At 63.6% G+C, this 57,671-nt stretch carries 48 protein-coding genes (1 of these 48 running past the window's edge); 20 read left to right on the top strand and 28 right to left on the bottom strand.

What is annotated here, in order from left to right:
* The 9 genes from AC0ZZU_RS16545 to AC0ZZU_RS16505 form a co-directional block, all read right to left on the bottom strand.
* Positions 1 to 936 carry the 5' portion of an autotransporter outer membrane beta-barrel domain-containing protein gene (locus tag AC0ZZU_RS16545; protein ID WP_476342146.1) on the bottom strand. It extends 141 nt beyond the left edge of the window, so only the first 936 of its 1,077 coding nucleotides appear in the window; it begins with the start codon at positions 934 to 936; its stop codon lies beyond the left edge, outside the window.
* Positions 937 to 1,243: 307 nt separating this feature from the next.
* A complete protein-coding gene (locus AC0ZZU_RS16540; RefSeq protein WP_476342144.1) occupies positions 1,244 to 2,044 on the bottom strand; it encodes an endonuclease/exonuclease/phosphatase family protein in 801 nt (266 codons plus the stop codon).
* Between the two features lie 67 nt (positions 2,045 to 2,111).
* The gene (gene glgX, locus AC0ZZU_RS16535) at positions 2,112 to 4,268 is read right to left on the bottom strand and encodes a glycogen debranching protein GlgX (protein WP_476342143.1); all 2,157 of its coding nucleotides are present in this window, start codon (positions 4,266 to 4,268) and stop codon (positions 2,112 to 2,114) included.
* Between the two features lie 134 nt (positions 4,269 to 4,402).
* Positions 4,403 to 4,684 (bottom strand): DUF2934 domain-containing protein, encoded by a 282-nt coding sequence (locus tag AC0ZZU_RS16530; RefSeq protein WP_476342142.1) that lies wholly within the window; start codon positions 4,682 to 4,684, stop codon positions 4,403 to 4,405.
* Between the two features lie 21 nt (positions 4,685 to 4,705).
* Positions 4,706 to 7,480 (bottom strand): malto-oligosyltrehalose synthase, encoded by a 2,775-nt coding sequence (locus AC0ZZU_RS16525; protein ID WP_476342140.1) that lies wholly within the window; start codon positions 7,478 to 7,480, stop codon positions 4,706 to 4,708.
* Complete coding sequence (gene malQ / locus AC0ZZU_RS16520) at positions 7,477 to 9,549, bottom strand: 4-alpha-glucanotransferase (RefSeq protein WP_476342138.1); 2,073 nt, start codon at positions 9,547 to 9,549, stop codon at positions 7,477 to 7,479. The genes AC0ZZU_RS16525 and malQ overlap by 4 nt, the downstream gene beginning before the upstream one ends.
* A complete protein-coding gene (gene treZ / locus AC0ZZU_RS16515) occupies positions 9,546 to 11,291 on the bottom strand; it encodes a malto-oligosyltrehalose trehalohydrolase (protein WP_476342137.1) in 1,746 nt (581 codons plus the stop codon). The genes malQ and treZ overlap by 4 nt, the downstream gene beginning before the upstream one ends.
* Positions 11,292 to 11,306: 15 nt before the next feature.
* Positions 11,307 to 12,866, bottom strand: a complete 1,560-nt coding sequence (gene glgA, locus AC0ZZU_RS16510) for a glycogen synthase GlgA (protein WP_476342135.1) — start codon at positions 12,864 to 12,866, stop codon at positions 11,307 to 11,309.
* A 438-nt stretch (positions 12,867 to 13,304) separates the two neighbouring features.
* Positions 13,305 to 13,472: a DUF6026 family protein gene (locus AC0ZZU_RS16505; RefSeq protein WP_476342134.1), complete on the bottom strand. Its 168-nt coding sequence runs from the start codon at positions 13,470 to 13,472 to the stop codon at positions 13,305 to 13,307.
* Positions 13,473 to 13,685: 213 nt separating this feature from the next.
* On the opposite strand from AC0ZZU_RS16505, the gene gnd reads away from it, so the two are divergent.
* The 5 genes from gnd (at position 13,686) to nudC (ending at position 19,740) form a co-directional block, all read left to right on the top strand.
* Positions 13,686 to 14,666, top strand: coding sequence for a phosphogluconate dehydrogenase (NAD(+)-dependent, decarboxylating) (gene gnd, locus AC0ZZU_RS16500; RefSeq protein ID WP_476342133.1), 981 nt, complete (start codon positions 13,686 to 13,688; stop codon positions 14,664 to 14,666).
* On the top strand, positions 14,663 to 16,168 hold the full coding sequence (gene zwf / locus AC0ZZU_RS16495) for a glucose-6-phosphate dehydrogenase (RefSeq protein WP_476342131.1): 1,506 nt from the start codon (positions 14,663 to 14,665) through the stop codon (positions 16,166 to 16,168). Before gnd ends, zwf begins: the two co-directional genes overlap by 4 nt.
* 16 nt (positions 16,169 to 16,184) lie before the next feature.
* Entirely contained in the window at positions 16,185 to 17,981 is a 1,797-nt protein-coding gene (locus AC0ZZU_RS16490) for a glycoside hydrolase family 15 protein (protein WP_476342130.1), read from the top strand.
* 82 nt (positions 17,982 to 18,063) lie between these two features.
* The gene (locus tag AC0ZZU_RS16485) at positions 18,064 to 18,876 is read left to right on the top strand and encodes a crotonase/enoyl-CoA hydratase family protein (RefSeq protein WP_476342128.1); all 813 of its coding nucleotides are present in this window, start codon (positions 18,064 to 18,066) and stop codon (positions 18,874 to 18,876) included.
* Positions 18,877 to 18,909: 33 nt separating this feature from the next.
* A complete protein-coding gene (gene nudC, locus AC0ZZU_RS16480) occupies positions 18,910 to 19,740 on the top strand; it encodes an NAD(+) diphosphatase (protein WP_476342126.1) in 831 nt (276 codons plus the stop codon).
* Here nudC and AC0ZZU_RS16475 read toward each other — a convergent pair.
* The 9 genes from AC0ZZU_RS16475 to AC0ZZU_RS16435 form a co-directional block, all read right to left on the bottom strand.
* Positions 19,708 to 20,487, bottom strand: coding sequence for a TSUP family transporter (locus AC0ZZU_RS16475; protein ID WP_476342124.1), 780 nt, complete (start codon positions 20,485 to 20,487; stop codon positions 19,708 to 19,710). The two genes, nudC and AC0ZZU_RS16475, sit on opposite strands and share 33 nt — an antisense overlap.
* Before the next feature lie 88 nt (positions 20,488 to 20,575).
* The gene (locus AC0ZZU_RS16470) at positions 20,576 to 22,537 is read right to left on the bottom strand and encodes a DNA topoisomerase III (RefSeq protein ID WP_476342123.1); all 1,962 of its coding nucleotides are present in this window, start codon (positions 22,535 to 22,537) and stop codon (positions 20,576 to 20,578) included.
* A gap of 139 nt (positions 22,538 to 22,676) precedes the next feature.
* On the bottom strand, positions 22,677 to 23,111 hold the full coding sequence (locus AC0ZZU_RS16465; protein WP_476342121.1) for a GNAT family N-acetyltransferase: 435 nt from the start codon (positions 23,109 to 23,111) through the stop codon (positions 22,677 to 22,679).
* Complete coding sequence (locus AC0ZZU_RS16460; protein ID WP_476342119.1) at positions 23,104 to 24,270, bottom strand: ribosomal protein uL16 3-hydroxylase; 1,167 nt, start codon at positions 24,268 to 24,270, stop codon at positions 23,104 to 23,106. Before AC0ZZU_RS16460 ends, AC0ZZU_RS16465 begins: the two co-directional genes overlap by 8 nt.
* An 81-nt stretch (positions 24,271 to 24,351) precedes the next feature.
* Entirely contained in the window at positions 24,352 to 25,722 is a 1,371-nt protein-coding gene (gene purB, locus AC0ZZU_RS16455) for an adenylosuccinate lyase (protein WP_476342117.1), read from the bottom strand.
* A 108-nt stretch (positions 25,723 to 25,830) separates the two neighbouring features.
* Positions 25,831 to 26,451: a high frequency lysogenization protein HflD gene (gene hflD, locus AC0ZZU_RS16450; RefSeq protein ID WP_476342116.1), complete on the bottom strand. Its 621-nt coding sequence runs from the start codon at positions 26,449 to 26,451 to the stop codon at positions 25,831 to 25,833.
* Positions 26,451 to 27,572 (bottom strand): tRNA 2-thiouridine(34) synthase MnmA, encoded by a 1,122-nt coding sequence (gene mnmA, locus AC0ZZU_RS16445; RefSeq protein WP_476342115.1) that lies wholly within the window; start codon positions 27,570 to 27,572, stop codon positions 26,451 to 26,453. The genes hflD and mnmA overlap by 1 nt, the downstream gene beginning before the upstream one ends.
* Before the next feature lie 70 nt (positions 27,573 to 27,642).
* Entirely contained in the window at positions 27,643 to 28,083 is a 441-nt protein-coding gene (locus AC0ZZU_RS16440) for an NUDIX hydrolase (protein ID WP_476342113.1), read from the bottom strand.
* 141 nt (positions 28,084 to 28,224) lie between these two features.
* The gene (locus tag AC0ZZU_RS16435) at positions 28,225 to 30,450 is read right to left on the bottom strand and encodes an NADP-dependent isocitrate dehydrogenase (RefSeq protein WP_476342112.1); all 2,226 of its coding nucleotides are present in this window, start codon (positions 30,448 to 30,450) and stop codon (positions 28,225 to 28,227) included.
* A gap of 417 nt (positions 30,451 to 30,867) precedes the next feature.
* On the opposite strand from AC0ZZU_RS16435, the gene icd reads away from it, so the two are divergent.
* Positions 30,868 to 32,124 (top strand): NADP-dependent isocitrate dehydrogenase, encoded by a 1,257-nt coding sequence (gene icd, locus AC0ZZU_RS16430; RefSeq protein WP_476342110.1) that lies wholly within the window; start codon positions 30,868 to 30,870, stop codon positions 32,122 to 32,124.
* A gap of 64 nt (positions 32,125 to 32,188) precedes the next feature.
* Here icd and cspD read toward each other — a convergent pair whose 3' ends face one another.
* Entirely contained in the window at positions 32,189 to 32,449 is a 261-nt protein-coding gene (gene cspD / locus AC0ZZU_RS16425) for a cold shock domain-containing protein CspD (protein ID WP_476342108.1), read from the bottom strand.
* A 230-nt stretch (positions 32,450 to 32,679) separates the two neighbouring features.
* Here cspD and clpS point away from each other — a divergent pair, with 230 nt between their 5' ends.
* Complete coding sequence (gene clpS / locus AC0ZZU_RS16420; protein ID WP_158459260.1) at positions 32,680 to 33,042, top strand: ATP-dependent Clp protease adapter ClpS; 363 nt, start codon at positions 32,680 to 32,682, stop codon at positions 33,040 to 33,042.
* Positions 33,043 to 33,071: 29 nt separating this feature from the next.
* Positions 33,072 to 35,342 (top strand): ATP-dependent Clp protease ATP-binding subunit ClpA, encoded by a 2,271-nt coding sequence (gene clpA / locus AC0ZZU_RS16415; protein WP_476342107.1) that lies wholly within the window; start codon positions 33,072 to 33,074, stop codon positions 35,340 to 35,342.
* Between the two features lie 81 nt (positions 35,343 to 35,423).
* On the opposite strand, the gene infA is transcribed toward clpA, so the two are convergent.
* From infA to aat, 3 genes are all read right to left on the bottom strand, one after another.
* Positions 35,424 to 35,642, bottom strand: coding sequence for a translation initiation factor IF-1 (gene infA / locus AC0ZZU_RS16410; protein ID WP_002553999.1), 219 nt, complete (start codon positions 35,640 to 35,642; stop codon positions 35,424 to 35,426).
* Positions 35,643 to 35,744: 102 nt separating this feature from the next.
* Positions 35,745 to 36,452 (bottom strand): arginyltransferase, encoded by a 708-nt coding sequence (locus AC0ZZU_RS16405; protein WP_476342105.1) that lies wholly within the window; start codon positions 36,450 to 36,452, stop codon positions 35,745 to 35,747.
* Positions 36,453 to 36,507: 55 nt separating this feature from the next.
* Positions 36,508 to 37,188, bottom strand: coding sequence for a leucyl/phenylalanyl-tRNA--protein transferase (gene aat / locus AC0ZZU_RS16400; RefSeq protein ID WP_476342104.1), 681 nt, complete (start codon positions 37,186 to 37,188; stop codon positions 36,508 to 36,510).
* Positions 37,189 to 37,477: 289 nt separating this feature from the next.
* Here aat and AC0ZZU_RS16395 point away from each other — a divergent pair, with 289 nt between their 5' ends.
* From AC0ZZU_RS16395 to AC0ZZU_RS16365, 7 genes are all read left to right on the top strand, one after another.
* Positions 37,478 to 39,946, top strand: coding sequence for a DNA translocase FtsK (locus AC0ZZU_RS16395; RefSeq protein WP_476342102.1), 2,469 nt, complete (start codon positions 37,478 to 37,480; stop codon positions 39,944 to 39,946).
* 62 nt (positions 39,947 to 40,008) lie between these two features.
* Positions 40,009 to 40,632, top strand: coding sequence for an outer membrane lipoprotein periplasmic chaperone LolA (gene lolA, locus AC0ZZU_RS16390; protein ID WP_476342101.1), 624 nt, complete (start codon positions 40,009 to 40,011; stop codon positions 40,630 to 40,632).
* A gap of 18 nt (positions 40,633 to 40,650) precedes the next feature.
* Entirely contained in the window at positions 40,651 to 41,976 is a 1,326-nt protein-coding gene (locus AC0ZZU_RS16385; RefSeq protein WP_476342100.1) for a replication-associated recombination protein A, read from the top strand.
* Positions 41,973 to 42,347, top strand: a complete 375-nt coding sequence (crcB, locus tag AC0ZZU_RS16380) for a fluoride efflux transporter CrcB (RefSeq protein WP_476342098.1) — start codon at positions 41,973 to 41,975, stop codon at positions 42,345 to 42,347. Before AC0ZZU_RS16385 ends, crcB begins: the two co-directional genes overlap by 4 nt.
* 17 nt (positions 42,348 to 42,364) lie before the next feature.
* The gene (gene serS / locus AC0ZZU_RS16375) at positions 42,365 to 43,645 is read left to right on the top strand and encodes a serine--tRNA ligase (RefSeq protein WP_476342097.1); all 1,281 of its coding nucleotides are present in this window, start codon (positions 42,365 to 42,367) and stop codon (positions 43,643 to 43,645) included.
* Entirely contained in the window at positions 43,646 to 45,040 is a 1,395-nt protein-coding gene (gene cysG, locus AC0ZZU_RS16370; protein ID WP_476342096.1) for a siroheme synthase CysG, read from the top strand.
* 116 nt (positions 45,041 to 45,156) lie between these two features.
* On the top strand, positions 45,157 to 46,035 hold the full coding sequence (locus AC0ZZU_RS16365; RefSeq protein WP_476342095.1) for a DMT family transporter: 879 nt from the start codon (positions 45,157 to 45,159) through the stop codon (positions 46,033 to 46,035).
* Here the strand turns inward: AC0ZZU_RS16365 and AC0ZZU_RS16360 are convergent.
* Complete coding sequence (locus tag AC0ZZU_RS16360) at positions 45,986 to 47,386, bottom strand: MFS transporter (protein WP_476342094.1); 1,401 nt, start codon at positions 47,384 to 47,386, stop codon at positions 45,986 to 45,988. The two genes, AC0ZZU_RS16365 and AC0ZZU_RS16360, sit on opposite strands and share 50 nt — an antisense overlap.
* A 339-nt stretch (positions 47,387 to 47,725) precedes the next feature.
* Here AC0ZZU_RS16360 and AC0ZZU_RS16355 point away from each other — a divergent pair, with 339 nt between their 5' ends.
* Complete coding sequence (locus AC0ZZU_RS16355) at positions 47,726 to 48,373, top strand: TetR/AcrR family transcriptional regulator (protein ID WP_476342093.1); 648 nt, start codon at positions 47,726 to 47,728, stop codon at positions 48,371 to 48,373.
* Between the two features lie 161 nt (positions 48,374 to 48,534).
* On the opposite strand, the gene AC0ZZU_RS16350 is transcribed toward AC0ZZU_RS16355, so the two are convergent.
* From AC0ZZU_RS16350 to AC0ZZU_RS16330, 5 genes are all read right to left on the bottom strand, one after another.
* A complete protein-coding gene (locus AC0ZZU_RS16350; protein ID WP_476342092.1) occupies positions 48,535 to 49,110 on the bottom strand; it encodes a PqiC family protein in 576 nt (191 codons plus the stop codon).
* Positions 49,111 to 49,126: 16 nt separating this feature from the next.
* The gene (locus AC0ZZU_RS16345) at positions 49,127 to 50,782 is read right to left on the bottom strand and encodes a PqiB family protein (RefSeq protein ID WP_476342091.1); all 1,656 of its coding nucleotides are present in this window, start codon (positions 50,780 to 50,782) and stop codon (positions 49,127 to 49,129) included.
* Positions 50,763 to 51,407, bottom strand: a complete 645-nt coding sequence (locus AC0ZZU_RS16340) for a paraquat-inducible protein A (RefSeq protein WP_476342090.1) — start codon at positions 51,405 to 51,407, stop codon at positions 50,763 to 50,765. The genes AC0ZZU_RS16345 and AC0ZZU_RS16340 overlap by 20 nt, the downstream gene beginning before the upstream one ends.
* Complete coding sequence (locus AC0ZZU_RS16335; RefSeq protein ID WP_476342088.1) at positions 51,404 to 52,000, bottom strand: paraquat-inducible protein A; 597 nt, start codon at positions 51,998 to 52,000, stop codon at positions 51,404 to 51,406. The genes AC0ZZU_RS16340 and AC0ZZU_RS16335 overlap by 4 nt, the downstream gene beginning before the upstream one ends.
* A 165-nt stretch (positions 52,001 to 52,165) precedes the next feature.
* The gene (locus tag AC0ZZU_RS16330) at positions 52,166 to 53,218 is read right to left on the bottom strand and encodes a GlxA family transcriptional regulator (protein ID WP_476342360.1); all 1,053 of its coding nucleotides are present in this window, start codon (positions 53,216 to 53,218) and stop codon (positions 52,166 to 52,168) included.
* Positions 53,219 to 53,507: 289 nt separating this feature from the next.
* Here AC0ZZU_RS16330 and AC0ZZU_RS16325 point away from each other — a divergent pair, with 289 nt between their 5' ends.
* From AC0ZZU_RS16325 to AC0ZZU_RS16310, 4 genes are all read left to right on the top strand, one after another.
* Positions 53,508 to 54,230: a GntR family transcriptional regulator gene (locus tag AC0ZZU_RS16325; protein WP_476342087.1), complete on the top strand. Its 723-nt coding sequence runs from the start codon at positions 53,508 to 53,510 to the stop codon at positions 54,228 to 54,230.
* Positions 54,231 to 54,314: 84 nt separating this feature from the next.
* On the top strand, positions 54,315 to 55,634 hold the full coding sequence (locus tag AC0ZZU_RS16320) for an NAD(P)/FAD-dependent oxidoreductase (RefSeq protein ID WP_476342085.1): 1,320 nt from the start codon (positions 54,315 to 54,317) through the stop codon (positions 55,632 to 55,634).
* Positions 55,635 to 55,821: 187 nt separating this feature from the next.
* Positions 55,822 to 57,150 (top strand): MFS transporter, encoded by a 1,329-nt coding sequence (locus AC0ZZU_RS16315; protein ID WP_476342084.1) that lies wholly within the window; start codon positions 55,822 to 55,824, stop codon positions 57,148 to 57,150.
* Between the two features lie 72 nt (positions 57,151 to 57,222).
* Positions 57,223 to 57,671 (top strand): dihydrodipicolinate synthase family protein (locus AC0ZZU_RS16310; RefSeq protein ID WP_476342082.1); only part of this gene is annotated, 449 nt, incomplete at its 3' end.

Genomic DNA, 57,671 nt, shown 5'->3' with positions numbered 1-57,671 from the left:
GGCCGAGTTTCGCCCGCTGCTGATCTTGTCCACCTCGTCGAGCTTCACCGTGTCGGCATTGCTGAAGTCGTACCAGACGTTGGTCCGCACATAGGGTTCGATCGGCATCCCACGCACGTTATAGCGCGCGGACAGCTTCGCCCCGACCCGGCCGGTCCAGCTCGGCTGCTCGTTGAAAGCCTCCAGCGTCTCGGCCTGGGCCTGGCTGCCCGGATAGTACTGCTGGTTGATCAACTGCGCCTGGGGCTCGATCACCCAGTGGGCGCCCAGCCCGATGGGAAAGCCACCCTCGACCGAGAAGGTCACCGCATGGCCACTGTCATCGAGCCGCTGGCCGCTCCCGCTGCGGCCATTGACGTCGAAGCGCGTGCCCATAGCCACGGCATCCACGTGCCAGCCCTGGTCATGGGTCATGCTCCAGTACACCCCTAGGCTCTCGCCACTGAGATTCACGGCGCTTTTCTGCCGGTCACCGAGCTGTGCCCGCCTGCCGTCGTAACCGCTCTGCAGGTTGCTGTGACCCACGAAGATCCCCGCGCGATGGACATTGCCCGCACTGGTCTCGCGCACGAACAGGTCCGGGCTGATCTGCAGCTGCTGTCCGGGCGCTTCGAGTTGGCCTGGCACCGGTGCGCCAGGCTCAGGCGCCCCCGGGAAGAACTGCGACCATTGGCTGGCGATCAGGTCGGGTGCCCCTTGGCCATGGCGTACGGCCATGCGTTCGGAAAACGCGTCGAGCGTGCTCAGGTTCAGGCCATTGGCACTGACCGGGTCCAGCGACAATTGCGGTACCGCTTCCTGTTGCAGCAGGCTGGGGAAGGGGTTGTCATCCGAAAGATCAAGGGCGCGGGTCTCCAGCGGGGTTGCCAGAAGCAGCGACGCGGAAACCGCGCAGAAAACATACCCGAGACCTTCAGGGTTCGACGTTTTTTTCATGGCGGTTCTCCTCTGATGTTTACAGCCAATGTCTGGCCTGATGTCACGAGCTGTAAGACTTGATCAGAGGGCGACCCAAACCAGCGCGCCGAGCCCCTGCACGCGCGCAAACACGCGAGCTAGAGGCCCGGAACGTAGTTTTTGTAGTAATACCGTGTACGTGTATCTAAGGAGACGAGTCCAATTGCGTCAAGAAAGTGTGAAGCCAGCTTGACACCTGACCGAAATATGCTAAATGCATGAATATCAAGCCAAATATAGGGGCTATAGGCCGCTTCGCTATTTCAACGCTTGCGGCTATGCCAAATCATTGCAAAAGCTCAACCTCCACCGATAGGGGGAGATGGTCGGACAGGTGAGGCCATGGCTTGTGCCTCAGGATCCGTGGCGCATGACTCTCGGCATTGCGCAGGTAGATACGGTCCAGCCTGAGCATTGGCAGGCGGGCGGGGTACGTCCGGGCAAGCAGGCCGTGGTGGCGTTCGAATGCCTCGTGCAGGTTGCCTTGGCGCGCCAGTGTACGGTTGCCGCGCAGTTGCCAGTCGTTGAAGTCGCCGGCGATGATTACCGGTTCGTCTCCGGGCAGCGAGTCGAGCAAGTGCCGCAGCAGCTCAAGCTGTTTCTGGCGGTGGCTCTCGAGCAGCGAGAGGTGTACGCAGACGGCGTGCACCTTGTGCGGGCCCGGTACATCAAGCACGCAATGCAGAAGCCCGCGGCGCTCGGGACCAGTGATCGAGATGTCCAGGTTACGGTGTTCAAGAATCGGATACTTGGACAGCAGCGCGTTGCCATGATGGCCATCGGGATAGACGGCATTGCGCCCGTAGGCGAAGTCGCTCCACATGCTGTCGGCCAGGAATTCGTATTGGGAGGTCTGCGGCCAGCCCGGGTAGCGGGCAGCGTGACCGTCATGGCTGCCGAGCACTTCCTGGAGAAATACGATATCGGCCTGAGTACTGCGCACGGCATCGCGCAGCTCGGGGAGGATGAAGCGACGATTGAAGGCAGTAAAGCCTTTGTGGGTGTTGACCGTCAGCACCCGCAGCCGGTGTACGGCCGGGGCATTGCTGATGGCGGCGAAACCTGGACTGCCGGCTTCGAGATTCACGGTGACTCCTGGTCGGCGGGGTTACTGCTTAGGACCGGCCAGGCTTCACCGAGGTTCCTCGCGCGTATCAGTCCTCCTCGCGCTGCAGTACGAACAGCAGCAAGGAGCGTCCGGTGACCTCGAACTCGGTCTCGAACTCCAGGCGCTGAGCCTTGCGCAGTTGCGGACGGTCAGTGTCGACCAGGCAACTCCAGTGGCTACCCTCAGGGACCGGGGGCAATACGAACGGCACTGTATCGTGATGGGAATTGACGATGAGCATCAGGGTCGCGTCGGAGCCAGGCCGGGCGATGCCGCTGACCTGCGCGCGGCCATCCATGATCATTCCCAGGCAGCGGCCGTGCGGATCCTGCCATTGCTCCACGGTCATCTCGCTGCCATCGGGGGCCAGCCAGGTGACGTCCTTCACGCCGATCGCTTCGTTGTAGTCGCCAACCAGGAAGCGCGAGCGGCGCAGTACGGGGTATTCCAGGCGCAGCTTGTTGAGGCGCTTGACGAACGTCAGCAGGGCCTTGCCCTCATCGTCGAAGTCCCAGTTGATCCAGCCGATCTCGCTGTCCTGGCAGTATGCATTGTTGTTGCCGTTCTGGGTGCGGCTGAACTCGTCGCCGGCGACGATCATCGGGGTGCCTTGGGACAGCAGCAGCGTGGCGAACAGATTGCGCATCTGGCGCATGCGCAGCTCGGCGATATCAGGGTCCTCGGTCGGACCCTCGGCGCCGCAGTTCCACGAAAGATTGTTGTCGGTGCCGTCCTGGTTGTTTTCGTCGTTGTCCTCGTTGTGCTTCTCGTTGTACGACACCAGGTCGCGCAACGTGAAGCCATCGTGAGCGGTGATGAAGTTGACCGAAGCATAGGGCCTGCGGCCACGGTTGTTGAACAGCTCGCCGGAGGCCGTGATGCGTGAGGCAAAGTCGGCAAGCTGGCCTTCATCGCCTTTCCAGAACGCGCGCGCCGTGTCGCGGAAGCGATCGTTCCATTCCGCCCATCCGGGCGCGAAGTTGCCCACCTGATAGCCGCCCGGGCCACAGTCCCAAGGCTCCGCAATCAGCTTGACCTGGCTCAGCAACGGATCCTGGCGACAGGCGACGAGGAAGCTGTGACGTTCGTCGAAGCCATCATGGTAGCGTCCCAGAATCGTCGCCAGGTCGAAGCGGAAGCCGTCGACATGCATCTCGCCGGCCCAGTAGCGCAGCGAATCGGTAACCAGCTGGAGTACGCAGGGGTGGCTCAGGTCGAGCGTGTTGCCGGTACCGGAATCGTTGATGTAGTAGCGCTTGTCGTCGGGCATCAGCCGGTAATAGGAGGCGTTGTCGATACCGCGCATCGACAGCGTCGGGCCTTGCTCGTTGCCTTCGGCTGTGTGGTTGTAGACCACATCCAGGATCAGCTCGAGGCCATGATGGTGAAGGTGCGCGACCATCTCCTTGAACTCGGCGATCTTGTTGTTGGCCAGATAGCGCGGATGCGGCGCGAAGAACGCGATGCTGTTGTAGCCCCAGTAGTTGTTGAGGCCCTTCTCGAGCAGGTGCTGGTCATTGACGAAGGCGTGGATCGGCAGCAGCTCGATCGACGAGACGCCCAGGTCCTTGATGTGAGTGAGCAGGTCGTCGTTCATCAGGCCGGCGAAGGTACCGCGATTGCCCTCGGGCACGGACGGGTGACGCATGCTGATGCCACGGGTATGGGCTTCGTAGATGACAGTGCGGTCCCAGGGTACTTGCACGCGCTGATCGCGGCCCCAGGTATACGCTGGATCGATGACCTTGCACTTGGGTACGAAGGGGGCGCTGTCGCGCTCGTCGAAGCTCAGGTCGCCGTCGGGGTGGCCGATGGTGTAGCCAAACAACGCCTCCGACCATTTCAGCTCACCGACCAATTGTTTCGCGTACGGGTCGATCAGCAGCTTGTTAGGGTTGAAGCGATGGCCGTTTTCCGGCTCGTACGGGCCGTGGACACGGTAGCCATAGACCAGGCCCGGGTGCGCATCGGGCAAGTAGCCGTGGTAAATCTCGTCGGTGTACTCGGGCAGCTCGATCCGCTCGATCTCGTTTTCACCGCTGGCATCGAACAGGCACAGCTCGACTTTGGTCGCGTTAGCCGAAAACAGCGCGAAGTTCACCCCCAGTCCATCCCAGGTGGCACCGAGGGGGAACGGCTGGCCTTCGCGAATGCGTGTAGGGGCTACGGAGCGATTGGGCTTCTTGGGTGTGCGTGGGGTCATGGCATCCTCTCTTTGACCGGGTAAAGCAGCAGGGCGGCCTACGCCGCCGCGTGCCGAAAAATCGACAGCGTTGAGATGGGTTTCGCGCGTCCATGCGCGGTGGGGACGGGGGCATGGCCCCCGAGGCGTGGCCGTCAGCTCGCTGCGGGCTTTCTGCTAGCGCGGGGCTTTTTCGCAGCGGCGGGCTTGGCCACCGGGCTGGTGGCGACGCTTGGCTGCGGGGCCAGCTTGGTTTCCGCCGCTTCCTTGGGCTTGGCCACGGCTTTCTTGCGCGGGGCGGCCTTGGGGGCCAAGGCTTCGGCTTCGGCTAGTTTGCGGGCCATCTCCCAGTGGCGCTCTTCCTGACCCTCTGGTTGGCCTTCGGACTCCCAGATCTGGTAGGCGAATTCGCGGACACGTTTATCATCGACACTCATTTTCGACGCTCCTGATGCTTATTAGGCATGTTCAATCAACAGGTTGACCGGAAACTCCGCCAGCGCTGCGCTCAGGGACAACTCTCTAGAAGAGCTGACCGCGGCATCGCCGAAAAGTCCCGTGCAATTGGCAGGTGACAAGGCAAACGGCAATATCAGCCGGGTGTCCTCCCAGTTCTGGGCTGGGATCAGTGGAATCGAACCATTGCCAAGCAAGCTTGAAGCCAGCCGCGGCACGATGATGATAGCCCGCTCCCCTTCACCCAGCCGGGCAAAGGCTAGCACCTTGTCAGCGTGCCGCCCCTTTATGTTCAGCGGCAGGTAGTCGCCACGGCGGAAAAGCTCGGGATGCGCCCGGCGGCAGTCGAGCACGCGGGCAATCAGCGCCTGCTTGACCCTGCCATCGCGCCATGTCCCGAGCAGTTCGGCCAGCGGCAGGCTGTCGTCCAGTGCCTGGCGCCGGGCCACGTAGTCCACGGGACGGCGGTTGTCGGGGTCCACCAGGCTCAGGTCCCAGAATTCGTCTCCCTGGTACAGGTCTGGCACCCCAGGCGAGGTCATGCGCAGCATGGCTTGCACCAGGCCGTTGAGCGCGCCAGGGGCGCAGATCAACCCCGCGGCATCGGCGAGCGACTGGCGCAGCTGCTGGCCCTGCTCGTCCAGCAGCAGGCCATCGATGTACGCGGCGCAGGCGCGTTCGTAGGCGTCGTTGGGTGCGCTCCAGCTACTGCGCAGCTTGGCTTCGCGCAGGGCTTTCTGCTGCCATTGGCGAATACGCTCGGCGTATTGCTCCAGGCCCTGCTGATCATCGCTGCGCAGGTCCAGCGGCCAGCTGCCGAGCAGGGTCTGGTAAAGCAGCAGTTCATCGCCGGGGGAGGGCGCCGTGCCGTCTTGCAGCGCTTCGCGCAGCGGTGCGGCCAGCTCGCGCCAATGCTCGGCGCGGCTGGCCAGCCAGGGACCGCGTTCACTGAGCACGGCCAGGCGCGCGCGGCAGTCTTCGCCTCGCTTGTGGTCATGGGTGGCGGTTGCCAGCAGGCTGTCCGGGAAATCGCGCAGGCGCCGCTGCGCCTCATTGTGGAACACCTCGGGCCCGGCACTGAACCGTTCGGCTTCGAAGCCCACGTCGTTGCGCGACAGCAGGCGCGCCGAGCGGTAGAACGCGGTGTCTTCCACAGCCTTGGCCGCGCTGGGCGCGGTGAGCTGCTGGAAACGTACACACGCATGGCGCAGCTGCTTGCGCGGGCGCCCCACCGGCAGTTGGCGCCAGGGCTGGCCCCCGAGCCAGTGCTGCAGGTGATCGAGCACTGGCCAGTCGTTTTCGCTCAAGCTCTGGCGCGCACCCTGCAGGGCCTGCTGGAAAAACGGTTCGTCTTCAGCGGGCCGGCCCAAGGCGTTGATGTAGGTACGATAGACCGGGTAGTGCTCGACCAGTGCCAGCAGCGCGCGGCGAATGGCGCCCAAGGTCAGGTCGCGGGTCATCAGGTCGTCGCGGGCCACTTGCAACAGCGCTTGGGCCACGGACTCGAAGTCGCCGGCCAGGGTGCCGTTGAGTACCAGATGGCGGGCAACCCGAACCTCTTCGGCAAACTCGGGGCGTTCGCTTACCGTGCTCCACAACTCGGTCAGCGGGGCTTCACCGGCAGGGTCGTGTTGCAGCAGCGAAACCTGATTCATGAATTCGTAGCCGGTGGTGCCGTCCACTTGCCAATCCCGGTGCAGCTGCTCGCCGCTGCCAAGGATTTTCTCGACATAGATCGGCAGGTGCTCGATCGCAGCCTCCAACGGCCGTTTCGCCACCAGACGGTCGACCCGACGGCGCAATTTGCGGCAATAGCCGCGCGGGTCGGCCAGGCCATCGATATGGTCGATACGCAGGCCATCGACCAGGCCGCGTTCGATCAGCTCGAACAGCTTGGCATGGGTGGCCTCGAATACGACCGAGCGCTCGACACGCAGGCCGCCGAGCTCGTTGATGTCGAAGAAGCGACGCCAGTTGATGTCATCGGCGGCGGTACGCCAGCTGGCCAGCCGATAGGTCTGGCGCTCGAGCAGCAGGTGCAGGCGCTTGAAGCCTGCCTCCTGGCGGCTGTCGAAGGCTGCAAGGGCAGCGTCCAGGCTCGCGCCCGCGGCAGCCAGGCGGGCCAGTTCGGCATGCAGGGGCACAGCCGCTTGCAGAGGCTGGGCCGATTCCTTGAGCGCGGTGAAATCCTGGGCCAGGGCCTGCAGGCCGGGATCCTCGCTCTGACTGAGAATCCAGCCGTAGTCGCACGGGCAGATAGGAAAACGGTGCTCGTAGTGGCTGATCTCCAGCACCCCATGCCGGGCATCGAAGGTCAGCGGAATCTCGCCGGCCTGCAGGGCGGCGCCGTAGTCACTGCCCAGGAATGGCAGCAACAGTTGCCCCGCCAGCAACGGGTCGCTGGAATGCCACTGGATGTCGAAGAATTCGGCGTACGGGCTGCGGCGTCCCCAGGCGAGAAGGCTCTGCCACCAGGGGTTGTCAGCGCCGCCAACGGCCATGTGGTTGGATACCGTGTCCAGGATGAGCCCCATGCCGTGCTGGCGTAGAGCGCCCACCAGGCGCTCCAGGGCAGGTTCGCCGCCCAGCTCCGGGTTGACCCGGGTCGGATCGACCACATCGTAGCCGTGGCGAGAGCCCGCTCGGGCGGTCAGGATCGGCGAGGCATACACATGGCTGATGCCCAGGCGGGCGAAGTAGGGTACCAGGGGCACTGCGTCATCAAGGGTGAAATCGGAGTGAAATTGCAGGCGTACGGTGGCGGTCAAAAGCTTCATCGGTCACGCTCATGGGCTTGTTCACGGGCCTGGGCCAAGAGCTCCAGGCGGCGGGCGGCGTCACTGTCATCGAGCAGTTCGCGTGCCTCGAGCGCGAAGCGGCGGCGCCAGTTGGGATGGCCGTCGGTGGTGCCCGGCAGGTTGGGCTGCTCGTCGCTGCCGAGCAGGTCTTCCAGCGGCACCAGCACCAGCGGCGCGCGGGTAAGCCCCAGGTAGCGGATAGACGCGTCGATCACTGTCTCGTTGCTGTCCGTATCAATATGGAAGGCATCTTTCAAGGTACGGCGCAGCCCCTGGGCTTCCATCTGGCGGCCATGGCGCAACTCGCGCTCGGTAGTGGCATCGACCAGCAGCAGACGGCTCTGCCAGTCGATATCACGTGCTTCGAGCCAGCCGGCCAATGGCGCCAGATCATGGGTGCCGGTGGTGGCCAGGGCGTTGTCGGGCCAATCGGGAATGGGCAGGAAATGCCCCGGAGGGTCTTGTTCGAACGGCAGCACGCGCATGCCCAGGACTGCTTTTTTCGCGAGCTTCTCGCGCAGGCCTTCGGGCACGGTGCCCAGGTCTTCCCCCAGCACGATGGCCTGGTGGCGCACAGACTCGAGGGCCAGCAGGCGCAGCAGGTCCTGCAAGGGGTACTTGACGTAAGCACCTTTGTCAGGCTTGGCGCCCTGGGGAATCAACCACAGGCGTTGCAGGCCCATGACATGGTCGATACGCAGGCCGCCGGCGTGGGCGAAGTTGGCGCGGAGCATCTCGATGAAGGCCCGGTAACCATTACGCCGCAGCCCCTCGGGGGAGAAACCGCAGATACCCCAATCCTGGCCATGGCGATTGAGAATATCAGGCGGCGCGCCGACGGTCAGGCCCGCGAGCAGCTCGTCCTGACGGCTCCAGGCCTGGCTCCCGGCGCCATCGGCGCCCACGGCGAGATCGGCGATCAGGCCAACGGCCATGCCATTGCTGCGGGCGGCCAGCTGTGCTCTCTGCAGGCTGCGTTCGGTCAGCCACTGGCAGAAGACATGGAATTCGACGGCGTCGGAGCCTGCCTTGGCAAAGGCCTCGATGTCAGGACTGTGCGGGTTCTGCCAGGCAGCAGGCCAGTCGCGCCAATCCCCACCCAGGCCTTCGGCCACCGCGTGGGCTTGCAGCACTTCGAAACGGCAGTGGTGTTCAAGCGCTTCACCGCCGGCGGCGCGGAAACTGTCGAAATCCACGCGCTGCGGGTGATCACCGTTGGCAAAGTCGTTGTAGAGTGCCCGCAGCAGTTGCTCATGGGCAGCGGCGGCGTGAGGCCAGTCGACCAGTGGCAGGCGGTGCAGTGCGTCGAGGGTTTCCTGCAGACCGCAGGCTTCGATGGCCATGCGCACGGCGCGCTCGCCGAGTACCGCCTCCGGGCTGGAGTAAAGGCTGTTGAGCAGCAGGCGGCTCGAGGGCGAGTAGGGACTGTAGTGCTCTTGACCGGCACTGCTCAAAGCGTGCAGGGGGCTGATCGCCAGAGCGTCGGCACCGCGCTCGGCAGCGCTGCGCGCAAGCTGCTCCAGCGCCATGCAATCGCCGTAGCCGCCATCACCGGTACGGCGCAGGCTGTACAACTGGGCGCTCAGACCCCAGCAGCGCGGGGCACCATGCTCCGCACCGTCTGCCAGGCTGTAGCACTGCGCGGGGGCTACGGCGAGGGTGAAATGCTGTCCGTCAAAGCTGACCTGGTGGTAGCCGACGGGGAGGTCGCCAGGCAAGCGTGCCTGATCGTCCAGCAGCAATTCGCGCTCGGTGCCGTCTTCGAGGATGACGCGACCTTGGCTCTGGGCACCGAAATAAGTTCGCAGGGCCAGCGGCTTGCCGACTGTGCAGGTCAGCAGGGGCGGCAGATGATTGGCATCGTGTGCTTCTTCCAGTGTCTTGATGCTGTCGGCGATGGCTGCGTCATCCGCGGCGGGGTGACCCAGGCCGTCGAGGACCCGGCGCAAGACCGAATCCTCGACCTGTTGCGGACGGCCATTGGCATCGATCCAGTCACGGGCGACGCCGGCCTTGGCAGCCAGGTAATGCAAGGGCTGTTGGCTCATGTAGCCTCCTGGCCTGGGGAAATCAGGCTGACCACGCAGCTGCGCGGTGCCAGTTCGGTGTCGGAATGCTCGATTTCGGCGCTGTCGAACAGCCAGCGTTCCCGCGTTGGCAGGTCGACCGTTTGCGCCTGGTCGCCGAGGTTCAGGTCGATGCGCAGGATCTGCCCATCACCCAGCCGCCAGCGCGCACTGAGAGCCTTTTCTCCGTGCACGTTCGCGCCCAGCGGACGGGTACCGGGCAACGCCGGGATCACATGGGCCCGGCGCAGCGCCAGTAGCTGGCGATAAAGCGCCTGCCAGGCGTGGGACGACTCGTCGTTGGCGTCGGGATGCGAGGCCTCGAACGTCGAGGCAGCATTGGGATCAGGAATGCGTTCGCGCTGCTCGGCTTCGGCAAATGCGCCGAAGCTCGCGAACTCGCCGCGGCGGCCCTCCCGCACGGCATCGGCCAGTTCGTCATGGAAATCGGTGAAAAACAGAAACGGCTGGCGGCTGCCGTGCTCGTCACCCATGAACAACAGCGGGATCATCGGAGACAGCAGTAGCAACGTGGTCGCGGCGCGCAGCGCTTCTGGCGGGCACAGCCTGGTTAGGCGTTCGCCGAAGGCGCGGTTGCCTATCTGATCGTGGTTCTGCAGGAACAGAACGAACGAAGCAGGCTCGAGATGGCCGCTGGGCTCGCCCCGTGGCTCGCCATGGCGGTTCTCCTGTCCCTGGAAGACAAAGCCTTCGCCAAGACAACGCGCCAGTTTCTCGATCGGCGCATCCTTGTAGTCTTCGTAGTAGCCTTCCACTTCGCCGGTCAGTAGCACGTGCAAGGCGTTATGGCCGTCGTCGTTCCATTGGGCATCGATGCCCTTTTCAAGCAAGTCAGCCTGGTTGTGCTCGTTTTCCAGCACCAGCCACACCTGGCGCCCAGGCGTTACGGCCTTGCGGACCCGCTGGGCCAGTTCGACCAGAAAGCCCGGGTCGTTGATCGCATGCACCGCATCGAGGCGCAAGCCATCGAAGCGGTAGTCGCAAATCCACATCAGTGCATTCTGGATGAAGTACTCACGCACTTCTGGCCGGCGAAAATCGATTGCCGCGCCCCATGGGGTCTGGCGGTCTTCGCGGAAAAAAGGGCTGGCATAGGCATGCAGGAAATTGCCGTCTGGGCCGAAGTGGTTGTAGACCACGTCAAGCATGACCATCATCCCATGGCCGTGGGCCTGGTCGATGAGCGCGCACAGGTCATGGGCGCTGCCGTAGTTGTGTTGAGGCGCATAGGGCAGGACACCGTCATACCCCCAGTTGCGCTCTCCAGGAAAGGCGTTCACCGGCATGAGCTCGATGGCGCTGACGCCAAGATCGGCCAGTTGCGGCAACCTGGCCGCTACCCCTTCGTAGCCACCCAGCACGCCGACATGCATCTCCTGGATGACTGCCTCGTGCCAGGGGCGGCCATGCCATTCATGTTTCCACTGATAGCCCGCGAGATCGACTACCTCGCTCGGGCCGTGGACGCCTTCAGGCTGGAAGCGCGAGGCCGGGTCTGCAACCTCCAGGTCATCATCGATCACGAAGTGGTAGCGATCACCGGCCCGGCAGGGGGCGACGCCCCCGTACCAGCCGTCTTTTTCAGGCAGCAATCCGATCGCTGCCTGTCCTGCAAGCTTCAACGTCACGCTGCGCGCATCCGGCGCCCAGAGGGCGAAGCGCGCCGACGTGGCGTCAATCATCTGTACGCCATGCTGGAGCATCGTCGGCACCTCTGATCAGTAACGCGCGTATTGGGCCTGTTGCACCAGTTCTTCGTACAGCCGGGCGTAGGGTTCCACCGCCTGGCACCAGTTGAAGGGCTGCGTCATCGCCAGGCAGCGCATGGCGTTGAGCAGGTCTTTTTTCTCATGCACGTAGAAGGCACGGCTCAGGGCTTCGCGGTAGCTGTCGACGGTGGACTCGTTGAACAGGAAACCCGTCACGCCATTCTCGATGGTGTCCGCCAGCCCCCCGGTGTTACGCGCAACGGGCAACGAACCGAAACGCTGCGCGTACATCTGGCTGAGGCCACAAGGCTCGTAGCGAGATGGCATGAGCAGGAAGTCGCTGCCTGCGAACATGCGCCGGGCGTCGGTTTCGTTGAAGCCGATGCGCACGCCGATCTTGCCGGGATGACGCAGGGCCAGCTCGCGCATGGCCTGTTCTTCTTCCGGCTCGCCGCGGCCAATGATTGCGATCTGCCCGCCCTGGCTGACAATGTAGTCGGCCACGCCCAGGGTCAGGTCGAGGCCTTTCTGGTAGACCAGTCGTGAAACCACGGCGAACAGGGGGCCCGTGGACGGGTCGAGCTCGAACAGGTCACGCACCTGCTGGGCGTTGCGCGCCTTGCCTTCCCAGTCGTTGATGCTGAAGTTGTGGACCAGGTGCTTGTCGGTGGAAGAGTCCCAGCTCTCGTCGATGCCGTTGGGAATGCCGCTGAGCAGGCCCTGCTGCGCCTTGCTGCCAAGGAAGCCGTCCAGCCCGCAGCCGAAGTCCGGGGTGGTGATCTCCTGGGCGTAGGTCGCGCTCACGGTAGTGATGTGGCTCGAGTAGGCCAGCCCAGCCTTGAGATAGGAGAGCTTGCCGTAGAACTCCATGCCTTCCTGCTGCAGGGCATGGGCAGGGATCGCCAGCTCCGGGCAGCTGCCACGGCTGTAGACGCCCTGGTAGGCCAGGTTGTGGATGGTGAAGAGAGTGGGGGTGCTCAGGCCGCGCCAGTGCATGTAGGCCGGTGCCAGGCCGGCTGGCCAGTCGTGGGCGTGCACCAGCTCCGGGGTCCAGTGAACCATGCCCTCGCCAGCGGCGATTTCCGCGGCGGCCAGGCCCAGGCGGGCGAAGCGGATATGATTGTCGGGCCAGTCGCGGCCATTGTTGGCCCCATAGGGAGTGCCCTCGCGCTGGTAGAGCTCGGGGCAGATCAAGACGTAGATCACCAGGCCATCGGTAAGGTCCATGCGGCCGATCTTGCAAGCCGGGAGGGCGGCGTGGCCAGGCAGTTCACCGACGATATGAATCGGGTTGTCGCTGTCCAGCACTTGCGGATACCCGGGGATCAGGACACGGACATCGTGCAGCTGGCGCATGGCCTTGGGCAAGGCGGAGGAAACGTCGCCCAGGCCGCCGGTCTTGACCAGATCGGCGATTTCGGAAGTAACGAACAGCACTTTTCGCTTTTGAGTACCGGGTCGGCGCTGGGCGCCAGGTGCCTTGCCTGTCGTTGCGAGGTCCGGCACATGCGGCTCGCGGGTATCCGGATTGAAAATCTCTACATGAGGTTCGACAGCGGCACTGATCATACTTCTCTCTCCGTCCCTATGGTGCGGTGCTCGCACTCTTTGCATTACATCGTGTTGGTTTTCTCTCTGATGGATTGCGTATTGCACACACCCCGTGACTTCGCACGCATCTACTTCGCGATCCGGCCCTAGGGTCGACAGCATGCTTGCGAAGGGGTGGGTGGGCCTGGCCAGGAAGTCCTGTCGCGTGGCCTACTTCTTTGCTGACCTGCCGCGCCGCTGGAAAGTTTCGACTGTTTTCAGTCGGTTGCCTCAAGCGGGTAGGAAAGGTCGAATCTGAGTGTAGGAGAGAAAGTGATAAAAATGTGACCCACTGGTCACTTTAGCGATGAGGGAGGGGAACTTTTTGTTGAGAGGGGTGAAGAATGGGCTATATGCGGGGTGTCGTGGTGGGCAAAGTGCCGCTCCTGCAGGGGCTGCAGGAGGGCCATGTGGAAATCAGAGGCTGACGGACTTTCCGTCGCCGCGCGCTTGTTCGAGCATGAGGCTCAGTCGGGCGACTTTGGCTTGCAGCTGGTCGCGCTCATCTTTGAGCTGACGCAACTCATCGCGGCGTACCGAGACATAAAGGGTCTGGACTGGGGTAGCTCGCATTAGGGTTCCCATTTGCACACCTCGCAATTGGTTTATGACATTACAAGCGTAGACCGCTCGGACGGCCGCGATTCTGAATTCTTTTTAAAGACATGGGAACTTTTTTGTTTATGGTTGTCGCGCCGTTCGTCGCTGAACCATGTGCTAGGGTGCTGGACTAACCTCAAAACCAGAAGCTGAAACAAGAGTCGCGTTGTCATCCATATCGAAGGGGAGCATTGGCTCATGCAATTGGGAATCGTCGGACTGGGCCGCATGGGCGGCAATATCGCAAGACGGCTGATGCGCGCCGGCCATAAGACCGTCGTCCACGACCGCAATCATGACGCGGTCACGACCCTGGCCCGCGAGGGCGCAGTCGGCGCCCACGACCTGGGCGCGCTGGTACAGAAGCTCGAAGCGCCACGCGCCGTGTGGGTCATGCTGCCGGCCGGCGAGCCGACCGAGCAGACCATCGCGCAGCTGGCCGACCTGCTCGCCCCAGGCGATGTGATCATCGATGGCGGCAATACCTTCTACAAGGACGATGTCCGCCGCGCCGCGACGCTGGCCGAGCGCAATCTGCACTATATGGATGTCGGCACCTCTGGCGGCGTCTGGGGCCTGGACCGCGGCTATTGCATGATGATCGGCGGCGAGCCTGAGGTATTCCAGCGCCTGGAGCCGATATTCGCCGCGCTCGCACCCGGGGTCGGCGACATTCCCCGGACCCGTGGTCGCAGTGGCGAACCAGGTCGCGCAGAGCAGGGCTATATCCATGCCGGTCCGCCCGGGGCGGGGCATTACGTGAAAATGGTCCACAACGGCATCGAGTACGGCCTGATGCAGGCCTATGCCGAAGGCTTCGACCTGTTGCGCAGCAAGGGCGGTGATGCCTTGGCGCCCGAGCAGCGCTTCGACCTCGACCTGGGGGAAATCGCCGAAGTATGGCGGCGCGGCAGCGTGGTCACGTCCTGGTTGCTTGACCTGACCGCCGACGCCCTGGTGGCCGACCCCCAGCTTGCGGAGTTCAGCGGCTCGGTGTCGGACAGCGGCGAAGGGCGCTGGACCATCGACGCGGCCGTGGAGCAGGCGGTGCCGGTGCCCGTGCTTTCCAGTGCGCTGTTCGCGCGCTTCCGTTCGCGTCAGCAGGAGGGCACCTACGGTGACAAGCTGCTGTCGGCCATGCGCCTTGGGTTCGGTGGTCATGTCGAGAAGCGCGAATGAAGAAGACCACTATCGAGGCAGCTCCGCCCTGCACGCTGTTTCTGTTCGGCGCCAATGGCGACCTGGTCAAGCGCCTGTTGATGCCGGCGCTTTACAACCTCAGCCGCGACGGCTTGCTGGACAAGAACCTGCGTATCGTCGGCGTCGACCATAACCAGGCCACTGCTGGCCAGTTCGCCGAGCGTCTCGAAGCCTTCATGCGCGAGCGCGAGGTGGGCGGTGAGGGCGCCAGCAAGTGCTTCGACGACCAGCTCTGGGGTAGCATCGCGACAGGGCTGGACTACCTCACTGGAGACTTCCTCGACCCGGCGACCTACGAAGGCATCGGCCAGTACATCGAAAAGTCGGGCACTCGCAACGCGGTGTTCTATCTCGCCACTTCGCCCCGGTTCTTTCCCGAAGTCGTGCAGCGCCTGGGCGCGGCCGGCCTGCTGAATGAGGCCGAGGGCCATTTCCGCCGCGTGGTGATCGAAAAGCCCTTCGGCACCGACCTTGCCAGCGCCGAGGCGCTCAATGCCTGCCTGCTCAAGGTCATGCAGGAACGCCAGATCTACCGTATCGATCATTACCTGGGCAAGGAAACGGTACAGAACATTCTGGTCAGCCGCTTCTCCAACGGGCTGTTCGAATCCTTCTGGAACAATCACTACATCGATCATGTGCAGATCACCGCTGCCGAGACCGTGGGGGTCGAGGGGCGTGGCGCTTTCTATGACAGCACGGGCGCCCTGCGCGACATGGTTCCCAACCACCTGTTCCAGCTGCTGGCCATGGTGGCGATGGAGCCGCCCGCAGCATTCGCGGCCGACGCGGTGCGCAGCGAGAAGGCCAAGGTGATCGGTGCCATCCGTCCGCTGTCGCGAAACATGGCGCTGAAAAATTCCGTGCGCGGCCAGTACGTGGCGGGTACGCAAGGCGCCAGGGACGTGCCGGGGTATCGGGAGGAACCCAAGGTCGACCCCCAGAGCCAGACCGAAACCTATGTCGCGCTCAAGGTGATGATCGACAACTGGCGCTGGGTCGGCGTGCCGTTCTACCTGCGCACCGGCAAGCGCATGAGCGTTCGCGACACCGAGATCGCCATCTGCTTCAAGCCGGCGCCCTATGCTCAGTTTCGCGACTCCGACGCCGAGCGGCCCAAGCCCAACTATTTGAAGATCCAGATCCAGCCCAACGAAGGCATGTGGTTCGACTTGCAGGCCAAGCGGCCAGGGCCCGACCTGGTGATGGAGAACGTCCAGCTCGGCTTTGCCTACAAGGACTTCTTCGAGATGACGCCGTCTACCGGCTACGAGACGCTGATCTACGACTGCCTGACAGGGGACCAGACACTGTTCCAGCGCGCCGATAACATCGAGAACGGCTGGCGTGCGGTACAGCCGTTCCTCGATGCGTGGGCCGCGGACGGCGAAGTACATACCTATCCAGCCGGCGAGGATGGCCCGGCGGCCGGCAACGATCTGTTGGCCCGGGACAAGCGCGAGTGGCATCCGCTCGGCTGAACGACAAGGAGAAGACATGCCTGCGTTGATCGAAGACTACGCCCTGCTGGGCAACTGCCGCAGTGCTGCGCTGGTCAGTCTGGATGGGTCGCTTGATTGGCTGTGCCTGCCCCGTTTCGACGCACCGGCAGTGTTCGCGTCCATGCTGGGCAATGAAGAAAACGGCCGCTGGCGCCTTGCCCCCAGCGATCCGCTGGAGCACGTGCAGCGCGAGTATCTGGAAGACAGCCTGGTGCTGCGTACCACCTACGTCACTGCCCAGGGCCTCGCACAGGTCACCGACTGGATGCCGCTGGACGAGGCCAATGCGGTCGTGCGCGTGGTCGAAGGGCTGGCGGGCGAAACATGTTTCGAGATGGACCTGGTCATGCGCTTCGATTATGGCCGCAGCGTGCCTTGGGTCGAAAAGCACGATCCATTGACCCTCACCGCCGTCGCTGGCCCCGATCGGCTCATCCTGCGCAGCAGCGTCGCGACCCACGCCCAGGACCACCACACGGTCAGTCGCTTTCGCGTGGCGGCGGGGGAGCGCCAGGTCTTCGTCCTGCTTCACCAGGCCTCGCACCTGACCCAACTGCCGGAGCTCGACGCCGACCAGGCCTTGCAGCATACCCTGGAGCAGTGGCAGGCCTTTGCCTCCCGCTGCCCTGATGTCGGAGACTGGACGCCGCAGGTCAAGCGCTCGCTGATCACCCTCAAGGCCATGACCTACGCGCCAACCGGCGGTATCGTCGCGGCGGTGACCACCTCGCTGCCCGAGCACCTGGGCGGCGAGCGCAACTGGGATTATCGCTACTGCTGGTTGCGTGACGCGACCATGACCCTGCTCGCATTCATGAACCTGGGCTACTTCGAAGAGGCCGCCGCCTGGCGCGAGTGGCTGATGCGCTCGGTGGCGGGCAATCCGGAACAGATGCAGATCATGTATGGCCTGGCGGGCGAGCGGCAGTTGCCGGAGCGCACGCTGCCCTGGCTTGCAGGCTATGAAGGCTCGCAGCCGGTACGCGTCGGCAATGCCGCGGCCCAGCAGCACCAGCTGGACATCTACGGAGAAGTGGCCGACGCCATGAGCCAGGCGATCCGCGGCGGCTTGCCGCGCCTGCCCCGCAGCGCGGCGCTGGCGCGGTTGATCATGCCGTACCTGGAGCGCATCTGGCGCGAGCCGGATGAAGGCATCTGGGAGGTGCGCGGCGGATGCCAGCACTTCGTTCACTCCAAGGTCATGGCCTGGGTGGCTTTCGACCGCGCCGCGGGGCTCGCCGATGGTACGGAGGAGGACCGCGAGCGCGGCCGGCATTACCGCGAGGTGGCTGCGCAGATCCACCGTGAGGTCTGCGAAAAGGGGCTGGACCCGGAAGGCACGTATTTCGTCCAGGCCTACGGTTCCCTCGAGATGGATGCCAGCCTGTTGCAGATTGCCCTGACCGGCTTCCTGCCCGCGGACGACCCGCGCTTCTTGCGTACCCTGGAGCAGATCGAGAAACGCTTGCTGCGCCACGGCTTGCTGCTGCGCTACGACACTGACAGCGGCTGCGATGGCCTCGATCCGGGGGAGGGTACCTTCCTGGTATGTTCGTTCTGGTTGGCGGATGTCTATGTGCTGCTGGGCCGCCAGGACGACGCCCGGGCGCTGTATGAGCGCCTGACCGGGCTGTGTAACGACGTCGGCCTCCTGGCGGAACAATACGAGCCGGTCAGCGGGCGCATGCTGGGTAATTTCCCGCAGGCATTCAGTCATATCGGCATCATCAATACAGCGTTGAACCTTCATCGGGCGCAGTGCCCGGCGCGGGACAGGGCGCAGTGCGGATGAGTCCGGTTTTTGGCAAATGTGCAGCAAGGAGGGTGCGCTATAGTCCGGCCCAGTGACCCCTTTCCCCTGCAGGAGTGCCGCCGTGACCGAGTACAGCGCGTTCAAGGTAGAACTGACCCACAACATCGCCCACGTCCAGATCAATCGCCCCGAGAAGCTGAATGCCATGAACGCGGCGTTCTGGGATGAAATCGGCTCGATCTTCCAATGGATCGACGACACCGATGCCGTGCGGGTAGTGGTCTTGAGTGGTGCGGGCCAGCATTTTTCCGCAGGCATCGACCTGGCGCTGCTGGCCTCGCTGGCCAGCCAGTTGGAGCAGGACGTGGGCCGCAGCGCCCGCTCGTTGCGGCGTACAATCCTGCGTCTGCAATCGTGCATCAATGCCGTGGACAATTGCCGCAAGCCGGTGCTGGCCGCGATCCAGGGCTATTGCATCGGCGGCGCTATCGATCTGGTGTCGGCCTGCGACATGCGCTACTGCAGCAGTAACGCGCAGTTTTCCGTCAAGGAGATCGACATGGGCATGGCTGCCGATATCGGTACCCTGCAGCGCCTGCCGCGCATCATTGGCGATGGCATCCTGAGGGAGCTGGCCTACACAGGGCGTACGGTCCACGCACCCGAAGCCCAGGCCGTCGGCCTGGTGAACCGCGTGTACGACGACCAGGCCTCGCTGCTCGACGGTGTCTTTGCCATCGCGGCCGAAATTGCGACAAAATCGCCCATTGCCGTGGCCGGCACCAAACAGATGCTTGGCTATATGCGCGACCACACTGTCGAGGATGGCCTGGAATACATCGCCACCTGGAATGCCGCCATGCTGCAATCCAACGACCTGCGCGTCGCCATGGCGGCGCACATGAGCAAACAGAAACCCGAGTTCGCCGACTGACCTGCAGCGGCGGGCGCGCCAAGGAACCCGATCATGTCAGCACGCTGGAACACCGCAGTACTCGACCCGCAACTCACTGGAGGCTGGGCCGTGGCCCGTAGTTCCGAAGGGTTCCTGACGGATGACAATGGCGCGCTGTTCCCCCGCGACTGGCTGAAGCGCCAGGACCTGGACGTGCTCTGCGAACACGGCATCGGCCACTACGACGGCGAACCCGTGTTCCTGCTCGAGCTGCGCGCGCCAGGGTCGGTCTCCGGCTGCAGTTGGCGCGGCCTGCGCTCGTTCATGCTCGAAGGCGATTTCGATACCTACAAGATACTCGGCTACGCGGCGCAGATCGGTACCTGGGCCCGCGAGCACCGGTTTTGCGGCAGTTGCGGCCAGGCCATGAGCCAGATCCACTGGGAGCGGGCGATGTACTGCGCGGCGTGCGAGCTGCGCAGCTACCCGCGGATCTCGCCAAGCATGATCGTGCTGGTGACCCGTGGCGACGAGATCCTGCTGGCGCGCTCGCCGCGATTCGTAGCCGGGGTGTACAGCACCCTGGCCGGTTTCGCCGAGCCGGGTGAGTCGGCCGAGGACTGCCTGGTGCGCGAAGTACGCGAGGAAGTCGCGGTCGAGGTCAGCAATATCCAGTACGTCGGCAGCCAGTGCTGGCCGTTCCCGCATTCGATGATGCTGGGTTTCCATGCCGAGTACGCGGGCGGGGAGATCATCATGCAGCCGGACGAGATCGAGGATGCCCAGTGGTTCAACGTGCACGCCCTGCCACCTCTGCCCGCCGGGCGTTCGATCGCACGCTACCTGATCGACCTGTATGTGGCGCGCCGGCTAGGCCTGGCCGAACCAGTGCTGCCACGCTAGGCGTACGGTCAGCGCCAGCACCACGGTAATGAACACCGGACGGATGAACTTGCTGCCGCCGCTGATTGCCGTTCGCGCGCCAAGGTAGGCGCCCACCATCAAGGCCGAACCCATCGCCAGGCCGACCAGCCAGTCGACCTGGCCCGAGAAGATGAACACCGAAAGCGACGCGGCATTGCTGACGAAGTTCATGCTGCGGGCCACTCCGCTGGCGCGAACCAGGTCGATGGGGTAGATCAGCAGAGTACTGACTGTCCAGAACGCGCCAGTGCCGGGGCCGGCTACGCCGTCGTAGAAGCCCAGGGTCAAGCCCTGCGGCAGCTGCCAGGTCTTCTTGATAGGCGCATCGGCATCTAGCGGCGCCTTGGGCGTGCCGCCAAACAGCAAGTAGATGCCGCAGGCAAACACCACCACAGGAAGCATCTTGTTCAGCCACTCGGCAGGCAGGTAATGGGCGACCCCTGCACCGATGATTGCCCCGGCCAACGTGCCAAACAGCGCTGGGCGCCACTGCGCAGGGTGGAACAGCTTGCGCCGGTAGTAGGCGAAGCTGGCCGTGGCCGAGCCGAACGTGGAGCTGAGCTTGTTGGTGCCCAGTACCAGGTGCGGCGGCATGCCTGCGGTCAGCAGGGCAGGCACGGTGAGCAGGCCGCCCCCGCCGGCGATGGCATCGATGAAGCCGGCGGCAAAGGCGACGACGGCGAGGATCAGCAAGGTTAGCGGTTCAACACTGAGTTCGAATGGCATTGTCATTATCGCGGCAGGGCGCAGAAGGGCTGCACCGAAGGGATGGCATGGTAAACGGCGAGGGCCTGGGTTGCCAGCCCGCTTCGGCTCAGGCTTTGGTGGGGGTCTTGCGGACCTGTCTCGGCTTGTCCTTCACGCTGGTGCTCTTGCCTTTTGCGCCGCTGCTCTTGCGCTTCTTCTTCCATGGCGTCCCGCCTTTGCCCGCAGGCGCCGGCCCGCTGATGCGCAGCTGCAGCCCGGAACAGCGCTCCACCTGCTTGCTCATCCAGGCAGATTGCTTGCCGACGAATTCATCCAGGCTCATCTCGCCGCTCTGGACCATGTCCAGGGCCTGCTCCCAGATCGCCGTGGTGCCCGGGTCGGCGATGGCACGGGGTACGGCGTCGATCAGGCTGAACGCGGGAGGGGTGGCGCACAGCGCCTTGCCTTGCTTGACCAGGTAACCGCGGTCGATCAGGCCCTGGATGATGCCGGCACGGGTGGCCTCGGTGCCGATGCCGGTGGTGTCCTTGAGCTTCTGCTTGAGGCGCGGGTCGTCCACCAGCTTGGCAACGTTCTTCATGGCCTTGATCAGGTCGCCTTCGGTAAAGGGCTTGGGCGGCTGGGTCCAGAGGTCCTTCAACTGGTGGGCAAGCACCGCGCAATCCTGCCCTTTGCGCAGCGCTGGCAGAACCTGGGCGGGCGGGGGCTCGCGGCCCTTGCCTGGGGTAAGCGCCTCGGGCAGGGCGCGGCGCCAGCCCGGCTCGACAATCTGCTTGCCAACGGCGCGCAGAGCATGGCCTGCACAGTCGAAGTCGGCCTGGGTGCGATCGAATTCGTGGTTCGGCAGGAACTGCGCCAGGTAACGGGCGCGGATCAGTGTGTAGACCGACTTGTATTTGGGCGGTAGCCGCGAGGGGTCGCTGGCGACTGCGGTGGGGATGATCCCGTGGTGGGCGGTGACCTTGGCATCGTTCCAGGCCCGGGAGCGGCGTTGCGGTTCAAGGTACGGCTGCAGAGGCGCAAGGCTGGCATCGGCACGCTGCAGGGCACCCAGGATGCCCGGTGCCTCGCTGTGCTGGCTCAGGGGCAGGTAGCCACAGTCACTACGCGGATAGGTGATCAGCTTGTGGGTTTCGTACAGCGCCTGGGCAATATCGAGGGTCTCCTGAGCGCCGAGGCCGAATTTCTTCGAGCACAGCTCCTGCAGGGTGCCAAGGTCGAAGGGCAGCGGCGCGGCTTCACGCACGCGCTCGGTCGCCACCTTCACCGCACGCGCCGTGCCTGCAGCGCCAATGTCGGCGGCGGCCTGCTGGGCCAGGCCCTGGTTCAGGCAGCGGCCCTGGTCGTCACAGGCATCCTCGGCTGCGCGCCACTGGGCGTTGAATGCGGTGCCGGCATGCTCCAGCTTCACATCGATGCTCCAGAAGGGCACCGGCACGAAGTCGGCGATGCTGCGGTCACGGTCGACTACCAGGCGCAGGGTCGGCGTCTGTACCCGGCCCACCGGCAATACGCCCTGATAACCTGACTTCTGGCCGAGCAATGTGAAGAGTCGGCTCATGTTCATGCCGATCAGCCAGTCTGCACGGGAGCGGCCCAGCGCGGAATGGTAGAGGCTGAAAGTGTCCTGGCCGGGAAGCAGCTTGCCCAGGGCCTTGCGGATGGACGCGTCGTCCAGTGCCGACAGCCACAGTCGCTGGATGGGCCCCCGGTAGCGGCAGTGCTCGACCAGCTCACGGGCGATCATTTCGCCTTCGCGGTCGGCATCGGTGGCGATCACCAGTTCGCTTGCCTCGCCAAGCAGGCGCTTGACCGCCTTGAACTGACTGGCCGTCTTGGGCTTGACCAGCATTTTCCATTTGACCGGGATGATCGGCAGGTCGGCCAGGACCCATCGCTTGTAGCGTTCGTCATAGCTGTCGGGCGGAGCGGTTTCAAGCAAGTGGCCGATACACCAGGTGACACAGACACCGGTGCCTTGCCAGCAGCCGTCTGCCTTGCGGGTCGCGCCCAGAATCTTGGCGATGTCTTTGGCTTGGGAGGGTTTTTCGCAGAGAAAGAGGCGCATGGCCGGGCAACGCTTCGTCAGCAGGGATGGCCGACAGGATGCGCAAAACAACGCGGGGAGGCAAGGAGAAATCTGTATGGATGTACAGTTTCGCAGGGTGTGGCATCAGGGCCGCCGCGCGGCCCCAGCCATCATTCGATCACACGGTCTCGCAGGTATCACGCACCATGTCCACATGCGGGATGCCGGCTTCGAGGAACTCCTCGCTGACGACCTTGAAACCCAGGCGCTCGTAGAAAGCAGTGGCGTGCACCTGGGCCGACAGCATCTGCTGCTTGAGGTTGCGCTTCTGCGCCTCCTCGATCACGGCCTGCATCAGTGCATCGCCGACCTTCAAGCCTCGCCAGTCCTTGAGTACGGACACGCGTCCGATATGTCCGTCAGGCAGCAGCCGCGCGGTACCTACCGGGTAGTCTCCCTCAAGCGCCAGGAAGTGCAGGGCACCCTGATCATCGGAGTCCCACTCGAGCTCGGGCGGTACGCTCTGTTCGGCGATGAACACCGCCTCGCGGATACGGCGGATATCAGCGTTGTCTTTTTGCCAGTCAGCGAGGCGAACCCGGATCTTATTCATTGGCGAATCCCAAACTTCCTTGTTTGATCAACTGGCAGACCAAGGTCAGCCCTTCTTCGTTCTGCAGCCATTTGGCGAGGTTTTCGACGTGCAGGGCGTCGGCGGCGCAGATCAGCTTCAGCAGCTCGCGCAGATCGCCCGAAACCAGGCGGCTCTGGCCGCTGGCGAACAGCAGCAGGTTGTCGTCCACTTCCGACCAGGCCAGGCGGGCGCTTGGGTTGCGGACCAGGATCGCGCCCTGTTCGAGGCTGTCGGTGAGCTCTGCTTCGCTGAGCTCTTCACCATTGACCAGTTCCGGATAGCGCGGCTCGGTCATGAACTGGCCGAACCAGGTGAGCAGCAGGCGTTCGTCACCCATGTGCTCCGTCAGCAGGCCCTTGAGGCGGTCCAGGGCGTCGTGCTGGATCTGGTGCGGGTCGCTGACAGGCTGGGCGTCGGCGTCGCTGTAGCGCTCTTCGTCCGGCAGGAACTGGCTCAGGAAGTCGGTGAAGTGGGTCAGCACTTCGGCCGCGCTTGGAGCGCGGAAGCCGACCGAGTAGGTCAGGCAGTCGTCTTCGGCAACGCCGTAGTGGGCCAGGCGCGGCGGCAGGTAGAGCATGTCGCCGGGCTCCAGGGTCCACTCGCCGCTCTGCTCGAAGTCGGCCAGGATACGCAGGTCGGCATGCTCGATCAGCGGGCTGTCGCTGTCGCACATCTGGCCGATCTTCCAGTTGCGCTTGCCCTGGCCTTGCAGCAGGAACACGTCGTAGTTGTCGAAGTGCGGACCGACGCTGCCACCTGGGGCGGCAAAGCTGATCATCACGTCGTCGATGCGCCAGCTCGGCAGGAAGCGGAAGGACTCCAGCAGCTCGGCGACTTCCGGCACGAACTGATCCACCGCCTGCACCAGCAGGGTCCAGTCGCGCTCGGGCAGGCTGGCGAAGGTGTCTTCGGCGAAGGGGCCGCGGCGCATCTCCCACGGGCGCTCGCCGTGTTCGATCACCAGGCGCGCTTCGACTTCTTCTTCCAGGGCCAGGCCGGCCAGCTCATCGGCGTCGATCGGGCTTTCGAAATCCGGGAAGGCCTGGCGTACCAGCAAAGGTTTCTTCTGCCAGTAGTCGCGCAGGAACTCGCGCGCTGTGAGGCCGCCCAACAGCTGCAGTGGAGTATCAGAATTCATGTTCAACCTATTGAAAAGACGTAATTTTTAGGCAGGAATAAAAACGCCCGGCTCAGCCGGGCGTTTTACGCAGGGCGCAGGTCAGATGCGTTTGGCCTGGGCCACCGCGTTACCGATGTAGGACGCAGGGGTCAGCTGCTTGAGCTCGGCCTTGGCTTCGGCCGGCATGTCCAGCCCATCGATGAAGGTCAGCAGCGCTTGCGGGCTGATGCCTTTGCCACGGGTCAGCTCCTTGAGCTTCTCGTAGGGGTTCTCGATGTTGTAGCGGCGCATCACGGTCTGGATCGGCTCGGCCAGGACTTCCCAGCAGGCGTCCAGGTCGGCGGCGATGCGCTGGGTGTTGATTTCCAGCTTGCCGATGCCCTTGAGGCTGGCTTCATAGGCGATGACGCTATGGGCAAAGCCCACGCCCAGGTTGCGCAGCACGGTGGAGTCGGTCAGGTCACGCTGCCAGCGCGAGATCGGCAGCTTGCTCGCCAGGTGCTGGAACAGCGCGTTGGCGATACCCAGGTTGCCTTCGGAGTTCTCGAAGTCGATCGGGTTGACCTTGTGGGGCATGGTCGAGGAGCCGATCTCGCCCGCGACGGTCTTCTGCTTGAAGTAGCCCAGGGAGATGTAGCCCCACACATCACGGTCGAAGTCGATCAGGATGGTATTGAAGCGGGCGATCGCGTCGAACAGCTCGGCAATGTAGTCGTGCGGCTCGATCTGGGTGGTGTACGGGTTGAACTCCAGGCCCAGCTCGTCTTCGATGAAGGCGCGGGCGTTGGCTTCCCAGTCGATCTGCGGGTAGGCCGAGAGGTGGGCGTTGTAGTTGCCCACCGCGCCGTTGATCTTGCCCAGCAGCGGCACGGCGGCCACCTGGGCGATCTGGCGCTCCAGGCGGTAGACGACGTTGGCCAGTTCCTTGCCCAGGGTCGTCGGCGAGGCCGGCTGGCCGTGGGTGCGCGACAGCATCGGCACTTCGGCGTGCAGGTGAGCCAGGGCACGGATGGATTCGGCGATCTGGCGCATCAGCGGCAGCAGCACGTCGTCACGGCCTGCGCGCAGCATCAGGGCGTGGGACAGGTTGTTGATGTCCTCGCTGGTGCAGGCGAAGTGGATGAACTCGCTGACGTTGTCCAGCTCTGGCAGCTTGGCAGCCTGCTCCTTGAGCAGGTACTCGATTGCCTTGACGTCGTGGTTGGTGGTGCGCTCGATTTCCTTGACGCGCTCGGCGTGTTCAAGCTTGAAATCGCTGGCCAGTTCGTCCAGCGCGGCATTGGCCTGGGCGCTGAAGGCCGGCACTTCGCCGATCTGCGGGTGAGCGGCCAGGCGCTGGAGCCAGCGCACCTCGACCAGGGCGCGGAAACGGATCAGACCGTATTCGCTGAAGATAGGGCGCAAGGCCTGGGTTTTGCCGGCGTAACGGCCGTCTACAGGGGAAACCGCAGTGAGCGAGGAAAGCTGCATGGGGTGTTCTCGGACAGTCAGGCTTTTGGAGGGCGCATATCATACATGAAAAATGCGCCGCAGGCGGGTGGGTGATCAATGGTCCGGGGCCGCGGTGGCCCGGGACATTCAGCCACGCATCATCGGGTACAGCTCCTTGAGCAGCTTGCGCCGGCTGAACACCAGCTGCCAGCGGTGTCCGCCCAGTTGGCGCCACAGGCGGGCGGCGCGGATGCCGGCCAGCAGCAGGGCGCGGATCCTCGAGGCATTGTTTGGCTGCTGCAGGTGGCGCATGTCGCCATGCACCTGGATGCGCTGGCGCAAGGTGCTCAGGGTGTCCTGGTACAAGGCGCCGCTGGAGGCGATGACGTTCTCGTGCACGAGGCCGAAATGGTCCGCCTGGGACTGGATCTGCGGCAGCCGATTGCCAATGGTCTCGAGCAGGTCGTCGCGCTTGGCCAGTTGACGCTCGAGGCCCAGCATCGACAGGGCATAGCGCAGCGGCTCGCGCTGCAGGCTGCCGGGGTCGCGCTCGAGCGCGCTGGCGAGTGCGCGATAGCCGTCATGCAGGTTGAGGTCATCGCCGCCAAACACCTCCAGGGTATTGTGCGGGTCGCGCACCAGCAGGCTGCCCAGCAGGCAGCCAAGGTTGGCTTCGCTGGCCTGGCCCGTTCGGGCAATGCGGTCGACCAGCACGGCGGCCTGGAAAACGCCCCCAAGGGCGATCAGCTGCTCCTGGATATCGCTCATCAGCGGGCGCTCCAGGGTTCGGCGCGCTCGATCACGCCGCCGCCAAGACAGACTTCACCGTCATAGAACACCACCGATTGGCCAGGAGTGACGGCGCGCTGGGGTTCGTCGAACACGGCGCGGTAACCGTCGGCCGTGTGCTCCAGGGTGCAGGCCTGGTCGCCCTGGCGATAGCGCACTTTGGCGGTCAGGCGGCGTGGTGCCGACACGTCGACCGGATTGACCCAGAAGATCTCGGAGGCGAGCAGGGCGCGGGCGAACAGCCAGGGGTGTTCATTGCCCTGGCCGACCACTAGCACATTGCGCGCCAGGTCTTTTTCAAGCACGTACCACGGCTCGTCGCCCGCGTCCTTCAGGCCGCCGATGCCCAGGCCCTGGCGCTGGCCGATGGTGTGGTACATCAGGCCATGATGGCGGCCGATGACCTCGCCTTCGGTGGTCTGGATTTCGCCCGGCTGGGCGGGGAGGTACTGCTTGAGGAAGTCACTGAAGCGGCGCTCACCGATGAAGCAGATGCCGGTGGAGTCCTTCTTCTTGGCCGTGGCCAGGCCGTGTTTTTCGGCGATGGCGCGCACTTCGGGTTTTTCCAGCTCGCCCACCGGGAACAGCGTGCGGGCGATCTCGGCGCCGCCGACCGCGTGCAGGAAGTAGCTCTGGTCCTTGTTCGGGTCCAGGCCCTTGAGCAGTTCGGTGCGCCCATCGATGTCGCGGCGGCGCACGTAATGGCCCGTGGCGATCAGGTCGGCGCCCAGCGACAGGGCGTAGTCGAGGAACGCCTTGAACTTGATCTCGCGGTTGCAGAGGATGTCCGGGTTCGGCGTGCGGCCCGCCTTGTACTCTTCGAGGAAGTGCTCGAACACGTGGTCCCAGTACTCGGCGGCGAAGTTGGCGGTGTGCAGCTTGATGCCGATGCGGTCGCAGACGGCCTGGGCATCGGCCAGGTCTTCGCGGGCGGTACAGTATTCAGTGCCGTCGTCCTCTTCCCAGTTCTTCATGAACAGACCTTCCACCTGGTAACCCTGCTCGATGAGCAGAAGGGCGGAGACGGATGAGTCCACGCCGCCGGACATGCCGACGATGACGCGGGTCTTGGCGGGATCAAAGGGTGCTGAGCTGGACATGGCTACCGGTGTGTATCTGGAAAAAAGACGTCGATTCTATCAGGCCCGCGCGGTCAAGGCGAAGTGCCTGTCAGTCGCGCAGCAGCTCCAGGCTGTGCAGAGGGCCGGTCAGGTAGTCGTCGATGCAGCGTGGCACCAGCTCGCTGCGCCAGCGTGCCGGGTCGGCGAGCAGTTCTTCGCGGCTCATCCACACGGCGCGCGTGATATCGCTGTCCAGCGGACGGTCGATGTGGTGCCGTACGGGGCGGGCGGCGAAGCAGATGCGCTGGTAGGTCACGCCGTTGCTGGGAGCGGTATAGAGGTAGATGCCGACCAGGCCGGTCAGTTCGACCTCCCAGGCGGTTTCCTCCAGGGTTTCGCGCAGGGCGGCCTGGGACAATGTTTCGTTGGGTTCAAGGTGGCCGGCGGGCTGGTTGAACACATGCTGGCCTGCCTTGAATTCCTCGACCAGGAGGAAGCGGCCCTGGTCCTCGACAATGGTGGCGACGGTGATGTGGGGGTGCCAGGTCATGCTGGGATTCCTGTGTTGATCTCTAGGGCTTCTTCGCTGGCTTGTCGGGGCGCCGAACCGCAGCGAAAAACGCGACCCGGTCTCTCAGAAACACACAAGCCCCGGTGCGTGGCCGGGGCTTGTGGTATTACCGAGAGAGCCTTACAGCGCAGCGATCGCGCTGTTGAAGGTCTGGCTCGGGCGCATCACCTTGGCGGTCAGCTCGGCGTTCGGGGCGTAGTAGCCGCCGATGTCGGCTGGCTTGCCTTGAACGGCGTTGAGTTCGGCAACGATGGTCGCCTCGTTCTCGGCCAGGGCTTTTGCCAGTGGTGCGAAGCGCGCCTGCAGGGCAGCGTCGTCAGCCTGGGCAGCCAGAGCCTGGGCCCAGTACAGGGTCAGGTAGAAGTGGCTGCCGCGGTTGTCGATACCGCCGACCTTGCGCGCCGGGGACTTGTTGGTGTCCAGGAACTGGCCAGTGGCCTGGTCCAGGGTCGCCGCCAGTACCTTGGCTTTCGGATTGGCGTAGGCGTCGCCCAGGTGTTCCAGGGAAGCGGCCAGGGCCAGGAACTCACCGAGCGAATCCCAGCGCAGGAAGTTCTCTTCGACCAGCTGCTGCACGTGCTTGGGCGCCGAACCACCGGCGCCGGTCTCGAACAGGCCACCGCCGTTCATCAGCGGCACGATCGACAGCATCTTGGCGCTGGTGCCCAGTTCCATGATCGGGAACAGGTCGGTCAGGTAGTCGCGCAGCACGTTGCCGGTCACCGAGATGGTGTCCTTTCCTTCGCGGATGCGCGCCAGGGAGAACTTGATCGCCTCCACCGGTGCCAGTACGCGAATGTCCAGGCCGCTGGTGTCGTGATCCTTCAGGTACTTCTGTACCTTCTCGATCATGACGCCGTCGTGGGCGCGCGCCGGGTCCAGCCAGAACACCGCAGGGGTGTTGCTCAGGCGGGCACGGTTGACGGCAAGCTTGACCCAGTCCTGGATCGGAGCGTCCTTGGTCTGGCACATGCGGAAGATATCGCCAGCCTCGACGTTCTGTTCCAGCAGCAGGTTGCCCTTGCTGTCGACCACGCGCACGACGCCGTCGGCCTTGATCTGGAAGGTCTTGTCGTGGGAGCCGTACTCTTCGGCTTTCTGGGCCATCAGGCCAACGTTCGGCACGCTGCCCATGGTGGTCGGGTCGAAGGCGCCATTGGCCTTGCAGTCCTCGATCACGGCCTGGTAGATGCCTGCGTAGCAGCGGTCAGGGATGACAGCCTTGGCGTCCTGCAGCTCGCCCGCGGCGTTCCACATCTTGCCCGAGTCGCGGATCATCGCCGGCATCGAGGCGTCGACGATGACGTCGCTCGGCACGTGCAGGTTGGTGATGCCCTTGTCGGAGTTGACCATGGCCAGGGCCGGGCGCGCGGCGTACAGCGCCTGCACGTCGGCTTCGATCTGGGCCTGCTGCTCGGCCGGCAGCGACTTGATGCGGGCGTACAGGTCGCCGATGCCGTTGTTGGCGTTGAAGCCGACTTCAGCCAGGGCAGCGCCGTGCTTGGCCAGCACGTCGTTGTAGAACTCTTCGACGATGACGCCGAACATGATCGGGTCGGAGACCTTCATCATGGTGGCTTTCAGGTGGACCGACAGCAGTACGCCGCTGTCCTGGGCGTCCTTGATCTGCTCGGCGATGAAGCTGCGCAGCGCCTTGCGGCTGAGCACGGCGCAGTCGACGACCTCGGCGGCCTTGACGGCGGTCTTTTCCTTGAGAACGGTGGTGGTGCCGCTCTTCTCGGCCAGCTCGATGCGCAGGCTGTCATCGGCTTCGATCAGCGCGGATTTCTCGCTGCCATAGAAGTCGCCCTGGCTCATGTGCGCCACGTGGGACTTGGAGTCGGCAGCCCAGGCACCCATCTTGTGCGGGTGCTTGCGGGCGTAGTTCTTGACCGAGAGCGGCGCGCGGCGGTCGGAGTTGCCTTCACGCAGCACGGGGTTCACGGCGCTGCCCTTGATGCGGTCGTAGCGGGCGCGGGATTCTTTTTCGGCGTCGGTGGCCGGGGTGTCTGCATAGTCGGGGATGTTGTAGCCCTGGCCTTGCAGTTCCTTGATCACGGCCTTGAGCTGCGGTACCGAAGCGCTGATGTTCGGCAGCTTGATGATGTTCGCTTCAGGAGTGGTGGCCAGTTGGCCCAGTTCCGCCAGGTGATCGCCTACCTGCTTGTCGCTCCCCAGTTGCTCCGGGAATGCGGCGAGGATACGGCCAGCGAGGGAAATATCGCGGGTTTCGACGGCGATGTCAGCCGAAGCGGTGAAGGCTTCGATGATCGGCAGCAGTGAATAGGTGGCGAGGGCCGGAGCTTCGTCAGTGAAGGTGTAGATGATCTTGGAACGGGTGGGCATATTCAGGTTAACTCTCTGATTTGCTGAGCGTGCTCGAAGTCTCGAGGTGCGCAGGGTAGGCGCTTCGCCATGGCAGCGCCATGAGCGGAAGGTCGAGAGGCAGCGAGCGGTGATGGTGGATGCATCAGTCGAGCGTCATGCGGCTGAACTGCGGTAACAGCCCAGGCTTTGCTGGCCGTCGAGGGTCATGACCCTGCGGTCAGCGCCGGAGTATAACAAACCCTTTGCCCTAATCAGCAAGGCCCTATGAGATCGCTTCACTTATAAGACCAAAGACGTAGGGGCAATGTGGCGTGTTGCCGCATGTCCGGACGTGCTGCTGGATTGATGGAACCTGTCAGGTTGCACGTCGGTGGATGTGGTTTAGGCTCAGTGCATCACACGTTTGTCCAACCCAACAGGAAAGCGGAGTGCAGCATGGGATACCAGAAGATAAAGGTTCCGGTCGATGGGGCCCGGATCACAGTCAATGCAGACCATTCGCTCGACGTCCCCGACAATCCGATCATCCCGTACATAGAAGGTGATGGCATCGGCGTCGATGTCAGCCCGGTGATGATCAAGGTGGTCGACGCCGCCGTACAGAAAGCCTACGCAGGCAAGCGCAGGATCGCCTGGATGGAGGTCTATGCCGGCGAGAAGGCCACACAGGTCTATGACCAGGACACCTGGTTGCCCCAGGAAACCCTCGATGCGGTCCGCGAGTACGTGGTGTCGATCAAGGGCCCGCTCACCACGCCGGTGGGTGGCGGTATCCGCTCGCTGAACGTTGCCCTGCGCCAGCAGCTCGACCTTTATGTATGCCTGCGCCCGGTGGTGTGGTTCCAGGGTGTGCCAAGCCCGGTGAAAAAGCCTGGCGATGTCGACATGGTGATCTTCCGCGAGAACTCCGAGGACATCTACGCCGGGATCGAGTGGAAGGCAGGCTCGCCCGAGGCGACCAAGGTGATCAAGTTCCTCAAGGAGGAAATGGGCGTCACCAAGATCCGTTTCGACCAGGATTGCGGCATCGGCGTCAAGCCCGTGTCGCGCGAAGGTACCCGGCGCCTGGTGCGCAAGGCGCTGCAGTACGTGGTCGACAACGACCGCGAGTCGCTGACCCTGGTGCACAAGGGCAACATCATGAAGTTCACCGAAGGGGCCTTCAAGGACTGGGGCTATGAGGTGGCAAGGGACGAGTTCGGTGCCGAGCTGCTCGACGGCGGTCCCTGGATGAAATTCAAGAACCCCCGTACGGGCCGGGAAGTCGTGGTCAAGGACGCCATCGCCGACGCCATGCTTCAACAGATCCTGCTGCGGCCAGCCGAATATGACGTGATCGCGACCCTCAACCTCAATGGCGACTACCTGTCCGACGCCCTGGCTGCGGAGGTAGGCGGCATCGGCATCGCGCCAGGGGCGAACCTGTCGGATACCGTGGCCATGTTCGAGGCAACCCACGGCACCGCGCCCAAGTACGCCGGACAGGACAAGGTCAACCCAGGCTCGGTGATTCTCTCGGCTGAAATGATGCTGCGTCACATGGGCTGGACCGAGGCTGCGGATCTGATCATCAAGGGCACCAACGGCGCCATTGCGGCCAAGACCGTCACCTATGACTTCGAGCGCTTGATGGAGGGTGCGACCCTGGTCGGTAGCTCGGGCTTTGGCGATGCGCTGATCCAGCATATGTAGCGCATACAAAACCGGCCAGTCGACAAGGCTGGCCGGTTTTCGTGCTCTGCAGAAGGCAGGGAGGTCAGGCCTTGACAGCCTGCTCCTCGGTTACGCTCTCGGCGACATAGGCAACGCTTCTAGCCGCGTCGACGATGTTGACCGCGTGCAAACCCTTGGGGCCCTGGATGATCTCGAAACTCACCACCTGACCGGCCTTCAACGTCTTGTAGCCATCCATCTGGATCGCCGAATAATGGGCGAACAGATCTTCCGTCTTGCCCTCCTCATTGACGAAACCATAGCCCTTGGCATTGTTGAACCACTTGACTTTGCCGCTTGCCATCCTCATATCCCTCTGCAAAGGACTCCATCACTGGAGTATCATCCACTCCATCCGCATACGAACCTGCGAAAATATTTGGTTGACTGCGCGGATCTTTATCGACCACGGTGGGTTCTTATTGGTTGTAACACCGTTTAGCCGATAGTCAAGGTCAGGCGGCGGTCCGCACCGGCGTAGGCTCTCGCGGTCAACCCACAACCTTAACCTGTCGATATGATGAATTTCTTTCCATGCATGCACACAGCCAGATTCGACTAACATTCAATCAGGATCGCCCGCAATCGCATGAGGACGATGGTTCCGGCCTGGCGGTACAGGAGGCCAAACCAGCCCTGCAGGCGCCACCGATGTACAAGGTGGTTTTATTCAACGATGACTACACGCCGATGGATTTCGTCGTCGAAGTGCTCGAGATGTTCTTCAATCTGAACCGCGAGCTGGCGACCAAGATCATGCTGGCCGTCCATACCGAGGGACGGGCAGTTTGCGGATTGTTTACCCGGGACATCGCCGAAACCAAGGCCATGCAGGTCAACCAATACGCGAAGGAATGCCAGCATCCGCTACTCTGTGAAATCGAGAAGGACGGTTAATCGCCGACCACTGGGTATGAGGTGAAGCTATGTTAAACCGCGAGCTCGAAGTCACCCTCAATCTGGCCTTCAAGGAGGCCCGTTCGAAGCGTCATGAATTCATGACCGTCGAACACCTGTTGTTGGCACTCCTGGACAACGAAGCAGCCGCAACCGTTCTGCGCGCCTGTGGCGCCAACCTCGACAAGCTCAAGCATGACCTGCAAGAGTTTATCGACTCCACTACGCCGCTGATCCCCGTTCATGACGAGGATCGCGAGACCCAGCCAACCCTGGGGTTCCAGCGCGTGCTGCAGCGTGCCGTGTTCCATGTGCAGAGCTCTGGCAAACGTGAGGTGACCGGCGCCAATGTACTGGTGGCGATCTTCAGCGAACAGGAAAGTCAGGCCGTGTTCCTGCTCAAGCAGCAGAGCGTGGCCCGCATCGACGTGGTCAACTACATCGCCCACGGTATCTCCAAGGTGCCGGGTCACGGCGAGCATTCCGAAAACGACCAGGAAATGCAGGACGAGGAGGGCGGCGAAAGCTCTTCATCGAGCAACCCGCTGGATGCCTATGCCAGCAACCTCAACGAACTGGCGCGCCAGGGGCGCATCGACCCGCTGGTCGGGCGTGAGCTCGAGGTCGAGCGTGTCGCGCAGATCCTTGCCCGGCGCCGCAAGAACAACCCGCTGCTGGTAGGCGAAGCCGGCGTCGGCAAGACTGCCATCGCCGAGGGTCTGGCCAAGCGCATCGTGGACGGCCAGGTTCCTGACCTGCTCGCCCAGAGCGTCGTCTACTCCCTCGATCTCGGTGCGTTGCTGGCGGGCACCAAATACCGCGGCGACTTCGAGAAGCGCTTCAAGGCGCTGCTGGGCGAGCTGCGCAAGCGTCCGCAGGCGGTCCTGTTCATCGACGAGATTCACACCATCATCGGTGCCGGTGCGGCGTCTGGTGGGGTGATGGATGCCTCCAACCTGCTCAAGCCACTGCTGTCGTCGGGTGACATTCGCTGCATTGGCTCGACCACCTTCCAGGAGTTCCGCGGCATTTTCGAGAAGGATCGGGCGCTCGCCCGGCGCTTCCAGAAAGTCGACGTCTCCGAGCCGTCGGTGGAAGACACCATCGGGATCCTGCGCGGCCTCAAGGGGCGCTTCGAGTCCCATCACAACATCGAGTACAGCGACGAGGCCCTGCGGGCTGCCGCCGAGCTGGCCTCGCGGTATATCAATGACCGGCACATGCCGGACAAGGCCATTGATGTCATCGACGAAGCGGGGGCCTACCAGCGCTTGCAGCCGGAAGCCTCGCGGGTCAAGCGTATCGAGGTGCCTCAGGTCGAGGACATCGTTGCCAAGATCGCCCGGATTCCGCCCAAGCATGTCTCCAGTTCCGACAAGGAGCTGCTGCGTAACCTTGAGCGCGATCTGAAGCTGACGGTGTTCGGCCAGGATGCCGCCATCGATTCGCTGGCCACCGCCATCAAGCTGTCCCGTGCCGGGCTCAAGGCGCCGGACAAGCCAGTGGGTTCGTTCCTGTTCGCAGGGCCAACCGGTGTCGGCAAGACCGAAGCTGCGCGGCAGCTGGCCAAGTCGCTTGGCGTCGAGCTGGTACGCTTCGACATGTCCGAGTACATGGAGCGCCATACCGTATCGCGGCTTATTGGTGCCCCGCCAGGCTACGTCGGGTTCGACCAGGGCGGTCTGCTGACCGAAGCCATCACCAAGCAGCCGCACTGTGTGTTGCTGCTCGATGAAATCGAAAAGGCCCACCCTGAAGTCTTCAACCTGCTGCTGCAGGTAATGGACCACGGGACCCTGACCGACAACAATGGGCGCAAGGCGGACTTCCGCAACGTGATCCTGATCATGACTACCAACGCCGGTGCCGAAACCGCCGCGCGGGCCTCGATCGGCTTCACCCAGCAGGATCACACCTCCGATGCCATGGAAGTGATCAAGAAGAGCTTCACGCCGGAGTTCCGCAACCGTCTGGACACCATCATCCAGTTTGGCCGTCTCAGTCATGAGACGATCAAGAGCATCGTCGACAAGTTCCTTACCGAGCTTCAGGCGCAGCTGGAAGACAAGCGCGTGCAGCTGGAGGTCAGTGATGCGGCACGCAGCTGGCTGGCAGCCGGCGGCTACGATGTACAGATGGGCGCGCGGCCAATGGCGCGACTGATCCAGGACCGGATCAAGCGGCCGTTGGCCGAGGAGATCCTCTTCGGCGAGCTGTCCGAGCACGGCGGTGTGGTGCATGTGGACCTGCGCGACGAGGAGCTGGTGTTCGATTACGAGACCACGGCGGAGATGGCGTAAGGCACTGGGGCCGCTTGGCGGCCCCAAGCCAGACCCACAAAAAAGCCCGGCACATTGGCCGGGCTTTTTCATGGCTGGAGCTTAGCGGGCGCGGTAGGTGATGCGGCCCTTGCTCAGGTCGTAAGGCGTCAGTTCGACGCGGACCTTGTCGCCAGTGAGAATACGGATGTAGTTCTTGCGCATCTTGCCAGAGATATGCGCGGTTACGACGTGCCCGTTTTCCAACTCCACGCGGAACATGGTGTTGGGCAGGGTGTCGACGACAGTGCCTTCCATTTCGAAGCTGTCTTCTTTCGACATGCAGTAAAGCCCTCGGTGTCCAGTATGGCCCGACACAGGACTGTACCGGGCAAAAAAAGTGGCGTGAATTATGCCCGAAAATTGCCGTTCAAGCCAATGCTTTCAATTGAGGGTCACCCAGCGCTGGTTGATCAGCAGCTCGATGGGGCGGTACTGGGTCTTGTAGTTCATTTTCTTGCAGTTCTTGATCCAGTAGCCCAGATACACCGCGTCCAGGTCCTGGCGCACCGCTTCGGTAATCTGCCAGAGAATCGCGAAGCGTCCGAGACTGCGCCGTTCTTCGTCCGGCTCGTAGAACGTGTATACCGCCGACAGCCCGTTGGGCAGCAAGTCACTGACCGCGACGGCCAGCAGCCGCCCGTCCAGGCGGAATTCGTAGAACCAGCAGAAGGGCAGGTCGCGTACCAGGAACGTGGCGAACTGGTCGCGGCTGGGCGGGTACATGTCGCCATCGGCGTGACGCTGCTCGATGTAGCGCCGGTAGAGGTCGAAGTATTCTTCCTTGAAGGCGGGGCGGGCAGGGGTGATCGTCAGGTCGCTGTTGCGCTTGAGAATCCGCCGCTGCTGACGGTTGGGAATGAAGCGCGCAGCCGGAATGCGCGCCGGCACGCACGCGTTGCAGTGCTGGCAATGGGGGCGGTAGAGGTGGTCGCCACTGCGCCGGAAACCCATCTCCGAAAGGTCGGCATAGACGTGCACATCCATCGGCTGGCTAGGGTCGAGAAACAGCGTGGTGGCCTGTTCCTCGGGCAGATAGCTGCAGGAGTGGGGTTGAGTGGCATAGAACTTCAATCGCGCCAGCTCTGTCATGATCAACCCCTCGGAAAGACTTTGCATTAAGTGTATGCCAGCTGGGAAAACTCGCCTAGCGAACCCAGGTCGCCGTGTTTGGCTCGTCGAGGTAGCGCGCCAGGTAGTCGGCAAAGTCCGCGCGGCTGATACCGCGGGCGCCGAAGCTGTGCAGATGGTGAGTCGGCATCTGGCAGTCGATCAGTACGAAGCCGGCCAGGCGCAGATGCTCGACCAGGGTCACGAAACCGACCTTCGATGCATTGTCGGCCCGGCTGAACATCGACTCGCCGAAGAACAGCCTGCCCATGGCCAGCCCGTAGAGCCCGCCCACCAGTTCGCCATCCTGGCGTACCTCCACCGAGTGGGCGATGCCGCGCTCGTGCAGGGTATGGTAGGCCGCCTGCATGCTGCCGGTGATCCAGGTGCCGTCGGCGTAGTCCCGCGGCGCGGCGCAGGCCTTGATGACCCCGGCGAAGTCGCTGTCGAAACTCACCTGGTAACGGCCCTGGCGCAGCAGCTTGGCCAGTGACCGGGAAACGTGCAGCTCTTCGGGCAGCAGCACCGTGCGGGGATCCGGCGACCACCAGAGAATCGGCTGGCCATCCTGGTACCAGGGGAAGCAGCCATGGCGGTAGGCCTGGACGAGGCGCTCGGCGCTCAGGTCGCCGCCAGCGGCGAGTAGTCCATTAGGGTCGTGCAACGCCTTTTCCAGTGGTGGAAAGGCCAGCGAGTCGCGGGTCAGCCAGGTGAGCATGGTCGTTTGCGGTGGGGGAGGGAGGGGGTCAGCATGGCGCGAGCGGAAACCAAGGTCAACAATTGTGGTCCTACAGCTCAACAACTGTGTAAAAACACAGCATAAGCCTTTGTCACAAAACACAATGCATGCTCAAATTGCATCTCGTGAATTCGGCCCCGTCCTTAGCCTCCATCGGGCGAGCTGCCATGGCGGCGGACGGGCAGTAATGTTAAAAGTAGTGATTCGTTGACCGTTCACCTGGGTCGATCACTGCTGGACGCGCACCACGCGCAGGAATAGACGCGTTTTGAAGAAATCCACCGCAACCCCGCCCCCATTGCCCGTGCCGCTCTGGCGCCAGCAGTTGCACTACCGCCTCAAGGAAGGCGCACTGATCGCCATCGGCGCCCTGTGCCTGTACCTGTGGATGGCCCTGCTGACCTACGACACGTCCGATCCCGGCTTCAGCCACACCAGCGCCGCCGAGCAGGTGCAGAACGCCGCCGGCCGCGCCGGAGCGTACTTCGCCGACATAATGTTCATGGTCCTGGGCTTCTTCGCCTACATCTTCCCGTTGCTGCTGGCGATCAAGACCTGGCAGATCTTCCGTGAGCGCCACCAGCCGTGGCAATGGAGCGGCTGGCTGTTCTCGTGGCGGCTGATCGGCCTGGTGTTCCTGGTGCTGTCGGGCGCGGCGCTGGCACACATTCATTTCCACCCTCCGCAAAGCATGCCGTTTTCCGCCGGCGGTGCCCTGGGCGAAGGCCTGGGCGACCTGGCCAAGAGCCTGCTGAACGTACAGGGCAGCACCCTGGTATTCATTGCCTTGTTCCTGTTCGGCCTGACCGTGTTCACCGACCTGTCGTGGTTCAAGGTGATGGACATGACCGGCAAGATCACCCTCGACCTGCTCGAACTCGTGCAGGGCGCCGCCAGCCGCTGGTGGGCCGCGCGTGTCGAGCGCAAGCGCCTGGTGGCACAGCTGCGCGAGGTTGACGACTATGAAGCCCCCGCCCCGATGGCGGCCGAGAAGCGTGAGCAGGTCAAGGCTCGCGAGCGCATCACCGACCGCGATCCGCCAGTGGCCAAGCCCGTGAGCGAGCGGGTACAGCCGACGGTGCTCTCGGCAGCTCCCGCAGCGCCCACGCCCACGCCCACGCCCACGCCAGTATCGAGGCCGGCGCCGGTGATCATGCCGTCCGCCGCCAGCGTCCCAGAGCCAGCCAGACGCGTGGCCAAGGAAAAACCTGCGCATCAGTTTGTCGACAGCGCCGTCCAGGGCACGCTGCCTCCGATCTCGATCCTCGACCCTGCGGAGGCGAAGAAGGTCAACTACTCGCCAGAGTCCCTGGCTGGCGTGGGCAACCTGCTGGAAATCAAGCTCAAGGAGTTCGGCGTCGAAGTGTCGGTCGACTCCATCCATCCAGGACCGGTGATTACCCGCTACGAGATCCAGCCAGCGGCAGGGGTCAAGGTCAGCCGTATCTCCAACCTGGCCAAGGACCTGGCGCGTTCGCTGGCCGTGACCAGCGTGCGGGTGGTCGAGGTGATCCCGGGCAAGACCACCGTGGGGATCGAGATCCCCAACGAAGACCGCCAGATCGTGCGGTTCTCCGAGGTGCTGTCGTCGACCCAGTACGAAGAGGCCAAGTCGCCGGTCACCATGGCCCTGGGTCATGACATCGGTGGCAAGCCAGTGATCACCGACCTTGCCAAGATGCCGCACCTGCTGGTCGCCGGTACCACTGGTTCCGGTAAATCGGTGGGCGTCAACGCGATGATCCTGTCGATCCTGTTCAAGGCAGGGCCCGAAGACGCCAAGCTGATCATGATCGACCCGAAGATGCTCGAGCTGTCGATCTACGAGGGCATCCCGCACCTGCTGTGCCCGGTGGTCACCGACATGAAGGACGCCGCCAACGCCCTGCGCTGGAGCGTCGCCGAGATGGAACGGCGCTACAAGCTGATGGCGGCCATGGGCGTGCGTAACCTGGCCGGCTTCAACCGCAAGGTCAAGGACGCCGAGGAGGCGGGCGAGCCGATCTACGACCCGATGTTCAAGCGCGAAAGCATGGATGACGTGCCGCCGCTGCTGAAGACACTGCCGACCATCGTGGTGGTGGTCGACGAGTTTGCCGACATGATGATGATCGTCGGCAAGAAGGTCGAAGAGCTCATCGCACGTATCGCCCAGAAAGCGCGGGCCGCGGGTATCCACCTGATCCTCGCCACCCAGCGTCCGTCGGTCGACGTGATCACCGGCCTGATCAAGGCCAACATCCCGACCCGCATGGCGTTCCAGGTGTCGAGCAAGATCGACTCGCGGACCATCATCGACCAGGGTGGCGCCGAACAGTTGCTCGGGCACGGTGACATGCTCTACATGCCGCCGGGCACCAGCCTGCCGATTCGCGTCCACGGCGCCTTCGTCTCCGACGAAGAAGTGCACCGCGTGGTCGAGGCCTGGAAGCAGCGCGGCGCGCCGGACTACAACGACGACATCCTCAGCGGTGTCGAGGAAGCCGGCAGCGGCTTCGATGGCGGCAGCGGTGGCGGCGACGGCGATGATCCGGAAGCCGATGCCCTGTACGACGAAGCCGTGCAGTTCGTGCTCGAAAGCCGTCGCGCGTCCATTTCCGCGGTCCAGCGCAAGCTCAAGATCGGCTATAACCGCGCCGCGCGGATGATCGAGTCGATGGAGATGGCCGGCGTGGTCACCCCCATGAACAGCAACGGCTCGCGTGAAGTGATTGCCCCGGGCGGGCCGCGCGATTGATGATCAACCTGCCGGGCGCCGATGGCGGTGCCCGGCCCATTCACTGTTCAACGAGGATTTCCATGCGCGCGATTCGCATGCTGTTGGTTTCTGCCCTGGTCATGGCGCCCCTGGTGGGCCATGCCGATGAAAAAGACGTGGCGCGCCTGACCCAGCTGCTGGAGAAGTCGCAGACCATCACCGCCCGTTTCTCGCAACTTACCCTGGACGCCGGTGGCACGAGTCTGCAGGAAACCCAGGGGCAGATGTCGGTCAAGCGCCCAGGCCTGTTCTACTGGCACACCGATGCTCCCCAGGAGCAGGTAGTGGTGTCCGACGGCAAGATGGTCACCCTGTGGGACCCGGACCTTGAACAGGCCACCGTCAAGAAGCTCGATGCCCGTCTCAACCAGACGCCGGCGCTGCTGCTGTCTGGCGACGTGTCGAAGATCAGCGAGAGCTTCGACATTACTTCCAAGGAGCAGGGCAACGTCATGGACTTCACCTTGAAGCCCAAGACCAAGGACACCCTGTTCGACTCCCTGCGGGTGTCGTTCCGCAGTGGCCTGATCAACGACATGCAGTTGATCGATAGTGTCGGTCAGCGCACCAACATCCTGTTCAACGGGGTAAGGGCCAATGAGGCCATCCCGGCGAGCCAGTTCCAGTTCAAGGTTCCGGAAGGCGCGGACGTCATCCAGGAATAAGAGACCAGAGAGCCAGCCATGGACCTGTTTCGAAGCGAGCCTGTAGCCCAGCCCCTGGCCGCGCGCCTGCGCCCGGCCAACCTGGACGAGTACGTCGGCCAGGAGCACCTGCTGGCGCGGGGCAAGCCGCTGCGTGAAGCGCTGGAACAGGGCGCGCTGCACTCGATGATCTTCTGGGGACCGCCCGGGGTCGGCAAGACGACGCTGGCGCGGCTCCTGGCGCAGTTCTGCGACGCGCACTTCGAGACGGTCTCGGCGGTGCTGGCGGGGGTGAAGGAGATCCGTCAGGCGGTCGAGGTGGCCAGGCAGCAGGCCGCGCAATATGGCCGGCGCACCATCCTGTTCGTCGACGAAGTGCACCGTTTCAACAAGTCGCAACAGGATGCCTTCCTGCCCTTTGTCGAAGACGGCACGCTGATCTTCATCGGCGCCACCACCGAGAACCCCTCGTTCGAACTCAACAACGCCTTGCTGTCGCGGGCACGTGTCTACGTGCTCAAGAGCCTGGACGAGGCCGCCCTGCGCAAGCTGGTCGACCGCGCCCTCACCGAAGAGCGCGGCCTGGGCAAGCGCCAGCTGCGGATCGGTGACGACGCCTTCAGGATGCTCATGGCGGCCGCCGATGGTGATGGCCGGCGTATTCTCAATTTCCTCGAAAACGCTTCCGACCTGGCCGAGGACGGGGGCGAAATCGGCGTCGAGCTGCTGCAAAGCCTGCTCGGCGACAGCCGCCGGCGCTTCGACAAGGGCGGTGAGGCCTTCTACGACCAGATTTCGGCGCTGCACAAATCGGTGCGCGGCTCCAACCCCGACGGCGCGCTGTATTGGTACGCGCGCATGATCGATGGCGGCTGCGACCCGCTGTATATCGCCCGGCGCGTGGTGCGCATGGCCAGCGAAGACATCGGCAATGCCGACCCCCGGGCCCTGAGCCTGTGCCTGTCGGCGTGGGACGTGCAGGAGCGACTGGGCAGCCCCGAAGGTGAGCTGGCGGTAGCCCAGGCCATCATCTACCTGGCGTGCGCGCCAAAGAGCAACGCAGTGTACATGGGCTTCAAGACCGCCATGCGTGAAGCCGCCGAGCACGGCTCGCTCGAGGTGCCGCTGCACCTGCGCAATGCCCCGACCAAACTGATGAAACAGCTGGGCTATGGCGAGCAGTACCGCTATGCCCACGACGAACCTGACGCCTACGCCGCCGGCGAAGACTATTTTCCCGACCAGCTCGAACCGCGCCCTTACTACCAGCCGGTGCCGCGCGGCCTCGAGCTGAAGATCGGCGAGAAGCTGCGCCACCTCGCCGAACTGGACCGCAGCAGTCCCGTACGGCGCCGAAAACCATGATCGCACTGGTTGCGGCCGTCAGTGCCGGCGGCGTCGCGGGGACCTTGCTGCGCTTTGCTGCGGGTAATTGGGTCAGTGCCCACTGGCCACGGCACTTCTATCTCGCTACCCTTGGCGTCAACCTGGTTGGCTGCCTGATCATCGGCGTACTGTACGGGCTGTTTCTCAACCGTCCCGGGGTGCCGATGGAATTGCGCGCGGGCCTGATCGTCGGCTTTGTCGGCGGACTGACCACCTTTTCATCCTTTTCACTGGATACCGTGCGCCTGCTCGAAAGCGGGCAGGCGCCGCTGGCCTTCGGTTATGCTGCAGCCAGCGTATTGGGCGGGCTGCTAGCGACCTGGGCCGGCCTGTATCTGACCAAATTCTGAACCAACGAGAAAACGATATGCTCGATTCCAAACTGTTACGCGGCCAACTTCAGGAAGTGGCGGACCGCCTGGCCTCCCGTGGCTTCAGCCTGGATGTCGCGCGCATCGAATCCCTGGAAGAGCGCCGCAAGGCGGTGCAGACCCGTACCGAGCAACTGCAGGCCGAGCGTAACGCCCGTTCCAAGTCCATCGGCCAGGCCAAGGCCCGTGGCGAAGACATCGCTCCGCTGATGGCTGACGTCGAGCGCATGGCTGGGGAGCTGGCCAGTGGCAAGACCGAGCTGGACGGCATCCAGGCCGAGCTCGATGCGATCGTGCTGGGCATTCCGAACCTGCCGGACGCCAGCGTGCCCGTTGGCGCGGACGAAGACGCCAACGTCGAAGTGCGCCGCTGGGGCACCCCGCGCCAGTTCGATTTCGAGGTCAAGGACCATGTGGCCCTGGGCGAGCTCAGCGGCGGCCTGGACTTCGAGACCGCAGCCAAGCTCTCTGGCGCCCGCTTTGCCCTGCTGCGCGGCCCGATTGCCCGCCTGCACCGCGCCCTGGCACAGTTCATGATCAACCTGCACACCAGCGAGCACGGCTACGAGGAAACCTATACCCCGTACCTGGTCCAGGCCCCGGCCCTGCAGGGCACTGGCCAGCTGCCCAAGTTCGAGGAAGACCTGTTCAAGATCAGCCGCGAAGGCGAGGCTGACTTCTACCTGATCCCGACCGCCGAAGTGTCGCTGACCAACATCGTGGCTGGCGAGATCCTCGACGCCAAGCAACTGCCGATCAAGTTCGTCGCCCATACCCCCTGCTTCCGCAGCGAAGCCGGTGCATCGGGCCGCGACACCCGCGGCATGATCCGCCAGCACCAGTTCGACAAGGTCGAGATGGTGCAGATCGTCGCGCCCGACCAGTCGATGGAAGCCCTCGAAGGCCTTACCGCCAACGCCGAGCGCGTGCTGCAGGCCCTTGAGCTGCCGTACCGCGTGCTGTCCCTGTGTACCGGTGACATGGGCTTCAGCGCCGTCAAGACCTACGACCTCGAAGTGTGGGTGCCGAGCCAGGACAAGTTCCGCGAAATCTCGTCGTGCTCCAACTGCGGCGACTTCCAGGCCCGCCGCATGCAGGCTCGCTGGCGCAACCCTGAAACCGGCAAGCCGGAGCTGGTACATACCCTAAATGGCTCGGGGCTCGCGGTAGGCCGCACCCTGGTGGCGGTGCTGGAGAACTACCAGCAGGCCGACGGTTCGATCCGCGTGCCGGAGGTGCTCAAGCCGTACATGGGCGGCCTTGAGGTGATCCGCTAAATGGACTACCTGCCGCTGTTCCACAAGCTGCAGGGCAGCCGCGTGCTGGTTGTCGGCGGTGGTGAGATCGCCCTGCGCAAGGCGCGCTTGCTGGCCGACGCCGGCGCCGCGCTGCGCGTGGTCGCGCCCGAGGTGGAGGGTCAACTCTCGACGCTGGCCCGTGAGGGCGGTGGCGAGGTGCGGGTGCGCGGCTATCAGCTGCAGGACCTGGACGGGTGCAGGCTGGTGATTGCCGCCACCGATGACCCGGCACTGAACGCCCAGGTCTCCGCCGATGCCCAGCAGCGCAACCTGCCGGTCAATGTGGTGGATGCCCCCGCGCTGTGCACGGTGATCTTCCCGGCGATCGTCGACCGTTCGCCCCTGGTAGTCGCGGTGTCCAGTGGCGGCGACGCGCCGGTGCTGGCCCGCTTGATCCGTGCAAAGCTCGAGGCCTGGATTCCATCCGCCTATGGCGAACTGGCCGGCCTGGCCGCGCGGTTCCGCCACAAGGTCAAGGAGCTATACCCCGACGTCAACCAGCGCCGCGGTTTCTGGGAGGACGTGTTCCAGGGGCCGATCGCCGAACGCCAGCTGGCCGGCCAGGGCGCCGAAGCGGAACGCCTGCTGCAGGCCAAGGTCGATGGCGCGCCTGCCCAGCAAGGTGGCGAGGTGTATCTGGTCGGTGCCGGCCCGGGTGATCCGGACCTGCTCACTTTCCGAGCCTTGCGCCTGATGCAGCAGGCCGACGTGGTGCTTTACGACCGCTTGGTTGCACCGGCGATCATCGAGATGTGCCGGCGCGATGCCGAGCGGATCTATGTCGGCAAGCGCCGCTCCGACCACGCCGTGCCTCAAGAGCAGATCAACCGCCTGCTGGTGGATCTCGCCCGTCAGGGCAAGCGAGTGCTGCGCCTCAAAGGTGGCGACCCGTTCATCTTCGGCCGTGGCGGTGAAGAGATCGAAGAGCTGGCCGAGGAGGGAATTCCATTCCAGGTCGTGCCCGGGATTACCGCGGCCAGCGGCTGCTCCGCCTATGGCGGCATCCCGCTGACCCACCGCGACTATGCCCAGTCCGTGCGTTTCGTGACGGGCCACCTCAAGGATGGCACCAGCAACCTGCCTTGGCATGACCTGGTCGCACCTGCCCAGACTCTGGTGTTCTACATGGGCCTGGTGGGCTTGCCGACCATCTGCGCCGAACTGATTCGCCACGGCCGCGCCGCCAGTACCCCGGCAGCGCTGGTGCAACAAGGCACCACCCGCAACCAGCGGGTATTTACCGGCACCCTGGCCGACCTGCCAGACCTGGTGGGTCGCCACGAGGTGCATGCGCCGACGTTGGTGATCGTTGGCGAAGTGGTGCAGTTGCGCGAGAAGCTGGCGTGGTTCGAGGGGAGCCAGGGGGAGGTGTAGGTTTTCACGGGTGCTTGTCCTGGGATGTGCAGCGCCCACGAGATCGAGCGCCGCCTGTGCGGCGCTCGATTTGATGAACAATACACACCTACCGCGAACCCCATCTCGAGTACGCCATGAGTTCCAGCACGCCGCTGTCCGGAGTCAACCAACCACTGCGCGGTATCGCGCTGGTGGTAATGGCCACGTTCCTGTTTGCCAGCCACGATGCGTTGTCGAAGTTTCTCGGCGGTATCTACCCCGTGGTCATGGTGGTCTGGGCACGCTACGTAGTGCACACCTTGCTGATGGCCGGGATCTTCCTGCCCAAGGCTGGCCTGCACGTGCTGCGTACCAGACGCCCTGGTCTTCAGCTGGTGCGCGCCCTGAGCCTGCTCAGCACCAGTCTGCTGTTTACCTCAGGCCTGCAGTACCTGCCGCTGGCCGAGGCCACCGCGGTCAACTTCCTGGCTCCAGTGCTGGTCACGGCGCTGTCCGTGCCGCTGCTCAAGGAACACGTCACGGTAGGGCAGTGGGTGGCGGTGGTGCTGGGCTTCGCCGGTGTACTGGTGGTGGTGCACCCGGGTGGCGAGCTGTTCACCCCGGCGATCCTGTTTCCGTTTGGTTCGGCCATGGGGTTCTGCATCTACCAGATCCTGACCCGCAAGCTGGCGGCCCACGACAGCCCTACCACCAGCAACTTTCTCGCCGGGCTGTGCAATACCGTGGTGATGACCGCGCTGGTGCCGTTCTTCTGGCAGTTGCCGAGCCTGGAGCATGGTCTGCTGATGCTGGCCCTGGGGGGCTGCGGGATGACTGCACACCTGCTGCTCACCCAGGCCTTCCGCTTTGCAGCGCCAGCATTGCTGGCGCCGTTCGGCTATTGCCAGATTGTCTTTGCCGGGCTGCTGGGACTGCTGATCTTCGCCCAGGTGCCTGACAGCACCAGCCTGGTCGGCATCGCCATCATCTGCCTGAGCGGGCTGGGCGCGGCGTGGATGCAGCGGGGCAAGTAAGGCGTCCATTGCGCCCTGCCTCGTCCACCGCTTTGTTCGACCGCGCCTGCGGGTGGCCGAGTTCTTCCATTGCCAGGTGGTGGGTTTCCGGGGCGATGTAGGCGGCCAACGCGCAGATGCAGGTAATCAGGAACGCCAGGCTGCCGATCAGCACCGGGACGTTGTCTGACCCTGGCGGCGCAATAGTGGCGAACAGCGCGGGCAACATGGCGCTGATCATGCTGCCGCTGTTCTGGGCGATGGCCATGGCCGTGACGCGGTAGCGGGTCTGGAACAGCTCAGGATAGAAGCTGGGGAACACCGCGTTGTAGCCCTGGTAGGCCAGGCCCCACATCAATATCGAGGTGAGGACCGCCAGCGGCACGCTGTGGATGCTGATCGCGTACAGGTAGACAAAGGCCAGCAGGCCCGATCCCAGGCAGCCCGCGATCATGGTCGGGCGACGGCCGATCTTGTCCGACAGGTTGCCGACGAAGGGAATCACCAGCACCGCGACAATGTTGCCCACCACGGGGATCCACAGGTACACGCTCTTGTCGAAGCCGATCCCGTAGGCGGGCTGTACCGCGTACGCGGCGCCGAAGATGGTCGCGACCACCGGGATCACGTTCATCAGGGCCATGAACATCACCAGCACCATGCACTTCCAGCTATGCCGGAACGCCTCGCCAAGGGGCGACTTGGCAACTTTCTGCCGGTTCTCCTCCTGTACGAAGGCGGGCGTCTCGTGGACTTCGCGGCGGATGACGAAGCCGGCCACCAGGACCACGGCACTCAGCAGGAACGGCACGCGCCAGCCCCATTCGTGGAAGGCCTCGCTTGGCATGAAGTAGGCCAGTGGCAGGAACACCGCGGCGGCCATCACCTGGCCTGCCTGCACGCCCTGCAGGGTAAAGCTCGCGTAGTAGCCGCGCCGGCCGGCGGGCGCATGCTCCATGATCATCGAGCTGGCCCCGGCAATCTCCCCAGCCACTGCGAAACCCTGCACCAGTCGCAGGACCACCAGCAGTGCGGGCGCAAGGATGCCGATGTCCGCATAGGTTGGCAGCAGGCCCACGGCCATGGTCGAGAGGCCCATCAGGAACATGCACAGCAGCAAGACGTTCTTGCGCCCGCGGGTGTCACCCCAATGGCCCAGGACGACGGCGCCCACGGGACGTGCGAGATAGCCGACGCCGTAGGTGGCAAGGGAGGCAATGATGGCCATCTTGGGGTCGGTGTCAGGGAAGAAGATCTGCGGAAAGATCAGCGCTGCCGCCTGGGCATAGATGAAGAAGTCGTAGTACTCGAGCGCCGAGCCTATCCACCCGCTGGCGGTTGCTTTCTTGGCTTGGGAAATGGAACTGGCCATGTGCGGGTACCCGTATTGTTGAATTTATCATGTGGTGACGCTGGGCCTGCCTTCCCAGGAACTGCCCAATGACCGGAAGAAGGCAGTCAGGCACCGGTCGGTTGGCCTGCGATCGAGCGCAATGGTTGCGCATGGCTCAAAACAGGGTCAATTCACTAGAGAGCTAATGTTCGATAATCGAACATAAAAACTAACCGTTTCGTACACGTTATTGGGAGGGCGACTTTACCCGCGAATAATCGATCGTGCCAGACACTCCAGTTCTGAGGTGTGAGCTTCCCTGCGCCGCCTGGCTCACGGATAATCACTGACATTCCTATAAACAGCCTGTGAGTCGGTATGAGTGTTTCCCAAGAGGGGGCGCGCAAGTCGCGCAAGAACAACCCCGAGAAAACCCGCGAGGATATCCTCCAGGCCGCCATCACCGAGTTCGTCCAGCAAGGACTGGCAGGTGCCCGGGTGGATGCAATTGCCGAGCGCACCGCCACCTCCAAGCGCATGATCTACTACTACTTCGGCAGCAAGGAGCAGCTCTACGTCGAGGTACTGGTCAAGCTCTACGGAGATATCCGCCGCACCGAGCACAGCCTTGAGCTGGAGTCTCTGCCGGCGGAGCTGGCGATCCGCCGATTGGTCGAGTTCACCTTCGACCACCACGACAGCAACGTCGATTTCGTGCGCATCGTCAGCACCGAGAACATTCACTACGGCGAGTTCGTCAAGCAGTCTCCCGTGATCCGCGAGATGAGCAGCCAGGTGCTGGAAGCGCTGGGCCAGGTGTTGCGGCGCGGCGAGGAAGAGGGCGTGTTCCGCCCCGGCATCGAAGTGCTGGACGTGCACATGCTGATGAGCTCCTTCAGTTTCTACCGCGTGTCGAACCGCCACACCATCAGCGAGATCTTCCAGGTCGAGCTGTCGGATGAAGCGATCAAGGCCCGGCACAAGGAAATGCTGTGCGAGGCGGTGCTGCGGTATATCAAGGTGTAAAAAGTCTTCGTTTGGTGCAGGTCATTCCATCCTGTGGGAGCGGCCTCGTGCCGCGATCGGCCGCACAGCGGCCGTAAATCCTGCTGCTTCGATTTGCCTGATAGCCCGTGGATACAGGCTTACCGCCGCTGCGCGTCCGATCGCCTGGGAGATCCGGGCGATTACCGCGCGGACTCCATAGGCGCTGGCACCGTCGGGCAGACCTTGCGGCCACCCACAGCGGCCTGGCTGATCATCAACGCCAGCCGCCTGACATTGTCCTGCTGCGCCATCACCACGTCATCGATGCTAGCGCCAGCGCGGGTCTGCAGTGTGCTGCGGCAGGTCAGCGTGCCGCTGGCATCCCTGGAGCGCAGGCGCCACTTGGCGTCCATCAAGGCGTATTGCCCAGGAATTGAATCAAAGCGCTGCACGTCCAGGCGCAGCGACAATCCCTGGCCAGGCCGGGTATTGCTCAATTGATCGACCAGAGCGCTGCGCAGCTCGTCGACAAGGCTCGCGCCCCACCACTGTGTCTCCAGGATCGCCAGGCCGCTGTTGCCCTGGCGGATGACGATCTGCGGGCGGTCGACCTGGGGTGGCACGCTGATACTCTCGATCTGGATCTCACTGCCCGCCGATGGCGACGCGGGACCCGGTTGGGCAGGGGTCAGGGTGTGGAACTGGATCGGATCGCTGCGGCAGGCGCCGAGAGACAGCAGCGCAATGAACATCGACAACTTCTGCACGCGGGTCATGGCAATGCTCCAAGGGTCAGTTGCGCGGCGGCGCCTGCAAGTCGATCGGCTCGGCGTTTTCCGGGCGGCCACGGATCAGCGATTCGGGGTGGCGGCCGAGGTAGTCCGAGAGCTCACGCAGTGAGCGCGACATGCGCCCCAGCTCGTCGAGGGTGCGCCCGAGCTGCTCGCGTTGGGGTGAGTCCTCGGCCAGGGTCGACGTGGCCGACTGCAGGGTCTTGCGCACGTCCCCAAGCGTGCTCTGAACACCGGGCAATGTCTTGGCGTTGAACTGTGCCAGGCCCTTGCGCAGCTCGACGAGGTTACTGTCCAGGTTGCCGGCGATGCGCTCGATCGGCAGCTTGTTGAGCTTGTCGACCACGGCCTGCAGCTGCTCTTGCAATAGCTCGAGGCTGCCCGGCACGGTGGGAATGGCGAACGGCCTGGCATCCGCGTCGAAGACGGCTTTGGGGGCCTTGGGGAAGAAGTCCAGGGCAATGTAGAGCTGGCCAGTGAGCAGATTGCCGCTGCGGGCCTGGGCGCGCAGGCCATTGTCCACGAAGGTGGCCAGCAGGCGGCCGGTGGCGGCTTCGTCCGAAGGGTCGTGCTTGAGTGCCTTGAGCAGCTTCACGTGGGCCTGGCCCAGGCGCTGCGGGTAGATCAGGATGCCGACATTCACCGGGAAGCTGCGGGTGCGCTCATCGAAGTCCAGGTTGACCGAGACCACACGGCCCATCTCGATACCGAGGAACTCCACCGGTGCGCCCACCTTGAGCCCGCGCATGGCCTGGTCGAAGCGCAGCCGCAGGTACTGCGCCTTGCCAGCCGGCGGCGCCAGCGCGCCTTGCTGATCGGCGAACAGCTCGAAACGTTGGTTTTCAGCTGCGGCGGTGTCCTCCGGGCTGTAGTCCGGGGCGCGGAAGGCAATACCGCCGACCAGCATCGAGGACAGCGATTCGGTGCGTACCGCAAAGCCATTGGCGCCCACTTCCACCTCGATTCCGCTGGCGTTCCAGAACCGGCTGTTCTGGGTGACGAAGGCATCGTTCGGAGCATGGATGAACACCTCGACATCGACGCCGTTGCCGTCGGCACTCAAGGCATAGGCGACCACTTGCCCTACCGGGATCCTGCGGTAGTACACCGGTGAGCCGATATCCAGCGAGCCCAGGTCCTGGGTGTGCAGGAAAAAATGCTTGCCTGGCTCGCCGTAGGTGATCGGCGGCGGGTTCTCCAGCCCCGTGAAGCGCCGGACGCGATTCTCGGACTGGCCGATGTCGGCGCCGATGTAGTCACCCGAGAGGAGGGTATCGATGCCCGACACACCGCCAGCGCCGATGCGCGGGCGCACCACCCAGAACTTGGAGTCCTTGCGGGTGAAGCCCTCAGCCTGCTTGTCCAGCTTGACCGTGGCGTTGACACTGCGCTGGTCATCGCTCAGGGCTACCTCGGTGACGTGGCCGATCACCACGTTGCGGTAGCGCACTTCGGTCTTGTTGGCGGTCAGGCCCGCGCCGGTCTTGAACGTCAGGGTAATGGTCGGGCCTTCCTGCAATGCGTTGTGCACCACCAGCGATAGTCCCACCAGCACCGCGACGATCGGCACGATCCACACCAGTGAGATATTGAAACGGCGTGTGCGAACCTTGGCCTCGCCGGGTGGGGACGGTTGCTCAGTGGCTACGGGCGGCATCCGGGTGCTCCTTGGAAGGTGGGGAATCCCAGATCAGCCGCGGGTCGAAGCTCATCGCCGAGAGCATGGTAAAGACCACGACCAGGCCGAAGAACAGGATGCCCACCCGCGGCTCGATATCGCCCAGGGCCTTGAACTTCACCAGGGCGGCGACCAGCGCGACCACCAGCACGTCGAGCATCGACCAGTATCCGATCAGCTCGACGAAGCGGTACAGCTTCGCGCGCTCAGGGCGGGCCCAGGCACTGCCCCGTTGCACGGTGATCAGCAGCAGCGACAGCACCACGAACTTCACTCCAGGCACCGCGATGCTGGCAATGAAGATGATCAGGGCAATGTCCCAGGCCCCATGCTGCCAGAATTCGATCACACCGCTCATGATGGTGCTGTCGGCGCCACTGCCGAGCATCACGGTGTTCATCACCGGCAGCAGGTTGGCGGGGACGTAGAACGCCAGGGCCGCGAGCAGGTAGGCCCAGGTGCGGTTGAGCGAATCAGGCTTGCGCCGGTGCAGCGGTGCGTCGCACCGGGGGCAGTGACTGGGCTCCCCGGTCATGTCGCAGGCCAGCCCGCAGCTGTGACACAGGCACAGGCCCAGCTCGCCAGCGGTCGGCGGCCGGGTCACAGGACCTCCCACAGATCGCGGACATCACGCCCTGCGATGCGAATCAGCAGCAGGCTGAGCACCGCCAGGGCGAGCAAGCCGATGCCCGGCAGCACATCGAGCATCCCGGCCAGCTTGAACACCGCCACCAGCGCGCCAAGCAGGCACACCTCCAGCATGCTCCACGGCCGCAAGGTTTCCAGCCAGCGCATGCACAGGGTAAAGCCCGGTGAACGCCGGGCGGCGAGGGCGAAGCCCAGTACCCAGATCAACAGCACCAGCTGGAAAGCCGGAGCGATGATGATCGAGATTGCAGCGACCATGGCGATGAACGTGATCGGCCCCTGGCTGAGCGCCAACACCGAGTCCCACAGCGTCGCGCTGTTTTTCAGGCCCTTCAGGCTGATGCTCATCACAGGATAGAAGTTGGCGAACAGCCAGAACACCGCCGCCGCGCAGCTCAGCGCCAGGCGCTGCTGGGTGGTGAGGCCGCTATAGCGCTGCAGCACCGCGCCGCAGCGCAGGCAGAGGGTTTTCTGATGCCGCGCGAGCGTCACGCTCTGGTAAACGCAGTCGCAGTGCTCGCAGATGATCAATCGCTCAGGGGTATCCATGGAGCGCGCTCGACTGGAGACGGGAATGGCCTCACTGAATATAGAAGTGTGTGGTGAATAGGCAAGTTGCGCAGGGGCGAGTACGGCGTCCTTCCCAACCACCGCAACGGCCCGTCCAAGCAACTCTCGGCAAATTCCTGGGCGCGGTAGCTCGGACGGGCTGACTCAGTGGGGCAGCGGCGCCTGCTTGCGCGCTGCGGCCTTGATGCAGCCGTAGCGGATTTCACGCGAGGGGCTGTGGCCATAGAACGAGGCATAGCACTTGCTGAAGTGGCTGGCCGAGACGAAGCCGCAGGCCACCGCGACATCCAGGATCGGCAGGTCGGAGTACTGCAGCAGGCGTCTGCTCTCGGTAATGCGCAGTTCCAGGTAATAGCGCACCGGGGTGATTTGCAACTGCAGCTGGAACAGCCGGCCGATCTGCCTTTTCGAACGCCCCACGTAAGAGGCAAGCTGGTCCTGGTTCAGGGGCTCTTCAAGATTTGCGCCCATCAGCTTGATCGCTTCGCGCAGCGGCTCGCTGATGTTGGCTTGCACCGTCGGCTGTACCCGGCGATAGCGCGTTACCTCGAAGGCCAGGATATTGACCACCGCTTCCACAAGCTCCGCGCCATGGCCCTTGCCGATCCACTCCAGCACCATGTTGAACGCCCCGGCGGGACTGGCGGCGGTCAGGCGGTCGCGGTCGACCACGAAGCTTTCGCTTGATACCTGGCTCGCACTGGCGATCTCCGCCACCGCTGCGCGGTGCTCGGGGTGTACCGCGCAGCGGTAGCCGTCCAGCAAGCCCGCCTGGCCCAGAAACCACGCACCATTCCACAGGCCCGCCAGGGTCACGCCTTTTTTCGCCGCCGCTTGCAGGCAATGACTCAACTCGGCGTTGGCGCGCAGTGTCGTACGCAAGCCAGCGCAGACCACCAGCAGGTCCAGTGCTTCGAACTGGCCGGGTTCCAGCACGCCATCCGGGCAGATAACCAGGCCCAGGTCGCTCGTGACCGAGGTGCCGTTGACGGTGAAAGTCGTGGTCGCGAACGCGCCCGGCTGGATCAGGTTGGCGGTGACCAAGGTGTCCAGCGCCTGGGTGAAGGCGGGCAGGGAGAAATGCTCCAGCAGCAGAAAGCCGATCCGTGCCTGGTGATGCCGAGCGCCAGGCTGAGGCTCGATGAAGCGCTGGTTTTGCCCCTTGAGGGCAGTGCTGAATGACCGTCGCAAGACCACGGGTTGCTTACTCGCATGCAGATGGCAACGAAACGCCTGCGCGCTTTTGTCGCGCCAGGCCCAGATTTCGCAGCAGGCTCGCATGGGTTCCGAAAGCAGTCAATTGGATTTGTATTCTTTGTGTATACATAATTTTTTCAGGGACAATCAGCACATTGAATGTCGCGTATGGACCACAAATGTCCGCTAGCGCCGCTCATCGAGAAAGCTGTAGACACATTGTCTTATGCTCCAATATAGTCGTTATACAAATTGTAGACACAGACCCATGACAACGAAAAAGGCTGCTATGAAAGCCATCGCTGATGTCCAACAAATCACCGTCGAACCGCCCGTGGACCGCAAGGGCGTACTGGCCGAGGCCCTGCGCCGGCGCATCCTGAGCATGGAGATGGCGCCAGGCTCGGTGGTCGATGAGCTTGCCCTGTGCGACGAGTTCGGCCTGTCGCGGCCGCCCGTTCGCGAGTTGCTGCGCCAGATCGCAGCTGAAGGCTACATTGAGCTCGAGGCCAACCGCGCACCGCGCGTCGCGGCCATGAACCATGAATCGCTGCACAGCTTCTTCCTGGCTGCACCGCTGATCTACGTCGCCACTACCCAGCTGGCCGCGACCCACGCCACCGGCAGCGAAATCGAAGTGCTCAAGGGCATCCAGGCGCTGTTCCGCCAGGCGATGGAAGAGCGCGACGTCGAGATGCGCGTGCTTTACAACGACGCCTTCCATCTCGAGATCGGCAAGATGGCGCACAACGATTACCTCATGCCCAGCCTGCGTCGATTGCTCATCGACCATACCCGCCTGGGCAAGATCTTCTACCGCCACCCCACCACCGACGACATGCAGCGCGACCTTGAGCTTGCCTGCGACCAACATGACCAGATGATCGAAGCGATCGAGCGGCGCGATCCGCAGACCGCCGGGCAACTGGTGCGGGCGCACTTTGAATTGTCACGTCGACGCATGGCCGAATACGCGGCACCGGAAGGGATGGAAGTAGCACTGCACTATTGAAGATTCATATGCACCCCGCACTTGTAGAAAGGGCAGGGCAGGAACCGATGCTCGAACGCTAACAACAATATCCAGGTTCAAGAAATGACAAAAATAACCTCGTTGCCGGCCGATGATAAAACCTGTGGCTGGTACCACCTGAGCAAAGGCCGTCAGCCAAAGGCGCCGCACAGTGGCAACAGCAGCGCCCGCTGGGTGATCATCGGTGCCGGCTATACCGGCCTTGCCGCCGCTCGCCAGCTGGCCAGCCACTTCCCGGACCAGCAGATACTGCTGGTGGAAGCCCAGGAGGTCGGTTACGGCACCGCCGGCCGCAATGCGGGGTTCGCCATCGACCTGCCACATGATATCGGCGCCGAGGACTATATCGGCGACATCGGCATTGCCAGGACCACGCTCAAGCTCAACCTCAGTGGCCAGTCATTTCTCAAGGAACTGGTCGAGCGCTACAGCATCGACTGCCAGATGAAGCACTGCGGCAAGTACCAGGCTGCTGTCGAGGGTCGCGGCATCGCGGTGCTCGAAGCCTATCGCCGCGGTCTGGACAAGCTGGACCAGCCTTACCAGATGATCGAGGGCGATGACCTGCCCGGGCACATCGGCACGGGCTTCTATCGCAAGGCACTGTTCACGCCTGGCACTTCTCTGGTGCAGCCCTCGGCGCTGGTCAAGGGCCTGGCCGACAGCCTGCCGTCCAACGTGACCCTTTACGAAAACACTCCGATCACCGATGTGGAGTACGGCACCAAGACCGTGCTGCGCCACGCCAACGGCTCGATCACCGCCGACAAGCTGCTCCTTTGCAACAACGCGTTCGGTACCCATTTCGGCTTCCTCAAGGGCCGCATGCTCCCGGTCTTCACCTACGCCAGCCTGACCCGTCAGATGACCGTGGAAGAGCAGACTCAGCTTGGCGGCAAACCCTACTGGGGCGTGATCCCGGCCGATCCGTTCGGCACTACCGTACGGCGCACCCCCGACAATCGGCTGCTGATCCGCAACAGCTTCAGCTTCAACCCTGACGGGCGCAGCAATCCCAAGTACCTCGAGCGCTTCGCGAGTCGCCACCGCGCTTCATTCGAGCGACGCTTCCCGATGTTGCCGCAACTTCAATTCGAATATACCTGGGGTGGCGCACTTGCATTGTCGCGTAATCACCTCGGTTATTTCGGCGAGTTGGCCAACAACGTTTATGGCGCGTTGTGCTGCAATGGCCTGGGTATTACCCGTGGCACGGCCACGGGCAAGTTGCTCGCCGATTGGCTGGCCGGACAACGCAGCGAACTCATCGACTTTGTGCTCGACTCACCGGGTCCTTGCGCGAATCCACCGGCGCCCCTGGTTTCACTAGGCGTCAACATGAACCTGAAATGGGGGCAATACCGGGCGGGGCAGGAAAGTTGAAGGACAGGTTTCATATTAGAGGGAGTTGATACAACGCTGGGCATTGACTGGCCAGCCTGCGCACCTTATTGCTTGTAATTCACTGATCGGCATGACGCTGGGTCAACCGGACTGAACTTCGTTTTCAGTGCCGCGGACTCGCTCGGCCTCAGATCAGCGCGGCTTTCAGTATTGGCAGGAGAAAACAATGACAAATCCAAATGTTTCCGTTGAAGACGTACCGCTCAATCGCTTCCACCAGCTTCTCACCGTGCGTTCCGGTGGTGGCTCTTTCGTGGATGGTTACGTGCTGAGCATCATTGGCGTGGCCATGGTGCAGATGTCCGCTGGCCTGAACCTGACCAGCTTCTGGCAGGGCATGATCGCCGCCTCGGCGCTGATCGGCATTTTCTTTGGCGGCTTTCTGGGCGGCTGGCTGACCGACCGTTTTGGCCGCAAGCTGATCTTCTTCGTAGGGCCTGCGCTGTTCATGCTTGGCTCAGTAACCCAATACTGGGTCGAGTCCGGGGTCACGTTGTTTCTCTTGCGGTTCCTGATCGGCATCGCGGTGGGCATCGAGTACCCGGTCGCCACCTCGTTGCTGGTCGAGTTCCTGCCAAAGAAAAACCGTGGGCCGCGGCTGGCCGCCCTGACCATTCTCTGGTTCGCCGGTGCGGCATTTGCCTACATCATCGGTGACTACCTGCTGCGCAATGGCGGAGAAGAGGCCTGGCGGCTGGTGCTGGCCAGCCCTGTCGTCATTGGCGCCGTGCTGCTTCTCCTGCGCGTCGGCACCCCGGAATCGCCTCGCTGGCTGCTGAGCAAAGGCCGCGTGGCCGACGCCGAGGCCGTCATCAAGTCCGTCTATGGCAAAGCCTTCTCGCTGCGCAACCTACCCGAAGAGCCCGAGGTCAAGCGCCTGTCCTTCCTCAGCCTGCTGCATTCCGGGTATGGCAAGCGCATGCTCTTCGTCACCATGTTCTGGACCTGCTCGGTCATCCCCGTGTTTGCCGTATACGCCTTCGCGCCCAAGGTGCTGGCCGCGTTGAATCTCAAGGGCGACTGGGCCTCGTTCGGGTCGGTAGCGATCACGCTGCTGTTCGTGGTCGGCTGCATTGTTGCCACCCGCCTGATCAATACCTTGGGCCGGCGCAGCATGCTGATCTACAGCTTCTTCTGGTCTGGCCTGGCGCTGCTGGGCCTGGGCACGTTCCACGCCGGTTCCGAGGTGGTGGTACTGGGCCTGTTCGGAGCCTATGCACTGTTTATCGGCGGCGCCCAGGTGCTCCAGCTGGTCTACCCCAACGAACTGTTCCCCACCGAGATCCGCGCATGCGCCGTGGGCGTTGGCACCTCGATGTCGCGCATTGGCGCCGCCGTCGGTACCTGGCTGGTACCCATGGCGCTGGATAGCTACGGCATCGCTTTCACCATGTACGCCGCGGCCATCGTGACCCTGGTCGGGCTGGCGTTCGCCTTTGTGCTGGCCCCCGAAACCCGTTCGCTCAACCTGCAGCAGGCAGCTTCCCTTGCCTGATGTGCAATTGCCGCGGGGCAACTGAGCCTGCGCGGCCCGCATCCATGAATTGGTACACAAGGAGCATCCATCGTGAAATTTGAAGGCATCTACACCCCGGCGATCACCCCACTGGGCGCCGACGGCAGCATCGACAAGGCAGCCTTTGCCGAGGTCCTGGACTACCTGGTCGAGTCCGGTATCCATGGCGTGATCATCGGCGGCTCCACCGGCGAGTACTACGCCCACACGACTCAAGAGCGCCTCGACCTCGCCGCCCAGGCGAAGGATGTGTTGAACGGCCGCCTGCCGCTGATCGTCGGCACCGGTGGCATCCGCACCGAAGACGCCGTTGCCTTCGCCAGGCACGCCAGGGAAATCAACGCCGATGCGCTGCTGGTCGGCACCCCGCCGTACGCGCTGCCGACCCAGCAGGAAATCGCCATCCACGTCAAAGCCGTGGACCAGGCCGCCGGCCTGCCGATCATGCTCTACAACTACCCCGGCCGCATGGGCGTGAGCATGGGCGAGGAATTCTTCGA

It is taken from the genome of Pseudomonas sp. JE3303 (genome assembly GCF_056312565.1).
Note: the sequence above shows the minus strand (reverse complement) of the source record. Positions and strands in the feature narration are given on the sequence as shown.

Coding starts and splice junctions, on each gene's coding strand:
- AC0ZZU_RS16325 (WP_476342087.1), top strand. CDS start 53,508: ATGAAAGCCATCGCTGATGTCCAACAAATCACCGTCGAACCGCCCGTG.
- clpS (WP_158459260.1), top strand. CDS start 32,680: ATGCATGCACACAGCCAGATTCGACTAACATTCAATCAGGATCGCCCG.
- AC0ZZU_RS16490 (WP_476342130.1), top strand. CDS start 16,185: ATGCCTGCGTTGATCGAAGACTACGCCCTGCTGGGCAACTGCCGCAGT.
- AC0ZZU_RS16345 (WP_476342091.1), bottom strand. CDS start 50,782: ATGCCGCCCGTAGCCACTGAGCAACCGTCCCCACCCGGCGAGGCCAAG.
- AC0ZZU_RS16525 (WP_476342140.1), bottom strand. CDS start 7,480: ATGAAGCTTTTGACCGCCACCGTACGCCTGCAATTTCACTCCGATTTC.
- AC0ZZU_RS16530 (WP_476342142.1), bottom strand. CDS start 4,684: ATGAGTGTCGATGATAAACGTGTCCGCGAATTCGCCTACCAGATCTGG.
- infA (WP_002553999.1), bottom strand. CDS start 35,642: ATGTCGAAAGAAGACAGCTTCGAAATGGAAGGCACTGTCGTCGACACC.
- hflD (WP_476342116.1), bottom strand. CDS start 26,451: ATGAGCGATATCCAGGAGCAGCTGATCGCCCTTGGGGGCGTTTTCCAG.
- gnd (WP_476342133.1), top strand. CDS start 13,686: ATGCAATTGGGAATCGTCGGACTGGGCCGCATGGGCGGCAATATCGCA.
- glgX (WP_476342143.1), bottom strand. CDS start 4,268: ATGACCCCACGCACACCCAAGAAGCCCAATCGCTCCGTAGCCCCTACA.
- AC0ZZU_RS16315 (WP_476342084.1), top strand. CDS start 55,822: ATGACAAATCCAAATGTTTCCGTTGAAGACGTACCGCTCAATCGCTTC.
- AC0ZZU_RS16335 (WP_476342088.1), bottom strand. CDS start 52,000: ATGGATACCCCTGAGCGATTGATCATCTGCGAGCACTGCGACTGCGTT.
- serS (WP_476342097.1), top strand. CDS start 42,365: ATGCTCGATTCCAAACTGTTACGCGGCCAACTTCAGGAAGTGGCGGAC.
- AC0ZZU_RS16460 (WP_476342119.1), bottom strand. CDS start 24,270: ATGAATTCTGATACTCCACTGCAGCTGTTGGGCGGCCTCACAGCGCGC.
- lolA (WP_476342101.1), top strand. CDS start 40,009: ATGCGCGCGATTCGCATGCTGTTGGTTTCTGCCCTGGTCATGGCGCCC.
- AC0ZZU_RS16355 (WP_476342093.1), top strand. CDS start 47,726: ATGAGTGTTTCCCAAGAGGGGGCGCGCAAGTCGCGCAAGAACAACCCC.
- AC0ZZU_RS16440 (WP_476342113.1), bottom strand. CDS start 28,083: ATGACCTGGCACCCCCACATCACCGTCGCCACCATTGTCGAGGACCAG.
- glgA (WP_476342135.1), bottom strand. CDS start 12,866: ATGATCAGTGCCGCTGTCGAACCTCATGTAGAGATTTTCAATCCGGAT.
- AC0ZZU_RS16360 (WP_476342094.1), bottom strand. CDS start 47,386: ATGGCCAGTTCCATTTCCCAAGCCAAGAAAGCAACCGCCAGCGGGTGG.
- AC0ZZU_RS16350 (WP_476342092.1), bottom strand. CDS start 49,110: ATGACCCGCGTGCAGAAGTTGTCGATGTTCATTGCGCTGCTGTCTCTC.
- clpA (WP_476342107.1), top strand. CDS start 33,072: ATGTTAAACCGCGAGCTCGAAGTCACCCTCAATCTGGCCTTCAAGGAG.
- treZ (WP_476342137.1), bottom strand. CDS start 11,291: ATGCTCCAGCATGGCGTACAGATGATTGACGCCACGTCGGCGCGCTTC.
- AC0ZZU_RS16365 (WP_476342095.1), top strand. CDS start 45,157: ATGAGTTCCAGCACGCCGCTGTCCGGAGTCAACCAACCACTGCGCGGT.
- AC0ZZU_RS16465 (WP_476342121.1), bottom strand. CDS start 23,111: ATGAATAAGATCCGGGTTCGCCTCGCTGACTGGCAAAAAGACAACGCT.
- mnmA (WP_476342115.1), bottom strand. CDS start 27,572: ATGTCCAGCTCAGCACCCTTTGATCCCGCCAAGACCCGCGTCATCGTC.
- aat (WP_476342104.1), bottom strand. CDS start 37,188: ATGCTCACCTGGCTGACCCGCGACTCGCTGGCCTTTCCACCACTGGAA.
- AC0ZZU_RS16405 (WP_476342105.1), bottom strand. CDS start 36,452: ATGACAGAGCTGGCGCGATTGAAGTTCTATGCCACTCAACCCCACTCC.
- AC0ZZU_RS16475 (WP_476342124.1), bottom strand. CDS start 20,487: ATGCCATTCGAACTCAGTGTTGAACCGCTAACCTTGCTGATCCTCGCC.
- crcB (WP_476342098.1), top strand. CDS start 41,973: ATGATCGCACTGGTTGCGGCCGTCAGTGCCGGCGGCGTCGCGGGGACC.
- AC0ZZU_RS16470 (WP_476342123.1), bottom strand. CDS start 22,537: ATGCGCCTCTTTCTCTGCGAAAAACCCTCCCAAGCCAAAGACATCGCC.
- AC0ZZU_RS16385 (WP_476342100.1), top strand. CDS start 40,651: ATGGACCTGTTTCGAAGCGAGCCTGTAGCCCAGCCCCTGGCCGCGCGC.
- cspD (WP_476342108.1), bottom strand. CDS start 32,449: ATGGCAAGCGGCAAAGTCAAGTGGTTCAACAATGCCAAGGGCTATGGT.
- zwf (WP_476342131.1), top strand. CDS start 14,663: ATGAAGAAGACCACTATCGAGGCAGCTCCGCCCTGCACGCTGTTTCTG.
- purB (WP_476342117.1), bottom strand. CDS start 25,722: ATGCAGCTTTCCTCGCTCACTGCGGTTTCCCCTGTAGACGGCCGTTAC.
- cysG (WP_476342096.1), top strand. CDS start 43,646: ATGGACTACCTGCCGCTGTTCCACAAGCTGCAGGGCAGCCGCGTGCTG.
- nudC (WP_476342126.1), top strand. CDS start 18,910: ATGTCAGCACGCTGGAACACCGCAGTACTCGACCCGCAACTCACTGGA.
- malQ (WP_476342138.1), bottom strand. CDS start 9,549: ATGAGCCAACAGCCCTTGCATTACCTGGCTGCCAAGGCCGGCGTCGCC.
- AC0ZZU_RS16505 (WP_476342134.1), bottom strand. CDS start 13,472: ATGGGAACCCTAATGCGAGCTACCCCAGTCCAGACCCTTTATGTCTCG.
- icd (WP_476342110.1), top strand. CDS start 30,868: ATGGGATACCAGAAGATAAAGGTTCCGGTCGATGGGGCCCGGATCACA.
- AC0ZZU_RS16435 (WP_476342112.1), bottom strand. CDS start 30,450: ATGCCCACCCGTTCCAAGATCATCTACACCTTCACTGACGAAGCTCCG.
- AC0ZZU_RS16320 (WP_476342085.1), top strand. CDS start 54,315: ATGACAAAAATAACCTCGTTGCCGGCCGATGATAAAACCTGTGGCTGG.